Origin of the sequence: Citrobacter sp. wls716, from assembly GCF_005280975.1 — a bacterium.
In the GTDB taxonomy this organism is placed as follows: domain Bacteria; phylum Pseudomonadota; class Gammaproteobacteria; order Enterobacterales; family Enterobacteriaceae; genus Citrobacter; species Citrobacter youngae.
Map to the genome: position 1 here is coordinate 113,707 of NZ_SZWX01000024.1, position 57,671 is coordinate 171,377.

At 50.8% G+C, this 57,671-nt stretch carries 51 protein-coding genes, 1 other RNA gene and 1 pseudogene (2 of these 53 only partly in view); 24 read left to right on the forward strand and 29 right to left on the reverse strand.

The window, feature by feature from the left end:
• The 6 genes from FDX24_RS06905 to ppsR all read right to left on the reverse strand — a co-directional run.
• Positions 1–432, reverse strand: the 5' portion of a protein-coding gene (locus FDX24_RS06905; RefSeq protein ID WP_061067791.1) for a hemin ABC transporter substrate-binding protein. It extends 390 nt beyond the left edge of the window; 432 of the gene's 822 nt are visible here — the first part of the coding sequence; the start codon lies at positions 430–432; the stop codon falls past the left edge of the window.
• Positions 429–1,460 (reverse strand): hematinate-forming heme oxygenase ChuS, encoded by a 1,032-nt coding sequence (chuS, locus tag FDX24_RS06910; protein ID WP_137364043.1) that lies wholly within the window; start codon positions 1,458–1,460, stop codon positions 429–431. Before chuS ends, FDX24_RS06905 begins: the two co-directional genes overlap by 4 nt.
• Before the next feature lie 47 nt (positions 1,461–1,507).
• A complete protein-coding gene (locus FDX24_RS06915) occupies positions 1,508–3,493 on the reverse strand; it encodes a TonB-dependent hemoglobin/transferrin/lactoferrin family receptor (RefSeq protein WP_137364044.1) in 1,986 nt (661 codons plus the stop codon).
• 73 nt (positions 3,494–3,566) lie between these two features.
• Entirely contained in the window at positions 3,567–3,755 is a 189-nt protein-coding gene (gene hemP, locus FDX24_RS06920) for a hemin uptake protein HemP (RefSeq protein ID WP_137364045.1), read from the reverse strand.
• 209 nt (positions 3,756–3,964) lie between these two features.
• Positions 3,965–5,011 carry a 3-deoxy-7-phosphoheptulonate synthase AroH gene (gene aroH / locus FDX24_RS06925; RefSeq protein WP_048211861.1) on the reverse strand — a complete coding sequence of 349 codons (1,047 nt, stop codon included), beginning with the start codon at positions 5,009–5,011 and terminating at the stop codon, positions 3,965–3,967.
• A 126-nt stretch (positions 5,012–5,137) separates the two neighbouring features.
• Positions 5,138–5,971 (reverse strand): posphoenolpyruvate synthetase regulatory kinase/phosphorylase PpsR, encoded by an 834-nt coding sequence (gene ppsR / locus FDX24_RS06930; protein ID WP_003030553.1) that lies wholly within the window; start codon positions 5,969–5,971, stop codon positions 5,138–5,140.
• A gap of 329 nt (positions 5,972–6,300) precedes the next feature.
• Between ppsR and ppsA the strand changes: the two genes are divergently transcribed.
• On the forward strand, positions 6,301–8,679 hold the full coding sequence (ppsA, locus tag FDX24_RS06935; protein ID WP_137364046.1) for a phosphoenolpyruvate synthase: 2,379 nt from the start codon (positions 6,301–6,303) through the stop codon (positions 8,677–8,679).
• A 67-nt stretch (positions 8,680–8,746) separates the two neighbouring features.
• On the opposite strand, the gene fadK is transcribed toward ppsA, so the two are convergent.
• The 5 genes from fadK to FDX24_RS06960 all read right to left on the reverse strand — a co-directional run bounded on the left by fadK (position 8,747) and on the right by FDX24_RS06960 (position 13,824).
• Positions 8,747–10,384, reverse strand: a complete 1,638-nt coding sequence (gene fadK, locus FDX24_RS06940; protein ID WP_137364047.1) for a medium-chain fatty-acid--CoA ligase — start codon at positions 10,382–10,384, stop codon at positions 8,747–8,749.
• 81 nt (positions 10,385–10,465) lie between these two features.
• Entirely contained in the window at positions 10,466–10,759 is a 294-nt protein-coding gene (locus FDX24_RS06945; RefSeq protein WP_048211858.1) for a ferredoxin, read from the reverse strand.
• Positions 10,756–12,045, reverse strand: coding sequence for an FAD-dependent oxidoreductase (locus FDX24_RS06950; RefSeq protein ID WP_115602124.1), 1,290 nt, complete (start codon positions 12,043–12,045; stop codon positions 10,756–10,758). Before FDX24_RS06950 ends, FDX24_RS06945 begins: the two co-directional genes overlap by 4 nt.
• A 57-nt stretch (positions 12,046–12,102) precedes the next feature.
• Positions 12,103–13,038 carry an electron transfer flavoprotein subunit alpha gene (locus FDX24_RS06955; protein WP_137364048.1) on the reverse strand — a complete coding sequence of 312 codons (936 nt, stop codon included), beginning with the start codon at positions 13,036–13,038 and terminating at the stop codon, positions 12,103–12,105.
• 21 nt (positions 13,039–13,059) lie between these two features.
• Positions 13,060–13,824 (reverse strand): electron transfer flavoprotein, encoded by a 765-nt coding sequence (locus tag FDX24_RS06960; protein WP_048211855.1) that lies wholly within the window; start codon positions 13,822–13,824, stop codon positions 13,060–13,062.
• 509 nt (positions 13,825–14,333) lie between these two features.
• Here FDX24_RS06960 and FDX24_RS06965 point away from each other — a divergent pair.
• Complete coding sequence (locus tag FDX24_RS06965) at positions 14,334–15,224, forward strand: AraC family transcriptional regulator (RefSeq protein ID WP_048211854.1); 891 nt, start codon at positions 14,334–14,336, stop codon at positions 15,222–15,224.
• A 54-nt stretch (positions 15,225–15,278) separates the two neighbouring features.
• Here the strand turns inward: FDX24_RS06965 and FDX24_RS06970 are convergent, their stop codons facing one another.
• The 9 genes from FDX24_RS06970 to ydiK all read right to left on the reverse strand — a co-directional run bounded on the left by FDX24_RS06970 (position 15,279) and on the right by ydiK (position 24,679).
• Positions 15,279–16,430: an acyl-CoA dehydrogenase gene (locus tag FDX24_RS06970; RefSeq protein ID WP_040233722.1), complete on the reverse strand. Its 1,152-nt coding sequence runs from the start codon at positions 16,428–16,430 to the stop codon at positions 15,279–15,281.
• Positions 16,431–16,443: 13 nt separating this feature from the next.
• Positions 16,444–18,039 carry an acyl CoA:acetate/3-ketoacid CoA transferase gene (locus FDX24_RS06975; RefSeq protein WP_048211852.1) on the reverse strand — a complete coding sequence of 532 codons (1,596 nt, stop codon included), beginning with the start codon at positions 18,037–18,039 and terminating at the stop codon, positions 16,444–16,446.
• Positions 18,040–18,195: 156 nt separating this feature from the next.
• A complete protein-coding gene (gene aroD, locus FDX24_RS06980; RefSeq protein ID WP_048211851.1) occupies positions 18,196–18,954 on the reverse strand; it encodes a type I 3-dehydroquinate dehydratase in 759 nt (252 codons plus the stop codon).
• Positions 18,955–18,988: 34 nt separating this feature from the next.
• Positions 18,989–19,855, reverse strand: a complete 867-nt coding sequence (ydiB, locus tag FDX24_RS06985; RefSeq protein WP_048211850.1) for a quinate/shikimate dehydrogenase — start codon at positions 19,853–19,855, stop codon at positions 18,989–18,991.
• A 21-nt stretch (positions 19,856–19,876) separates the two neighbouring features.
• On the reverse strand, positions 19,877–21,112 hold the full coding sequence (locus FDX24_RS06990) for an MFS transporter (RefSeq protein WP_061067799.1): 1,236 nt from the start codon (positions 21,110–21,112) through the stop codon (positions 19,877–19,879).
• Between the two features lie 242 nt (positions 21,113–21,354).
• Positions 21,355–22,575 (reverse strand): MFS transporter, encoded by a 1,221-nt coding sequence (locus FDX24_RS06995; protein WP_048211848.1) that lies wholly within the window; start codon positions 22,573–22,575, stop codon positions 21,355–21,357.
• Positions 22,576–22,721: 146 nt separating this feature from the next.
• Positions 22,722–23,078 (reverse strand): YdiL family protein, encoded by a 357-nt coding sequence (locus tag FDX24_RS07000; protein ID WP_048211847.1) that lies wholly within the window; start codon positions 23,076–23,078, stop codon positions 22,722–22,724.
• 195 nt (positions 23,079–23,273) lie between these two features.
• Positions 23,274–23,381, reverse strand: an RNA gene (rprA, locus tag FDX24_RS07005) — antisense sRNA RprA.
• Positions 23,382–23,569: 188 nt separating this feature from the next.
• Complete coding sequence (ydiK, locus tag FDX24_RS07010; RefSeq protein WP_048211846.1) at positions 23,570–24,679, reverse strand: AI-2E family transporter YdiK; 1,110 nt, start codon at positions 24,677–24,679, stop codon at positions 23,570–23,572.
• A gap of 213 nt (positions 24,680–24,892) precedes the next feature.
• Here ydiK and FDX24_RS07015 point away from each other — a divergent pair, with 213 nt between their 5' ends.
• From FDX24_RS07015 to FDX24_RS07025, 3 genes are all read left to right on the forward strand, one after another.
• Positions 24,893–27,949, forward strand: a complete 3,057-nt coding sequence (locus FDX24_RS07015) for an FAD-binding and (Fe-S)-binding domain-containing protein (RefSeq protein ID WP_048211845.1) — start codon at positions 24,893–24,895, stop codon at positions 27,947–27,949.
• The gene (gene menI / locus FDX24_RS07020) at positions 27,946–28,356 is read left to right on the forward strand and encodes a 1,4-dihydroxy-2-naphthoyl-CoA hydrolase (protein ID WP_005120251.1); all 411 of its coding nucleotides are present in this window, start codon (positions 27,946–27,948) and stop codon (positions 28,354–28,356) included. Before FDX24_RS07015 ends, menI begins: the two co-directional genes overlap by 4 nt.
• Positions 28,357–28,433: 77 nt before the next feature.
• A complete protein-coding gene (locus FDX24_RS07025) occupies positions 28,434–28,622 on the forward strand; it encodes a YdiH family protein (protein ID WP_005120249.1) in 189 nt (62 codons plus the stop codon).
• Positions 28,623–28,692: 70 nt separating this feature from the next.
• Here FDX24_RS07025 and FDX24_RS07030 read toward each other — a convergent pair whose 3' ends face one another.
• Positions 28,693–29,544 carry a Vmh family MBL fold metallo-hydrolase gene (locus FDX24_RS07030; protein ID WP_101741696.1) on the reverse strand — a complete coding sequence of 284 codons (852 nt, stop codon included), beginning with the start codon at positions 29,542–29,544 and terminating at the stop codon, positions 28,693–28,695.
• A 122-nt stretch (positions 29,545–29,666) separates the two neighbouring features.
• Here FDX24_RS07030 and FDX24_RS07035 point away from each other — a divergent pair, with 122 nt between their 5' ends.
• The 8 genes from FDX24_RS07035 to FDX24_RS07070 all read left to right on the forward strand — a co-directional run bounded on the left by FDX24_RS07035 (position 29,667) and on the right by FDX24_RS07070 (position 37,681).
• A complete protein-coding gene (locus tag FDX24_RS07035) occupies positions 29,667–30,542 on the forward strand; it encodes a LysR family transcriptional regulator (RefSeq protein ID WP_137364049.1) in 876 nt (291 codons plus the stop codon).
• Positions 30,543–31,033: 491 nt separating this feature from the next.
• Positions 31,034–31,402, forward strand: coding sequence for a Fe-S cluster assembly scaffold SufA (gene sufA / locus FDX24_RS07040; RefSeq protein WP_115602118.1), 369 nt, complete (start codon positions 31,034–31,036; stop codon positions 31,400–31,402).
• Positions 31,403–31,410: 8 nt separating this feature from the next.
• Complete coding sequence (sufB, locus tag FDX24_RS07045) at positions 31,411–32,898, forward strand: Fe-S cluster assembly protein SufB (protein WP_061067803.1); 1,488 nt, start codon at positions 31,411–31,413, stop codon at positions 32,896–32,898.
• A 16-nt stretch (positions 32,899–32,914) separates the two neighbouring features.
• Entirely contained in the window at positions 32,915–33,661 is a 747-nt protein-coding gene (gene sufC, locus FDX24_RS07050; protein ID WP_061067804.1) for a Fe-S cluster assembly ATPase SufC, read from the forward strand.
• The gene (gene sufD, locus FDX24_RS07055; RefSeq protein WP_101741694.1) at positions 33,636–34,907 is read left to right on the forward strand and encodes a Fe-S cluster assembly protein SufD; all 1,272 of its coding nucleotides are present in this window, start codon (positions 33,636–33,638) and stop codon (positions 34,905–34,907) included. Before sufC ends, sufD begins: the two co-directional genes overlap by 26 nt.
• Positions 34,904–36,124: a cysteine desulfurase SufS gene (gene sufS, locus FDX24_RS07060; RefSeq protein WP_048211839.1), complete on the forward strand. Its 1,221-nt coding sequence runs from the start codon at positions 34,904–34,906 to the stop codon at positions 36,122–36,124. The genes sufD and sufS overlap by 4 nt, the downstream gene beginning before the upstream one ends.
• A gap of 12 nt (positions 36,125–36,136) precedes the next feature.
• Positions 36,137–36,553, forward strand: a complete 417-nt coding sequence (sufE, locus tag FDX24_RS07065; protein WP_137364050.1) for a cysteine desulfuration protein SufE — start codon at positions 36,137–36,139, stop codon at positions 36,551–36,553.
• A 123-nt stretch (positions 36,554–36,676) separates the two neighbouring features.
• Positions 36,677–37,681, forward strand: coding sequence for a L,D-transpeptidase family protein (locus FDX24_RS07070; protein ID WP_048211837.1), 1,005 nt, complete (start codon positions 36,677–36,679; stop codon positions 37,679–37,681).
• A gap of 68 nt (positions 37,682–37,749) precedes the next feature.
• On the opposite strand, the gene lpp is transcribed toward FDX24_RS07070, so the two are convergent.
• The 3 genes from lpp to FDX24_RS23665 form a co-directional block, all read right to left on the reverse strand.
• Positions 37,750–37,986 (reverse strand): murein lipoprotein Lpp, encoded by a 237-nt coding sequence (lpp, locus tag FDX24_RS07075; protein WP_003029373.1) that lies wholly within the window; start codon positions 37,984–37,986, stop codon positions 37,750–37,752.
• Positions 37,987–38,293: 307 nt separating this feature from the next.
• Positions 38,294–39,706: a pyruvate kinase PykF gene (pykF, locus tag FDX24_RS07080; protein WP_003029366.1), complete on the reverse strand. Its 1,413-nt coding sequence runs from the start codon at positions 39,704–39,706 to the stop codon at positions 38,294–38,296.
• A gap of 7 nt (positions 39,707–39,713) precedes the next feature.
• Entirely contained in the window at positions 39,714–39,908 is a 195-nt protein-coding gene (locus tag FDX24_RS23665; RefSeq protein WP_245163452.1) for a hypothetical protein, read from the reverse strand.
• A gap of 375 nt (positions 39,909–40,283) precedes the next feature.
• Between FDX24_RS23665 and FDX24_RS07085 the strand changes: the two genes are divergently transcribed.
• The 4 genes and pseudogenes from FDX24_RS07085 to FDX24_RS23670 all read left to right on the forward strand — a co-directional run.
• Positions 40,284–41,306 (forward strand): methionine ABC transporter ATP-binding protein, encoded by a 1,023-nt coding sequence (locus FDX24_RS07085; protein WP_048211836.1) that lies wholly within the window; start codon positions 40,284–40,286, stop codon positions 41,304–41,306.
• Positions 41,299–41,967, forward strand: a complete 669-nt coding sequence (locus FDX24_RS07090) for a methionine ABC transporter permease (RefSeq protein ID WP_048211835.1) — start codon at positions 41,299–41,301, stop codon at positions 41,965–41,967. The genes FDX24_RS07085 and FDX24_RS07090 overlap by 8 nt, the downstream gene beginning before the upstream one ends.
• 21 nt (positions 41,968–41,988) lie before the next feature.
• Positions 41,989–42,801, forward strand: coding sequence for a MetQ/NlpA family ABC transporter substrate-binding protein (locus tag FDX24_RS07095; RefSeq protein ID WP_048211834.1), 813 nt, complete (start codon positions 41,989–41,991; stop codon positions 42,799–42,801).
• 16 nt (positions 42,802–42,817) lie between these two features.
• A pseudogene (locus FDX24_RS23670) lies at positions 42,818–42,926 on the forward strand (hypothetical protein); the annotation flags it as partial.
• A gap of 517 nt (positions 42,927–43,443) precedes the next feature.
• Here FDX24_RS23670 and FDX24_RS07105 read toward each other — a convergent pair.
• The 5 genes from FDX24_RS07105 to ttrB all read right to left on the reverse strand — a co-directional run bounded on the left by FDX24_RS07105 (position 43,444) and on the right by ttrB (position 50,553).
• Positions 43,444–44,847 (reverse strand): PAAR domain-containing protein, encoded by a 1,404-nt coding sequence (locus FDX24_RS07105; protein ID WP_137364051.1) that lies wholly within the window; start codon positions 44,845–44,847, stop codon positions 43,444–43,446.
• 276 nt (positions 44,848–45,123) lie between these two features.
• A complete protein-coding gene (locus tag FDX24_RS07110; protein WP_137364052.1) occupies positions 45,124–45,423 on the reverse strand; it encodes a hypothetical protein in 300 nt (99 codons plus the stop codon).
• Positions 45,424–45,728: 305 nt separating this feature from the next.
• Entirely contained in the window at positions 45,729–48,800 is a 3,072-nt protein-coding gene (gene ttrA, locus FDX24_RS07115) for a tetrathionate reductase subunit TtrA (protein ID WP_137364053.1), read from the reverse strand.
• The gene (gene ttrC / locus FDX24_RS07120; RefSeq protein ID WP_137364054.1) at positions 48,793–49,818 is read right to left on the reverse strand and encodes a tetrathionate reductase subunit TtrC; all 1,026 of its coding nucleotides are present in this window, start codon (positions 49,816–49,818) and stop codon (positions 48,793–48,795) included. The genes ttrA and ttrC overlap by 8 nt, the downstream gene beginning before the upstream one ends.
• On the reverse strand, positions 49,819–50,553 hold the full coding sequence (ttrB, locus tag FDX24_RS07125; RefSeq protein ID WP_371414767.1) for a tetrathionate reductase subunit TtrB: 735 nt from the start codon (positions 50,551–50,553) through the stop codon (positions 49,819–49,821).
• 227 nt (positions 50,554–50,780) lie between these two features.
• On the opposite strand from ttrB, the gene ttrS reads away from it, so the two are divergent.
• The 7 genes from ttrS to FDX24_RS07160 form a co-directional block, all read left to right on the forward strand.
• Positions 50,781–52,514, forward strand: coding sequence for a tetrathionate respiration histidine kinase TtrS (gene ttrS, locus FDX24_RS07130; RefSeq protein WP_101741753.1), 1,734 nt, complete (start codon positions 50,781–50,783; stop codon positions 52,512–52,514).
• Positions 52,489–53,073, forward strand: coding sequence for a tetrathionate respiration response regulator TtrR (ttrR, locus tag FDX24_RS07135; RefSeq protein ID WP_061067811.1), 585 nt, complete (start codon positions 52,489–52,491; stop codon positions 53,071–53,073). The genes ttrS and ttrR overlap by 26 nt, the downstream gene beginning before the upstream one ends.
• A gap of 92 nt (positions 53,074–53,165) precedes the next feature.
• On the forward strand, positions 53,166–53,375 hold the full coding sequence (gene fumD / locus FDX24_RS07140) for a fumarate hydratase FumD (RefSeq protein ID WP_040233753.1): 210 nt from the start codon (positions 53,166–53,168) through the stop codon (positions 53,373–53,375).
• Positions 53,376–53,873: 498 nt separating this feature from the next.
• Positions 53,874–54,500, forward strand: coding sequence for a ferredoxin-like protein (locus tag FDX24_RS07145; protein ID WP_137364055.1), 627 nt, complete (start codon positions 53,874–53,876; stop codon positions 54,498–54,500).
• 120 nt (positions 54,501–54,620) lie between these two features.
• A complete protein-coding gene (locus tag FDX24_RS07150; protein WP_115643467.1) occupies positions 54,621–56,723 on the forward strand; it encodes an aldehyde ferredoxin oxidoreductase in 2,103 nt (700 codons plus the stop codon).
• 9 nt (positions 56,724–56,732) lie between these two features.
• Positions 56,733–57,401 (forward strand): YdhW family putative oxidoreductase system protein, encoded by a 669-nt coding sequence (locus FDX24_RS07155; RefSeq protein WP_137364056.1) that lies wholly within the window; start codon positions 56,733–56,735, stop codon positions 57,399–57,401.
• Positions 57,402–57,465: 64 nt separating this feature from the next.
• Positions 57,466–57,671 carry the 5' end (the start) of a 4Fe-4S dicluster domain-containing protein gene (locus FDX24_RS07160; protein WP_048211825.1) on the forward strand. It continues 463 nt past the right edge of the window, so only the first 206 of its 669 coding nucleotides appear in the window; it begins with the start codon at positions 57,466–57,468; its stop codon lies off the right edge, out of view.

A 57,671-nucleotide genomic window follows, 5' to 3' on the forward strand; every position in this document is an offset into this window, starting at 1 on the left:
CGCGAGTTCCTGGCGTAATGTGTTGCGCAGGGCTTCGCCTTTAGCCTCCTGGTGTGTCGCCTGCGCAATGACCTGCACTTTCTCATCAATCACGCTAAGCGTATTACTGGCAGGGACCGTGACAACCCTGACGTTGCTGTGTTCGACCTGCTTCAGGGCCAGAGAAGGCTGCGCTTGTGCGCTGGCTAGCACCAGAGTAGGGCGGGTAGCCAGGATACCTTCGGCGTTGAGCTGACGTAAATAGCCTACATCGGGTAATTGGGTCGCTTCCTGTGGCCACTGACTGGTGCTGTCACGTGCCACGAGGGATGATTGCGCATCCAGCGCATACACAATTTCGGTGACGTCGCCACCGAGAGCCACAACGCGTTCTTCGTCAGCAGCCAGCGCTGCGATGGGCAGCAGCGCAATCAGGACCAGCAGTTTTTTCATGCGGCCAGTCCTTTTGGCGTTAAGGCATCGATCTGCGCTCGCCATTGTGTTTGCTCTGGTTCCCCTTCCGTACGCTGTCCATAAAGCTGGGCAATTTGCGTGCCATCGGCAGCAAACAGTTCCAGACTGGTGACGTGGCCATCGGCGGTCGGTTTGCGCGTTACCCACGTTTCGGCTACACACTCTTCCAGCAGATGCAGGGTAAAGGTCGGGTTGAAAATATTCAGCCAGCCTTTCATCGGCACCAGTTTTTCTATTACGCCGGTAAAAATCTGTACGCAGCCGCGATTACCCACGAAAACCATAATTTCATTGCCATCCTGGCGCGCGGTATCAAGTAACTGCGCCAGTGCGCTATTAGAAACTTTACAGGCCAGATCGTCGCCCACCAGATTAAATGCCTGTTGACGGGTGAGATCGTGGCGTTTCAGCAGACCGAAGAACTGATGTACATCGGTCATCGCTCGCCACTCTTGATCAACAGTCTGCGCATCGACCGTGATGACGGCTGGCGCAGAAGTGTTGGCAGGTTGCAGTACCAGTGGCGGGTTTTCAGCGAAGATGAAACGGGTCAGCAACGCAGCCCATTCCTCAACGAGGGTATTCTGTGTGGCATAGACTTTCAGCAGCGCATCCCCCTGATGGTCAAAGAACTGAATGCTCTGACGCTCGCCGTGGGCGGTGGTCTCACTGATATGAAAAGCGCTTGCCCACTGATTAAGGAACAGGCGCAGGTCGAGGGCGCGCGGATTAAGAACCAGTCCGGCATGACCGTTCAGGTGTTGATTGGTAAAAGCGCCAACCTGTTCATGCACCGCATATTCGTTGCGGCAAATGCATTTGGTTTCACCTACGGCTTCCAGTGCGCTGAGGATTTCGCGGACTTCGCCACGTAAGCGCCAGGCATCATGGCCGACGCGCGCAAAGGTCAGTTCGGCTTCGCTAATATTCATCAACCCTGCAATGTCACGTGCGTATTTACCGGGATTTTCTTTCTTCAGTTCCAGCCAGCGTGTGTAATGATTCATTGTCTCTTCCTTCCAGATTGCTACCCCGGCGAACCGGGGAAAAGTGATTACCACTGATAACTCACGAAAATTTTGCCATTGCGACCATCCTGTGGGATGCCCTGCGGCGACCAGTACTCTTTGTCGAAGGCGTTGCCCAGCACCAGCGTGGTGGTCATGCCTTTCAGCGCTTGTTGCCCCTGATAGCTCACGTAGAAATCGTTTACCGCATAGCCAGGCTGTTTAGCGTAGCTGCTGCTGATATGCGTGGAGCGGTCCGCAAACGTGCCTATCCAGCCGACTGAGAAACCGCTGTGTGCCACGGGTATGTTCAGTTTGCTGGTGACGGTATCCGGGTTAATGCTGGAAATGTATTCGCCCGTGTCAGTATCTTTGCCGCGTGTGCGGTTATAGGCCATATCGAGACTGAACAGATCGGCGGAGTACTTCGCCATCACGTCCCAGCCCCAGATTTTGGCGTTGGGGACGTTATAGGACATGGTTGTCGCGGCAGCAAAGTCGACGCTGGTGGAGATGTAATCTTTCGCTTTGGTGTCGAAATAGCTGGCTTTAAATTCGAGCGCATCGCTCGCCATCAGCAGATCGTCAAAGCGCAGGCCAAATCCGTACTCCTGCGTTTCGTTGGTTTCCGGGCGCAGGTTAGGGTTTGGCACCCAGTAGTTAGTGTAGAAACGACCAATAGAGAAGTGTTTTGCATCGTTATACATCTCGCCCATAGTCGGGGCGCGGAAGGCCTGAGCCCAGGATCCGAACAGCATCAGCCAGTCGGCTGGCGTAACGGTCATTCCTGCGCGGGACGACCATTTGTCGGCATCGACATCCGCGTAACCATCGCTGCTACCGCGATATGAGTCATAGCGTGTACCACCCAGCAATGTTACGGGCAGATCTCGCAGGGTGATTTCATCCTGCAGCCAGCCGGAGCTAAAATCAATTTTTGCCTCAGGGAAACCGGTCGTCGTACCTCCGGGGCGTTGTTCCTGGCGATAGTACTCACCACCGTAAGTTAACAGGTGAGAAGCAAAGGAGTCGGTAAACAACCGGCTGCGGTTATCAATTTTTCCGCCTTTGGTCGTTTGTTTGCGAAACTCATTAGTCGCATCCGGATTCTGGGCATTAATGCGAGCCTCGGACCAGTAAAGGCGAGCATCAGCGTTCAGCCAGTCATTGTCCGCCGGAGCAAGCGAGTAGGTCAGTTGCGCATCACGCTGGATGGTTGAACGGTCGGTCATAGGGTTGCTGGTGGCATCCGACGCGCTGGTTTGTGGGTTCTTAGGTTCACGGGCGTCATTGTTGTAGTAGCGCAACGAGCCTGCCAGCGTCTGGGCGCTGTCAATTTTCCAACTGCCTTTCGCCAGCATATTGTTGATCGCTTCATCGTTTGGCGCTGTAGTGCCGTCGCTCTGGCGCAAATCCCCGCGATCGCGACTCGACCATGCAAGCAGTCCGTCCAGCGTATCGGTACGCCCAAATGCGCTGGCACCCATACCGAGGCTGTGATCGCCGGTTGCCGCAGTACCGAACACGCGGTAACCGCTGTTTTGTCCGGCTTCCAGCAGATCTTTGGCATCCGCAGTGTCATAGGCGATCACGCCGCCCAGCGCACCGCTGCCATACAGCAGAGCAGAAGGGCCGCGCACCACTTCGATGCGTTTGATAAGCGCCGGGTCGAGGAAGGTACTGTTCAGGTGTCCGGTGTCGGTGCCCTGACGAACGCCGTCAACCAGCACCAGAACGCCGCGGCGGTCATAGCCGCGCAGATTCACGTCCTGGCCGTTGGTGCGGCCCGTGCCATCGAGGGTCAGACCCGGAACCGTCCGCAACAGATCGGCTGCCGAACTGGCGGTCTGGTTTTCCGGGGCGGTGGCATCAATCACGCTGACCATCATCGGTGCTTCAAAGGCACTACGGGCATTGCCGGTGGCGGTGACGGTCATATCTTCGACCGCCGCATACGCGAAAGTGGGCAGGCTACTGACAATCGCCAGCGCCAATAGCGAGGGACGCAGGGATGCAGTGTGCAGGTATGGCATAGCAACTCTCCATTAGGAAATCGAAAGCGCTGGCTGCCTGGGTATCACCTGGGTGGCTGGCGAAAGGTGTTGTTTATTTGGTCAGAATGAGTTTTCCGGCTTGGGTCTGGCGCAGCAAGTAATGCTGACCATCATGTTCTATGATCACGCGTCCTTCTTTACCCAGCAGGTTTTTACTGTCAATTCGACGCTCATTTGGCGTGACAGAAGGCGGTGTTTTTTCTTTTGCAGGCGTTGCTGTAGTGTTATCCATACGTGACATAGTGTTTAAAAATAACAATCAATGTAACAATGATAATCATTATCAATAAACTGAGAATTTGCATCAAGTCTTTTTGTGAAATAATTGTGACGGGATCAAATTTGCCGGATTGTGCTGCATTAAAAAAGCCCGGTCGCATTACGCTGACCGGGCCTGGATGGGCACGAACCTTAGGTCGGGTCAGGCGAAACCACCGCCCGGGCATGATGTTAGAATCGACTGTCTACCGCCGCGGCGAGTTTTTCGACCAGCAGTTCCGTATCTTCCCAGTTCAGGCAGGGATCGGTGATTGACTGACCATAAACCAGTGGCTGGCCGCTGACGATTTTTTGCGTACCTTCGCGTAAGAAACTTTCCGCCATGATCCCGGCTATTGCCGTCGAACCATCGCGAATCTGCTGACAGACGTCATCGCACACTTCTAACTGACGGCGATGCTGCTTCTGGCAATTGCCATGGCTGAAATCCACCACCAGATGCTCCGGCAGAGAGAATTCATGCAGCGTATCGCAGGCAGCGGCAATATCTTCGGCAGAGTAGTTCGGCTTTTTACCACCGCGCATGATGATATGACCGTAGGGATTGCCGCTGGTCTGATAGATAGTCATCTGCCCGGTTTTATCCGGTGAGAGGAACATGTGGCTGGCGCGTGACGCGCGAATAGCATCGACGGCGATACGCGTGTTGCCATCTGTTCCGTTTTTGAACCCGACAGGGCAGGAGAGCGCGGAAGCCATTTCACGGTGAATTTGGCTCTCTGTGGTGCGTGCGCCAATTGCGCCCCAGCTGATCAGATCAGCAATAAACTGACCTGTCACCATATCGAGGAATTCAGTGGCCGTCGGTACACCCAGTTCGTTGACCTGTAACAGCAGTTTACGTGCCAGCTCAATACCATGATTTACACGATAGCTGCCATTCAAGTCCGGGTCGGAAATGAGGCCTTTCCAGCCCACGACGGTACGCGGTTTTTCAAAATAGGTACGCATCACGATTTCCAGACGCGCCTGGTGTTTAGTGCGCAGTGCCTGCAAACGCGTGGCGTATTCCATGGCGGCATCGAGATCGTGAATCGAGCATGGTCCAACGATGACCAGCAAGCGAGGATCTTCACCATTCAAGATTTTTTCTATCCGGCGTCGGGAATCCGTAACATGGCGGGCGACGGAGGACGAAACAGGATGCCGTTGCGCAAGCTCTGCTGGAGTGACCAGGTTGTCAATACGCGCAGTACGGAGTTCATCGGTTCTGTTCATTACTTATCTCAGAAATTTGTTGCTTCAACGGCAGGACTACCGGGAAGTGATGTACATCACAATATCACACTCATCCTGCCTGGTGGCGAGCATAATAACAAAAAATCGAACCAATGCACTAGCATTCTAGTACATGCGGCGATTCAGCCCCATAATGTCGAGGATCTTGGTGGCAATCTCTTCTACCGAGTAATTGGTACTGTTCAGCCATGGGATCTGGTTTTTTCGGTACAGCGCTTCTACCTCAGCAACTTCCATTCGGCACTGGCGCAGCGAAGCGTACCGGCTGTTCTCCCGGCGCTCTTCGCGGATCGCCGCCAGGCGCTCAGGGTCGATGGTCAGGCCGAATAATTTATGCTGCAACGGCTTCAGAGAGGCGGGCAGCACCAGATTATCCATATCATCGGCAATAAAGGGGTAGTTGGCCGCACGGATACCAAACTGCATAGCCAGATACAAACTGGTCGGAGTTTTGCCGCAACGAGAAACGCCAAGCAGGATCACCTGCGCCTGATCGAGGTTGCGCAACGAAATACCGTCGTCGTGCGCGAGGGTATAATCAATGGCGGCAATACGCGCATCGTACTTGTTGAGGTTGCCGGGATTCAGGCCGTGCGTGCGATGGGCGATCGGCGTGGGGTCGAGTTTCATCTCATGTTGCAGCGGCGCGACCAGTGCCTGGACGATGTCCTGGCAAAAACCTTCACTTTGTAAAATGATCGAGCGAATTTCCGGCAACACGATGGAGTAGAACACCAGAGGACGCACACCCGTTTGTTGATAAATGGCGTCAATCTGGTCTTTAACCGCCCGCGCACGACTCTCATTTTCAACAAACGGCAGCGTAATGCTGCTGATCGTGACCGGAAATTGCGACATTACCGCGTGACCCAATACCTCTGCGGTGATGGCTGTGCCATCAGAAATATAAAATACGTGACGATCAACAGCATTATCCATTTTGCTCATCCTGGGGGCAGACATAATTCTCTGAAAGCATAAATTAAAATTCGTCAGAAGCGAATATTGCTGCATCAGTTTTATAAAGTGAAACAGTATTTTTATATTTAATGAAAAGTACATTTCATTTTTCGGAACAAATGTTTATACCGACTGATTTTGTGGTGATCCCGTGCCGTTCGCGGGTTTGCGCAAATGCGGAAAGAATCTGAAAAAATAAAAAATAAAGTTGCTTGAACGATTCACCGTTTTTTTCGCTGAGGTAAATATGCCAAGATAATTACGCAAAATTGAGTTTCCTAACCTCGTTCATATATAAGGATTGTTCGATGTCCAACAATGGCTCGTCACCGCTGGTGCTTTGGTATAACCAACTCGGCATGAATGATGTAGACAGAGTTGGGGGCAAAAATGCCTCCCTGGGTGAAATGATTACTAACCTTTCAGGTATGGGCGTTTCCGTACCGAATGGTTTTGCAACGACCGCCGATGCGTTTAACCAGTTTCTGGACCAAAGCGGCGTAAACCAGCGCATTTATGAGCTGCTGGATAAAACGGATATTGACGATGTCACCGAGCTTGCAAAAGCGGGTGCACAGATCCGCCAGTGGATTATCGACATTCCTTTCCAGCCTGAACTGGAAAATGCCGTCCGCGATGCCTACGCGCAGCTGTCAGCGGACGATGCCAATGCTTCTTTTGCCGTGCGTTCCTCCGCTACAGCAGAAGATATGCCAGATGCGTCATTCGCGGGCCAGCAGGAAACGTTCCTCAACGTCCAGGGATTTGATGCCGTACTGGTTGCTATCAAACACGTGTTTGCCTCGCTGTTTAACGATCGCGCAATCTCCTATCGTGTTCATCAGGGCTATGATCACCGCGGCGTCGCGCTCTCTGCGGGCGTTCAGCGGATGGTGCGCTCAGATCTCGCGTCTTCCGGTGTCATGTTCTCCATCGATACCGAATCCGGTTTCGATCAGGTGGTGTTTATCACGTCTGCATGGGGCCTGGGCGAGATGGTGGTGCAGGGCGCTGTGAACCCGGATGAATTCTACGTGCATAAACCGACGCTGGCGGCTAATCGTCCGTCCATCGTGCGTCGTACTATGGGCTCTAAGAAAATCCGCATGATTTATGCGCCGACTCAGGAGCATGGCAAGCAGGTTACCATTGAAGACGTTCCGCAGGCGCAACGCGATGTTTTCTCACTGACCAACGAGGAAGTGCAGGAACTGGCGAAGCAGGCGGTGCAAATCGAGAAGCATTACGGTCGTCCGATGGACATCGAATGGGCGAAAGACGGTCATACCGGCAAGCTGTTCATTGTACAGGCTCGTCCGGAAACCGTACGTTCTCGCGGCCAGGTGATGGAGCGTTATACGCTGCATGCGCAGGGTAAAATTATTGCTGAAGGTCGTGCCATCGGTCACCGCATTGGCGCGGGTCCGGTAAAAGTCATCCAGGACATCAGCGAGATGAACCGTATCGAGCCAGGCGATGTGCTGGTTACCGACATGACCGACCCGGACTGGGAACCGATCATGAAAAAAGCGGCGGCAATCGTCACCAACCGCGGCGGTCGTACCTGTCACGCGGCGATTATTGCCCGTGAACTGGGAATTCCGGCGGTTGTTGGCTGTGGCGATGCGACCGAACGCATGAAAGACGGTGAGAAGGTTACTGTCTCCTGTGCGGAAGGCGACACTGGCTACGTGTATGCCGACATGCTGGACTTCAGCGTGAAGAGCTCCAGCGTGGAAACCATGCCGGATCTGCCGTTGAAGGTGATGATGAACGTCGGTAACCCGGACCGTGCTTTTGACTTCGCTTGTCTGCCAAACGAAGGTGTCGGCCTGGCGCGTCTCGAATTTATTATCAACCGTATGATTGGCGTGCACCCGCGCGCTCTGCTGGAGTTCGATGACCAGACGCCTGAGCTGCAAAACGAAATCCGCGCCTTGATGAAAGGTTTCGATTCCCCACGTGAATTCTACGTGGGTCGTTTGACGGAAGGGATCGCGACGCTGGGTGCGGCGTTTTATCCAAAACGCGTCATCGTGCGTATGTCTGACTTTAAGTCCAACGAATATGCCAACCTCGTCGGCGGTGAGCGTTATGAACCGCATGAAGAGAACCCAATGCTGGGCTTCCGTGGCGCGGGCCGTTACGTTGCTGATAGCTTCCGCAACTGTTTCGCGCTGGAATGTGATGCCGTAAAACGTGTCCGTAACGACATGGGCCTGACTAACGTTGAAGTGATGGTACCGTTTGTACGTACCGTTGCCCAGGCGAAAGCGGTGGTGGAAGAACTGGCACGTCAGGGGCTGAAGCGCGGTGAGAACGGGCTGAAGGTAATCATGATGTGTGAGATCCCATCTAACGCCTTGCTGGCTGAACAGTTCCTCGAATACTTCGATGGCTTCTCTATCGGGTCTAACGACATGACACAGCTGGCGCTGGGTCTGGACCGTGACTCTGGCGTGGTTTCTGAACTGTTTGATGAGCGTAACGATGCGGTGAAAGCACTGTTGTCGATGGCGATTCGTGCCGCTAAGAAACAGGGTAAATACGTGGGTATTTGTGGCCAGGGCCCATCTGACCACGAAGACTTCGCGGCCTGGTTGATGGAAGAAGGGATCGACAGCCTGTCGCTCAACCCGGACACCGTTGTGCAGACCTGGCTGAGTCTGGCTGAACTGAACAAGTAACATCATGCCTTATCCGGCCTATTCAACGTAGGCCGGATAAGATGCGCTAGCGTCGCCATCCGGCACTTTATCCTGCAACACTCTCCACGCTCAAACGCTGAATAATATCCTGACGCAGTTGGTATTTTTGTACTTTACCGGACGCTGTGCGCGGTAATTTCTCTACGATCACAATGTGCTCAGGGTATTTGTACTTTGCCACCCGCTTGCGACTAAAAAAGGCTACCACTGACTCCAGCGACAGCGAATGGTGCGGAGGTTTTAGCACCACATACGCACACGATCTTTCGCCTAAACGATCGTCCGGCATTGCCACAACGCAGGCATCATGGATACGCGGATGCTGCAACAGAATATCCTCGACCTCACGGCTACTGATATTTTCTCCACCGCGCACAATAATATCTTTCTTACGCCCGGTGATTTTGATGTATCCGGCATCGTCCATTCGGCATAAATCGCCGCTGTAATACCAGCCGTCTTGATCCAGCGCACGGGCGGTGAGTTCGGGTTCATCGAGATAGCCCATAAACACATTGGGCCCGCGGGAGGCCTCTTCTCCTTCCATACCCGCAGGCAACGTGTTACGTGCCTCATCGACGACTTTAATTTCCACGCCGGCTGCGGCATATCCGTCGGTGTTCATCATGCGGGAAAGCGAATCATCCAGATTGACCACCGCGTGCGGCGAGCTTTCTGTTGAGCCATAGACGCTTAAAAGTTTAATGCCGAGCTGCTGACAATCGCGGGCTATTTTTTTCGGAATAGTGGTGCCGCCGCATAAGAAAAAGCGTAATGACGAGAGATCGTAGGGATGTTTTTCCACGCTACACAGCATGTCATAGACGAACGGTGTGGCGCCGAGTACGCAGGTACAGCGCTGCTGTACCAGTAATTCGAGACAGGCTGCTGGAGTAAAAATATCCAGCAGTACGCTGCGTGCGCCAATTAAAAACGGTGCGGTCACGCCATGTAAAAAACCGGTAGCATGGCCAAGTGGCGCGGGCATTAAAAATACATCCAGCCAGGTAAGATTAAGACGGGCACAATAGGCGCGTTCACTGGCCAGGATGTTGTTGTGGGTCAGCATTACCCCTTTGGGCATCCCCTCTGTTCCGGAGGTAAACAGCACCGCAGCCAGCTCATCGGCATGCACACTAATTGGCTGGGTTAATGGTGGTGATAAAAGAAGCTGGCTGAGTGCCAGTGAGTCTGTCGCGGGTGCCAGCTTATCGACGGCAACAATCTGTTGCAGATGCGGCAGCTGGTTTTGCAAGGGCAGGATCAGATCTACCGGCCGGGTTTGTTTAAACAGCGTAGGTGCGAAAAAAATCTTTGCCTTGCATTTGTTCAGTACCCATACCAGCTCGGCTTCGCGCCAGGCAGGAAGTAGTGGTACGGAAACCGCTCCGGTTTTCAGACAGGCCAGATAGATAAGGGTAAATTCACACCAGCCGGGCAGTTGAAAGGCGACGCGGTCACCTGGCTGGATTCCGCAGGCTAACAACCAGGTCGCCAGACGGCTGGCCGCGCTGTCGAGCGCGGCGTAGGTGTATGAATCGCCGTGATTATCGACCACAGCGATTTTGTCCGGCATCGCCTGGGCTGTTTGGCTCCAGTAATCACCCAGCGATGCATCCCCCCAAAACCCTTGTTGTCGATAAGCTTCCCGACGTTCGGCATTAAACGTTAATGTGACACTCATGAGTTATTCCCTGGATAATTTCGGTACACGTCCTGCCGAATAACAGATGTGCTGTATCCGGCGTGCAACAGGCGATACGTGTTAGCCGTAACGGAAATCCACACCAAATGTCCCAACCGGGTATTCCCATTGTTCGAGGATAGTCGAGCCGCACAGAACCCGGCAGGTACCACATTCCAGGCAGCCTGCGGAATCAAAATGAATATTTCCACTTTCGTCCTGCTTATACAGTCCAGCAGGACAGGCTTTCAGCAGTTTGCGAAATTCTTTCATGTCAGGATGTTCGGTAAGGATGATGTGCGGATGCCCCTCATCGACATTGAATTTATTAACGCCCAGTTTGACGTCAACATTTACGGTGTTGTCCTGACTCATAGTGCGGTTGCTCCCTTGATGCCGTCTTTCAGTAGGTTCATCAGCCCAATCTGCTTCGCGTGGGATAAAATGGTCTTGCGAATTGGCTGGTTTGGGCTGCCATCAACGGTGAACATATCGCTCATGATATCGGCCACCATGCGCGGGTATTGGGTAAACAAACGGGGGTTTTCCATTAGCGCGGGGATCTTACGGAAATGCTGTAAATCACGCATCACACAACCCTGTGCAAGGGCGCGTTTGTAGTCCATCAGGCTGTTGGCGGAGAAATCCTGACGTTCTTTCGCTGCAATGGCGGTTTTGGCCGCAGCCTCTGCTGAAGCAATCGCCAAATCCATGCCACGCACGGTGTAACCCAGGTTCAGACAAAAACCGGCGGCGTCGCCGACTATCATCACACCGTCATCAACCAGCTTCGGTACCATCGCCAGGCCGCCTTCCGGCACCATGTGTGCGGAATACTCCAGCAATTCACCGCCGGCGATCAGTGGGCGAATAGTGGGGTGCTGTTTAAAATCTTCCAACATTTGCGGAATGCTTTTTGTCGCATGCCCGATATTGCCCAGACCACATACCAGTCCCAGAGAGACGGAGTCTTTGTTGGTATACAGGAAACCTCCGCCCATCAGGCCATTAGATGGCGAACCGGCAAACAACCAGGCGGCACCTTCATTTCCTGACAGATTAAAACGATCTGCAATGACTGCTGGCGGCAGGCCGATCAGTTCTTTTACGCCAACGGCATAATGATGTGCCGAAGAAGGTGGTACCATTCCCAGTGAACGTCCCAGCATGGAATTGACGCCATCAGCAAGGATAACGATATTGGCTTCCAGGATATCGTCACCCGCCTGCACGCCAGTGACTTTGTTGCCTTCCCGGATCAGGGAATCGACGCGAACGCCCGGAATAAACTGAGCCCCGGCCTGTTCGGCTTTTTCCATCAACCAGGGATCGAGCCTGTTGCGCAATACGGTATATGAGTCCTGCGCTGGGGTATTGTCTTTTTCACGGTGGAAATCGAGAGTGACAGCACTTTCTTCCGTCAGGAAAGAGATTTTTTCGCGGGTCACTTTCCGTTCGACAGGGGCTTCCTCTGCAAAGCCGGGCATAATGTGCTCCAGGCTATGCGTGTAGAGTCGTCCTCCGGTCATGTTTTTGCTGCCGGCACTGTTTCCGCGCTCAATAACCAGCACGTCCAGCCCGGCCTGGGCCATCACGTAACCTGCTACCGCACCCGCCACGCCAGCACCGACCACAATGGCATCAAATTTTTCATCTGACATGTTCTTTGCTCCTTTCCCGCTGCGAATGCAGCGGGATATGTGCGTTAAATGTGGCCGTTAGCGACTGAGCTGTTCGATAAGGGCCGGGACGACTTTGTAAATGTCACCAACCAGACCGTAATCGGCGTAGTTGAAGATCGGGGCTTTTTTATCTTTATTGATGGCGACTATGATCTTCGCGCCGTTACCGCCAACCATATGCTGAATTTGTCCTGAAATGCCCAGCGTCAGATAAAGGTCTGACTTCAGTAACACACCAGAAACGCCAATATAGCGCTCGCGCTCCATCCAGTTTTCACCTTCGGCAATAGGGCGTGAACAACCCACTTCGGCACCCAGAACGGCGGCAAGATTGCGTACCATCTGCAGGTCGCTCTCGGCCACCAGGCCACGACCGACGCCAACCACGCGTTTGGCTTTGCTGAGATCGACACTGCTGAGAGATTTGGCGCGACGTTCCTGGCAAACAATCTCATGAAGTGGCGTGATATAAGGTGCTGAGATGACAGGGCAAGTGTGCGCAGGATTGGTTTCTGCTGGTTCAAACATACCAGGGGCAAGCGTGATAATCGCCAGCGCGCTATTCAGTTTTTCTTTACCGAATGCCAGACCGCCATACATACGGTGTTCTGCAAACAGCGCACCTGCATCGAGAGTGACCGATGTGGCGTCGTTTACCATCGCCGCATTGAGTTGCATGCTTAACCGCGCGCCCAGTGATTTTGCGCGTTTAGACGCAGGCATCAGCAACAGGCCGGTGTGCGTTTGCAGTAAGGCTGAGACAGTCTCGGCGTAGTTTTCAACACGCTGCAGTTCACTGGCGTGTTCGAGCACGATGATGTCATCGGCACCCAGCGCTTTCACCTGATCGGCCTGTTCGTTGCCCTGCACAATAAGGTGTACCTGCTCGCCCCACTGGCGGGCGGCGGTCATTAATTCCGCATAGCGTTCTACGTTATCGCTAAACACCCATACGTTGGCTAACTTACTCATGATGATTGTTCTCCGTTGGGCTTAGTTCAGGGCTTTTTTCAGATGTTCGGCCAGTTCGGCAATGGCTTCTGCTGAGTCATTTTCCAGAATGATGTGCTTACGTTCTGTCTGCGGTGGAACGCTAAGGCTGACTAATTCCGCCAGCGGTGACGCTGGCGTCCAGCCAATATCGCTGGCCTGCCAGGGGGTGACGGGTTTTTTGCCGGCACCAAGAATAGCTTTCATTGCCGGAATCCGCGGTGTATTGATATCCGAGGTCACGCAAATTACTGCCGGGAGCGGCAGGTCAATGACTTCGACTTCATCTTCAAGGGTTCGCTCAACCAGAATGCGGTCGCCGTTACGTTGGATGTTGCTTACCGCGTTAACCACAGGAAGCTGCAGGAGCTCACCTACCAGTAAACCGACCTGTTGTGCGTAGACATCGCCGGACCCTTCCCCGAACAGCATCAGATCGAATTTAATGTTTTTAGCCGCACAAGCCAGCGCCTGGGCGGTATCGCGCGGCAGCGCATGCTCCAGCTGAGGGTCCTGCACCATAAACAGGCTATCCGGACCGCGGGATAGCACGTCTTTACGTACTTTAGAGTTTTGCAACAAGGAGCCGCCCACGGTTAAGGCGACAATCTCATCGCCTTCGGCGGTAAGTTGTGTGGCGGCTTCAATCGCATTCAGATCAAATTGACTGATTTTGGCATCGGCCCGATCAAAGTTAAGCGAGCGCTCTGGGGTAATAACAATGTCCTGTTCTTCAGGCACCAACTTAAAGCAGGTTATTATTTTCATGGCATCTCCAGTGAGTCACGTTCGGATGATGACGAAGTGCGTCATTATCGGCAGTAGGGAAAATTTGACTGAAAATAGTGTGCGGCAGAGTGGGGCCTGTTTTCGACGGGGCAATCTGTTTTCATTCCCAACAATCTTGCAGAAAAATGTGCAACGGCGATTCGGAGTTTCTAAGCGAGGAGTAAAAGTTGTGTACGCAAGGTTACACCGTAAAAACAGTAAACGAGGGTGTAATTGAGAAATGCATCCTATTTTTAAGCGATATCTGCCCGCATTTGTTTCTGATATGTAAATCGTTAATGTTGAATTAATAACATTTATTCTTTTCAATTAGTATAAAACGTAAATAACGCACGCTAACAGTGTTCCTGGACAAGAAGTGTCATCTTGCAGACGGCGCAAATAATTTTGTTTCGCTTAGATAGAATATCGTTGTATAACGTGGTTAATCGTTATCATTTAACACTATTAATTTTCCGCACATTTACCATCTAAAGGTGGAGGCTGTCATGTATCAACGATGTTTTGATAATGCCATGGAAACCCTTTTTGAGCAGGGGAAGACCCCCAGATTTTCGCGATTCGTCATCAGTGATGATCCTAACTGGGAGTCGGGCCACCATGTGCATGACAATGAAACCGAACTTATCTATGTCAAAAAAGGTGTCGCGCGCTTAATTATTGATTCTTCACTGTATGTCGCTCACGCCGGGGATATTGTGGTGATAGAACAAGGACGGTTACATGCTGTCGCCTCGGATAGCAACGCACCTGCCACGACCTACACCTGTGCACTGTACGGTTTTCGCTTCAATGGTTGGCAGGATAACCAGCTGTTGCAGTTACACTCGTGTCCGGTCATCAGCGTCGGCCAGGGAAAGGAGGTTATTAAGAGTATTTTTAATGAACTGAGTATTATGATACCGCAGTGTAAAAATAATCTGTCATCCTCTGCTTATGATGCCTTTGCCTACGCATTAACCGTCTTGTATTACGAAAACTTTAAAAATGCTTATCGTTCGGAGCAGGGGTATATTAAAAAAGACGTGTTAATTAAAGATGTTCTGGTGTATTTGAATAACAACTTTCGCGAAAAAATCACACTCGATCAGTTGTCGAAAAAATTTCGCGCCAGTGTGAGTTATATTTGTCACGAATTCACTAAAGAGTATCGTATTTCGCCGATTAATTATGTTATTCAACGACGAATGACGGAGGCAAAATTTTCGCTGACGAATACGGAAGCGTCGTTAGCGGAAATCTCGTGGCGGGTGGGGTATGAAAATGTTGATCACTTTGCCAAACTCTTCCAGCGACACGTAGGCTGTACTCCCAGCGATTATCGTAAGCAGTTTAAAAATAATCTGACTGAGCAGGAATGCCTGCAGCCGGAAATCTGATTTTCTGGCGTAAGTCCGGATAGCGTTTATCCGCTATCCGGATGATAGTACGGCTTACTTGTTTTGATAATCTTTCAGGATCTGACGTCCGGCGACGTAGATCATGATTTCATCGGTGCCACCGCCAATGCGTTCGCAGCGTACATCACGCCAGAACCGGGATACCCGGGCTTCATCGGTATAACCCAGACCACCCATTATCTGAATCGCGTCGTCGATAACTTCCATCGCTGTGCGCGCGCAGTACAGTTTTGCCAGCGCCGCGCTGGTACGCAGTGATTGTTCCTGATCGGCCTGCCAGGCGACTTTCAATACCATATTGCGCATGTTTTCGATTTTAACCGCCATCAGCGCCAGTTTTTCCTGGATCATCTGGTTGTGGCCAATCGGTTTACCAAAGGCGATACGCTGGTTGGCGTAACGTGCGGCATCCTCGAAAGCGCATTCGGCAAAGCCGGTGCTGCGTGCTGCGTTGATCAGTCTCTCCATTTCGAAGTTGTACATCACGTTGAGGAAGCCCATACCCTCTTCGCCGACCATATCACTTTCGTCAACTTCAACGTCATCAAGATAGACTTCGCAGGTACTTAACATGTGCCAGCCGATTTTGTGCAGCGGATTAACTTTGATGCCGGGTTTCTTCGAATCCACCCACCACAGGGTAAAGGCTTTCTTCGGGTCTTTCGGCTCGGGATCGCGAGCCAGAACCAGCATATACGGGTACTCTTTGGCACCGGTAATAAAGGTTTTTTGCCCGTTAAGGTACACCTTGCCGTTTTTGCGGGTGTAGCTGGTGGTGGCGCTGTTGTTATCTGAGCCAGCTCCCGGTTCGGTTAACGCCAGCGCATAGGCCGGATCGCCCGTTTCCATGGTGCTTTCAGCGGTTTTACGTAGCTGCTCCGCGGAGCCAAAACGGCGCATACTGTGGATACACTGGCCGTTAGTGATCAGAAAGGCAGGCGCACCACATTTTGAGACTTCCATCAGCGCCAGCATTTGCGTGACGTAATCTGCCGGAATGCCACCGAACTCTTCCGGCACGCCCAGCATCGAAATACCGTTATCCGCAAGCGCGCGCATAAATTCTTTAGGGTAGGTGGAGGTCTGATCGCAGGTGCGGAAATATTCTTCCGGGAAATTACTGGTGATCAGTTCCCGAATGCTGGCAAGCAGCAGCTCTTGTTCTTCAGTTAATGAAAAGTCCATCAGGGTACTCCTTTTAATTGGCGGCGTCGGGCAAAACAAAACCCATCGTGGCATCGATAAATAATCTTTCGTCCATCAGTTTCAGGTCTGGAGAAATAACGGGGGTGAATTCCATTTTGTCCAGAATGTCTTCTTGTAAAGAAACACCAGGGGCAATTTCTACTAAATGGAGGCCATCTTCTTTTAACGTAAATACGGCGCGTTCGGTGATGTAACGTACATCCAGTCCACGTTCGAGGGCAATTTTTCCACTGAAGGTGATTTCAGGTAATTCGTTAACGAATTTCTTCACCCGACCTTCCTGCACGATATTCAATTTGCCGTCGGCAACATCTGTTTTCAGACTTCCGGCTGTCAGGGTGCCGCAGAAAATAATTTTCTTCGAGGTGGCGCTGATATCAATAAAACCGCCAGTGCCCATGATCTTGCCATTGAATTTATGCACACCGACGTTGCCGTGCTGATCGACTTCGGCGAAGCTTAAATAGCACACATCCAGACCGCCACCGTGGTAGAAGTCAAACTGGGAGGTCATATCCAGAATAGCGCGGGTATTGACGTTGGCCCCAAAAGCGATGCCCTGCGAGGTAATACCACCGATTGGCCCGGTTTCAACCGTCAGTATGAAGTCATCGGCGCAGCCTTCTTCACGCGCGACGAGACCAATACCATCGGCAATTCCAACGCCAACGTTACCCACTGCACCTTTGCGCATTTCGAACAGCGCACGTCTGGCCACCAGTTTACGTTGGTTAAGCGGCAGGGCAGTTTGCAGGCTGTCATCAAGGATGAAATCGCCTGAAATAAAACGGTTAACCGGCGCTCCGCCATACAACTGAGTCTGTTCTGGATCGATAACGACGATATCCACCAGATAGCCAGGGATCCGCACGGCTTTAGGGTGCAGTGTGGCTTTCTTCACCATTTTTTGTACCTGCATCATGACGATGCCGCCGTTGTTATGCACGGCCTGCGCGATGACCAGCGCATCGAGATACATCACTTCATCTTCAAAGGTGGCGTAGCCTTCGCTATCACAGGTGGTGGCGCGAATAAAGGCGATATTCGGCGCAATGGCTTTGTAGTAGAGATACTCTTTGTTATCAATTTCTACCAGTTTGATCAGATCTTCGGTGGTCACTTCATTGAGTTTGCCACCTTGTTGGCGGGGATCGACAAACGTGCCAATGCCGATATCACTCAAAATACCTGGCTGATGGGCCGCAGAGGCACGCAGGGTTTGAGTTAATACGCCTTGTGGATAGTTGTAGGCGGCTATTTTATTTTGTTCCGCGAGGTCGGATATCCGTGGGGATTGTCCCCAGTGGCCGCACAACGCCCATTTAACTAAACCTTCCTGTGCCAGTGGACTAATACCCCGGTCTGCACGGTCGCCCAGTCCTGTCGGGCTAATTAGCGACAAATTACGTGGGGATTGGCTATTTTTATATTTCTCGGCTAGTGCATTAATTAATGTTGTGGCTTCAAGTATCCCACCGCCAGCGCCTAATACGCAGAGTGTGGCTTCATCCGGAATATAATCAATTGCGTCAGCTGCAGATAATACCGGTACCCGACCATTTAAGCGTGTTGGTCTTGAAAGTTTCATATAAACTCCAGGTTATATTCGTGCGAATGCCTATCGCTATATTCGATAATAGTATTTTGCGTTATTTGAAAATATTTAATCGTCTGCCAGATATTCGTGGTAAAACGAATATCTGGGGCAGGGCGTTATTTATTGCAATTTAAAAATATTGGGCTATTAAGCCTGGTGTAATATTGTCAGAACGGTACGTAGATCGGTTACGGAGATTTGTCCTGGGGCCGAGGCTTTTTTCACCGCACCAAACGTCGCCGCTGAGCCGAAAACTTCGCCGGACAGTCGTGAGATCACACCGGTTTTCGCCATTGACATGGTAATAATTGGGCGGTCGGCGTAGCGTTCCTGCATTTCCAGCGTTGCGCTAAGCAATGTTAGCACATCCGCTTTGCTTTGCGGCATCAACGCGATTTTGGGAATATCTGCACCAAGTTCCTGCATTTTACGCAGTCGCTGGACAATATCATCGGCTGCTGGTGTCTTGTGAAAATCATGATTCGACATAATAACGAAGACATTTTTTGCGTGCGCATGCTCGACGGTCGCTTTAACCAGTTCATCACCGGTGAAAAGCTCCAGGTCGATCATATCTACCAGACCGCTGTCCACTGCTGCGCGGTTTAATGCAATATAGTTTTCGACGGACAGAGCCTGTTCACCCCCTTCTTTGGCACTACGGAAGGTGAACAGCAACGGTTTATCCGCCATCACATCACGGATCGCACGTGCGGCTTCCAGTACTGCGTCAATGGAAGCGACATCTGCGAAATGGTCAACACGCCATTCCAGGATGTCGAAATCCGCTTCGCGATAGGCCAGTGCTTCGCTTTTTACCGTTGAGATGTCTTTACCCATCAGTGAGACAATGATCTTCGGCGCACCCTCGCCAATCACGAGGTTTCTTACGGTTACGGTTTTCATTGATTACCCTTTAACTATTCACAAATACTGCCCATCAGGCTGCAAAACCCATAACCTGTTTGACATACTCCAGCGGGAAATCTTTCCCGGTCCAGAGCTTGAACTGCTCAGCCCCTTGCCACAACAACATGCCGTAACCATCAATCGTTTTGCAACCGGCATGTTGTGCCTGTTGCAACAACCTGGTCATATGCGGGTTATACACGCATTCGGTCACCAGCAGTTCCGGGCGAAGCAGGGAAACGTCGGTCACAATAGATTCGTTATCCAGCGGTTTCATGCCGACTTTCGTGCCGTTGGTCAAAATATCCGCGCTGGCGAGTGCCTCGGCAAATGCCTGTCGATCGGCAAGGTCGATCACGGTGACAACGCAGTCGGTGTTTTCATTAACACGTTTAGCGAATGCCTGCGCCTTTTCAAAGAACTCATCTTTACGGTTAAAGATCTTAATTTCTTTGATGCCTTCAATGGCTGCCTGAGCGCCAATGGCTGTAGACGCGCCGCCCGCGCCCAACAGTACCATGGTTTTACCTTTAATATCGAAGCCGCTTTCTTTAATCGCGCGAATATGGCCGGTGCCGTCGGTGTTGTAACCACGCAGGTAGCCATCATCATTAACGATGGTGTTGATTGCGCCAACCAGTTTGGCGGCAGGTGTTAATTCATCAACATATTCACAGGCCAACTGTTTATTGGGCATAGATACCCCGGTGCCGCGCATTTTTAACGCTTTTAAACCAGCAATTGCATTAGCAAACGTTGAGTTATCGACTTCAAATGCCATGTAGGTAAAAGGCAGACCCGCTTTTTCTAATGCTTTATTTTGCATTTCAGGGGACAGACTGTGTCTGATAGGGTAGGCCATCAGACCAATCAGTTCATATTTTGCAGTTACGTCCATTTGATACTCCTTCTAAACAATTTATTGAAAATAACGTTCGCCCAACCGCACATCATTTTGGGGGATATCAAATACGCGGTAATAGCGAATAAAGACGATGATGGCGGTGATGAATGCCAGCAGAGCAAATGCAAGGTCCAGCAAAATGATGTATTGCAGGCCGATGTTAGAAAGGTATCCGGTGATCAGTGGGATAATAAAGTTGGCTACACCACCCATCATCATATAAACACTGGTGACTTTGGCTTTGCTCTTCGGGAAAAACTCTGACATCACCGAGACACCGAGCTGTAAAATACCGCCAGCAGCAGAAAAGCCAATCAGAAACGAACCTGCGTTACAAACCAGCGGAGAGGGATACAAATAAATGACCGCAGCGGTAATGCTTGCCAGACCAGCGTTAAAAACGTTAGCCCAAATGGGGCGAACCATTTTCTTCAGGAGGGCAGCAAAGATGAATACGCAGACCAGCGATCCCATGCTGTAGTAAGAGATGGTTTTTAGTGCGTCAGTTTCCGCCATGCCAGCAAATGCCATGGCATATTTCGGCATCCAGACCACGATGACATAAAAGGTTGAGAATGCGGCAACCCCAAACAGCACGGAAGCGACACCTTCCAGCCAGACCAGGGGTTTACTGTTCATCTGTGGCAGATCTTTGGCGAGACCCGCGTCCACCATCTGGCTGGGAAAGCGACTTTTTAACAGCATCAGGGTGATGACCACGAACAGTACACCCGGGATGATGACCGCATAGCCGTACCAGACATGGTTGAGCAGCATGGTGCTGACGACGATGGGGTAAATCATCTGGCCAAACGACACCATGGCTTTAACCAGAATAACCGCCGAGCCGGATGCTTTGGGGAAACATTCCATTAACGCCGGATAACCGCCGGTATCCAGCGCTGAATTCGCTACGCCAACGCATACAGCCAGAATAAAGGCAATCATCAGATTGGGGCTGGCGGGAATACCGAAGAAGAACAGCATATATAGAATAACGCCTAACAGAATGATAGCCCGACGACCGAACTTATCTGAGAGAACGCCAAAGAATAAAATACTGACCAGTCGACCAAGACCAATGCCGGAAATTAGATAGGCAATCCCTGCATTATCGGTTGAAAACTTTTCAGCCAGGGAGGTCATGTTTTGCGCCAGTGTGATGACGCTAATACCGTGTAAAAAATAACTTAAATAAATACAGGTTATCGCCAGAAGAAATGGCGTGTTAAAGGTCTTTTTCTGAGACATTTTTTCACAACTCCTTGCGGATTTTAAAATTATTCTGTGCTCGTCGGTGTAGTTTAAATTTCGGCGACCTTGTGATTAATATACCGGGCAGTAGTTATTGTACCTACATAGCATGGCGTTTAAGTTACCAGGTATATTGCATATCAAACTGTGAAACCTAATTCGTCAGACCGACGTTTTGCCGTTATTTTAAAAATACGTCCAATTATTTTGCAGAAGAGGGGAACAATATTGCACCCGCGTTATTGTGCGAGTGGTGCCATGTTTAACTGACGCTTTGCTGCAAGCCGGCTGCGATAACCAATAAACAGTGCCAACAGGAAACCGAACGCAGCGATACCCGCATCAAACCACATGATGTGCGCAATACTGGTTTCGGAGAGCCTGGCGGTAATCAGTGGGATCGTGAAGGTCGCGATACTGCCCGCGCTGTAGTAAATACCGGTAGCTTTACCTTTCGCCTGCGGGAAGCGAGCGGCCATTAGCGTTAGACCGATTTGCACGACGCCTCCGGCTGATGAGAACCCGATGACAAAGGCGAATGTAATCACGACCCAGGTCGTTGGATGCAGGCAAACTGCCAGCAGCGCGACAAAGGAGATAAAGGTGTACAGCATCAACAGAGACGTGGCACGACCCGCTTTTCTCGCCAGGGGAGCAGTAATGAATACGCACAGCAGAGAACCACAGGTGTAAATACTTAACAGCTTGATAGATAACGTATACGGCATACCGGCGACAAACTGACCATACTGTGCCAGCCACTGGCTAACCAGATAAAATGTGGCCATCGAGATATAGCCATACAGGGTGTAACTCCCCAGATCGAGAAGGGAACAACCATGCTTCGGCTGAATAGGTTCCTGTAAAGAGGATGATGGCATGATGGAATGCTTCGGCCCCGGATGTGCAGGGAAGCGGCAGCGAAACAAAAATATGCCGTTGACCGCCATAATTCCCGCCGCCAGCAAGAAAGACCAGCCAAACCAGAGTTCAGCCCACACCAGCAGGCTGATAACCATCGGCAACAGAAACTGGCCGCTGGACACAAAGGCTTTAATCAGGATATTGGCGGTGCCGGGTGAACGGGGGAAGGCTTCCATCAGGCTGGGGTAGGTTCCGGCATCAAGAAAACTGTTTGCCATTCCCGCTAAAAAACCAAAGGCGTAGGCAATCACAATGCTGTGAGTATTGATGATGCCAAAAAAGAAGATGAGGTAGCAGATCATGCCAAAAATGATAAACGGTCTGCGCCCATAGCGATCGGACAGCATGCCTGCAACTAATAAAACGCTTAACCGACCGATACCAAGGGAGGAGATGACAATCGAGACCCCCGCTGCATTGGTTTGCCACTGCTGTTCAAGTGAGGACATATTGAGGGACATCAGAATGACCCCCATACCGTGTACCAGGTAATTAAGGTACAGCCCTATCGCAGTAGAGAAATAGGTGTTTTTCATAATGTGTTACTCGGCGAAGAGGCTAAATGGATGTTGTATTTTGTGTCGCGTAGGGCGTGTTAGCCCAAATAGTATGCAGACTGCGCGTGAGCGAGGGCATAATGTCGGGTGCCCGTGTTGCAACGTAGTGCTGGCGTTATGACCGCCTAACACAAACGCTCGAGGTTGTGTGCATAGAGTTCCACTGCAGCAGATTGGTAGATTTTCCAGTCGAGAAAATTGTCGTGGTTATAAACTGCCTGAAAAGAAACCAGATCGGGGAAAAAACGCATTGTGTTATTACCAATACGATTATTTATTTTTTCGATGATCGCGTTAATTCTTAACTTTCTCTTGGCTTTCATTTCTGCACAAATGCACGCGATGTTTTCCGGGATTTCTTTTTCCCCACTTTCCCATTGTTGCCAGGCAACAATGTCGCCATCACGCGCGATATACGCGGCGCTTTCTTCCACCGTCATAGCAAAAATATGGCGGATAGCCTGCAATTCTAATGCGTTCATTATTTCATCACTTCATAAAAGACGGTGGAATAGTAATAGCATTGTTGTGGATATTTCGGCTTGAAGAGAGTCACAGTATCTTGTGCAATATTATTTGTTATTAATCTGTGAAGTTGGTGCATTTGGCGTGAGAGTGAAATAAAACAATTGGCTAGCTGATGTGATGTAGGCCGTGATGGGACGTGGAAATGCAGGATAAAAAAAAGCCCAACGTGGGAGTTGGGCAAAGACTACACACAGCAATTCGTTATTTCACTCAGGGGATTTCCATGCTTATAAATCAATGTGTTGATCTAAAGCCTTGGGGTAATAGTAGGCATGCTGGTTTTTCACGTCGATCAGATTCATCTCAATAGTTTAAAAACTGTAAAGAATTTGCGACATAAATGAGTACTCCCACAGGGCTGGGGCTGGGGTTGGTTCGGGGAGTTGCGATGTATTTATCAGCAATAGTAAACAATCAGGCGGCAATGTTGCCGCCTGATGTTGTATTACTTATTGCTTTCGATTTCAGCGATTTCTTCGAGAATTTTATCCGGGTCAGTGCCCGGTGCAGGGGCTTCATTGACCCATGCGGAGAACAGGCGCCATGAAACAGCCAGTACCACTGGGCCGATAAACAGACCAATCATACCGAATGCAATCAACCCGCCGATAACCCCGGAAAGAATAAGGATCAACGGCAAATCAGCCCCCATACGGATCAGCATGGGACGAATAACGTTATCCAGTGTTCCGACCACGCCACTCCACACCAACAGCACCGTGCCCCAGGTAGAATCACCTGTCCAGTAAAGCCAGATAATGGCCGGAATCAGCACCGGTAAAGGCCCCAGTTGCACCAGACAGGAGAGGATCATCAACACCGCCAGTAGCGTCGCGTAAGGTACCCCCGTTACCGCCAGACCAATACCGCCGAGGACGGCCTGTACCAGCGCGGTGACGACCACGCCTAATGCAACCGCACGAATGGCCTGTGCTGCCAACAGGATTGCCGCGTCACCGCGTTTTGATGCAAGACGGCAGGCGAAGTGGCGAATGCCTAGCGCCACCTGCTCACCGCGCCAGTACAGCAGGGCGCTGAATAGCAACATCAAGCCACAGTGCATCATAAAGCGGCCAATATGCGCGGCCTGACCAACAAACCAGGTGGTTGTGGTACCGATATAGGGACGAACCTTAGCCATGATAGCCGAACCGCCCATATCCAACAGGCTGTGCCATGCGCCATAGAGTTTGGCACCCACCAGAGGAATACTGTTTAACCACGCCAGATCCGGCAGCGTCATATCACCGGCGGTAACGGCATGAATCAGGGGACCACTGCCATCAACGATGCTGTTGACCAACAGAGCGATAGGAATAATAAATAACAGAACTAACAACAGGGTCATCACCAGCACGGCCAGCGAACGGCGTCCCCACAGCAATTTTTGTATACGTATCAGGATGGGCCAGGTCGCAATGACCACCGTACCTGCCCAGGCAAAACCGAGGATAAAGGGTTGCACAATCCAGAGACAGGCCACAATCATGATGGCTAAAAACAGCACCGATAGCAGCACTTGTGCAATATCCCTGGGCTGACGGAAATTTACCATAAATACTTTTCACCTTTGTCTTTGCGTCAGAACGTTGACGCGACGTGAACACGTTAATCACACTCTATAATGATGAGCAATTTCAGCGGTTTTGAACAGGCGGATTCTGCCTGTAAATCTGCTGAGCGTATTAGAAAAAAATGTGATACAACAAACAAAGCAACACGCAAACGATTAAATTCACAACACAGACCGCAGGAAAGGGTCACTATAATGATTCCACAAATTTCTCAGGCGCCAGGTGTCGTTCAACTGGTGCTCAATTTTTTGCAGGCGCTGGAGCAGCAAGGGTTCACGGGCGATACGGCAACGAGCTATGCCGATCGTCTGACAATGTCGACGGATAACAGTATCTATCAGCTTCTGCCTGATGCCGTGGTTTTCCCTCGTTCGACGGCTGATGTGGCGCTTATTGCCCGCCTGGCGTCAGAACCGCTCTTTTCGTCGTTGATTTTTACCCCTCGCGGCGGCGGCACAGGCACCAACGGGCAGGCGCTTAATCAGGGCATTATTGTTGATATGTCCCGTTACATGAGCCGCATCATTGAAATCAATGTGCAGGAAGGTTGGGTGCGGGTAGAGGCGGGGGTGATAAAAGATCAGCTTAACCAATATCTGAAACCCTACGGCTATTTCTTTGCGCCTGAATTGTCCACCAGTAACCGGGCGACGTTGGGGGGAATGATCAACACCGACGCTTCCGGGCAAGGTTCGCTGGTCTACGGTAAAACCTCCGATCACGTGCTGGGTATTCGCGCGGTATTGATGGGCGGGGATATTCTCGATACCCAGCCGATGCCGGTTGAATTTGCCGAAATGCTCGGTAAAAACAATACGGCGATTGGGCGCATCTATAAGACGGTTTATGAACGGTGTCGTGAGAACCGACAGTTGATCATTGACAAGTTTCCAAAGCTCAATCGCTTTTTAACCGGCTACGACCTGCGGCACGTCTTCAATGATGAGATGACCGAGTTTGATTTAACCCGCATCCTTACGGGGTCCGAAGGTACGCTGGCCTTTATCACCGAAGCCCGCCTTGATATCACGCCGCTGCCTAAAGTTCGGCGACTGGTCAACGTCAAATACGATTCGTTTGACTCTGCATTGCGTAATGCGCCAGTGATGGTGGAAGCGCGCGCGCTGTCGGTCGAAACCGTCGATTCAAAAGTGCTTAATCTGGCGCGTGAAGATATTGTCTGGCACTCCGTCAGCGAATTGATTACCGATGTCCCGGATAAAGAGATGCTCGGGCTGAATATCGTCGAGTTTGCTGGTGACGATGAAGCATTAATTGATTCTCAGGTCAGTGCGCTGTGTGAACGTCTGGACGGGCTAATTGCCCGGCAGGAAGCCGGCGTAATTGGCTGGCAGCTGTGTACCGAACTGGCTGGTGTCGAGCGCATCTACGCCATGCGGAAAAAGGCCGTTGGTCTGCTGGGTAATGCCAAAGGCTCTGCGAAGCCGATTCCGTTTGCCGAAGATACCTGCGTACCGCCGGAACACCTGGCCGACTATATTGCCGAGTTCCGTGCGCTACTCGATAGTCATGGCCTGAGCTATGGCATGTTTGGTCACGTGGATGCCGGGGTGCTGCACGTCAGACCCGCGCTGGATATGTGCGATCCGCAACAAGAAGTGCTGATGAAGCGCATCTCTGATGATGTGGTGGCGCTGACGGCCAAATACGGTGGTCTGCTATGGGGCGAACACGGGAAAGGTTTCCGTGCTGAGTACAGTCCGGCATTCTTTGGCGAGGAACTGTATCGCGAACTGCGCAAAGTGAAGTCGGCGTTTGATCCGCAAAACCGGCTCAATCCGGGGAAAATTTGCCCTCCGGAAGCCATCGATGCGCCAATGATGAAAGTGGATGCGGTTAAACGTGGGACTTACGATCGTCAAATCCCGCTGGCCGTTCGACAGGAGTGGCGTGGGGCAATGGAGTGTAACGGCAACGGGTTATGCTTTAACTTCGATGCCAAAAGCCCGATGTGTCCGTCGATGAAAATTAGCCTCAATCGCATTCACTCGCCAAAAGGGCGGGCAACGCTGGTACGGGAATGGTTGCGCCTGTTGGCCGATCGTGGGATCGACCCCGTGAAACTGGAAAAAGAGTTGCCAGAAAAACGTGCCAGTTTACGTACGCTAATCGCCCGAACCCGGAACAGCTGGCATGCACGTAAGGGCGAGTATGATTTCTCGCATGAAGTGAAAGAGGCGATGTCCGGGTGTTTGGCATGTAAAGCCTGTTCTACGCAGTGCCCGATAAAAATTGACGTTCCGGAATTCCGCTCGCGCTTCCTGCAGCTGTATCACACGCGCTATCTGCGCCCGCTTCGCGATCACATGGTCGCCACCGTTGAGAGTTATGCACCGCTGATGGCGCGCGCACCTAAAACGTTCAACTTTTTCATCAATCAACCGCTGGTACGTAATCTGGCTAAAAAACACATCGGCATGGTGGATTTGCCGCTGTTGTCTGCACCATCATTACAACGACAGCTGGTCGGGCATCGTTCGGCCAATATGACGCTGGAACAGCTTGAAGCTCTCAGCCAGGAGCAAAAAGCACGTACGGTGCTGGTGGTGCAGGACCCTTTCACCAGCTATTACGATGCACAGGTAGTGGCTGATTTCATCCGACTGGTAGAAAAATTGGGTTTGCAGCCGGTGTTGTTGCCATTCTCGCCTAACGGCAAAGCGCAGCATATAAAGGGCTTTTTAAACCGGTTTGCAAAAACGGCGAAAAAGACCGCTGAATTCCTCAACCGGGTGGCAAAGCTGAATATCCCAATGGTCGGTGTCGATCCGGCGCTGGTGCTATGTTATCGCGATGAATACACGCTGGCGCTCGGCGAGCAGCGCGGTGATTTCCATGTCTTACTGGTCAATGAGTGGTTATCGGCTGTACTGGCGTCACAACCGCCGGTCGCTATCGGTGGCGAACCGTGGTACTTCTTCGGACACTGTACCGAAGTGACCGCTCTGCCGGGAGCGCCTGCGCAGTGGGCCGCGATTTTTGCCCGGTTTGGGGCCAAACTGGAAAACGTCAGCGTGGGGTGCTGCGGGATGGCGGGTACCTATGGTCACGAAGTGAAGAATCATCAGAACTCACTGGGGATCTATGAGTTATCATGGCACCAGGCAATGCAACGATTGCCGCGTAACCGTTGTCTGGCTGCCGGATATTCATGTCGAAGCCAGGTTAAACGCGTAGAAGGCACAGGCGTTCGCCACCCATTACAGGCATTACTGGAGATTATAGGATGATCTGGAAACGTGAAGTCACACTCGAGGCGCTCAACGCCATGGGTGAAGGAAATATGGTCGGGCTGCTCGATATTCGTTTTGTGCATATCGGCGACAATACTCTGGAAGCCACAATGCCCGTGGACCATCGCACCAAACAACCCTTTGGTTTGCTGCACGGCGGGGCGTCTGTCGTGCTGGCTGAGAGCATTGGCTCGGTGGCTGGATATCTGTGTACGATGGGCACTCAAAAAGTGGTGGGCCTTGAGATTAACGCCAACCACGTTCGTTCTGCACGTGAAGGGCTCGTCAGAGGGGTGTGCAGCCCTGTGCATACCGGTTCACGTCATCAGGTGTGGCAAATCGAGATCTTTGATGAGCAGGGTCGGTTATGCTGCACCTCGCGACTGACGACCGCTATTTTGTGATGCATGTTGAGTTTGGTCATTATCTGCGCAGGTAATGGTGTTATACTGTGCAGGTTCTGAACACAAGCGAGGATGATATGTCTACCCAATTAGACCCGGCCCAACTGGCAATAGAATTTTTACGTCGTGATAAAACCGATCTTTCACCAGCTCAGTACCTGAAAAGATTGAAACAATTAGAGCTGGAGTTTGCCGATTTATTAACGCTCTCTTCGACTGAACTGAAAGAAGAGATCTATTTTGCCTGGCGCCTGGGCGTTCATTGATTCCGGTATGCCTGTCGTAATAAAAACCCCGACACATGTGTTCGGGGTTATTTTTTGCCTTAAACCTTGTTTACCACTTCATCTCACCGGTATTCACTTTCGCACTCAGCTCCAGAGAGCTTTCGTCTGCAAGGCCCGGCCACGCTGCGGTCATTGTTTTTATCACGTAGGCTGAACCTTTTTTCGCGCCCAGCGCCTGCTCAAACGACTGCAAATAATCCTGGGTGAAGTGAATCGCTTTATCACCCGTCGGGCGTTCACCAATATAATGACCGGGAATCACCTGAGTGGGATGTAATTGCTGCATTTCACTCAGCACGTTTCGCCATGCCGTGCGCTCTGCCGATGACTGCGTGTCCGCTGTCCAGACGTGAATACCTGAAGCGATACCGGTTCCGCCAATGATGGCGCGGTTCGCCGGGATCCAGACATACGCCGCATAGTCATTAGGATGGCGTAATTCCAGCGTTTCGCCATCAACCGTAAAGCGTGTTTGCGTGGTGGCCTGCGGTACAGTGAGCGATGTTGGCGCGCCATCTTTCATCTGTGGGCCCCAGAACTGTAATTTGGCTTCTTTGGTGGCACGAATATGATCCACCACGTGCGGCGTAGCCAACACCTTGACACCGGGGAAGGCTTTGACAAGTGGCTCAAGGCCAAAGTAGAAATCCGGATCGCCAGACGTGATCACAATGGCTTTCAGCGTCTTACCGCTGGTGCGAATCAGTTGCACCAGTTTTTCACTGTCTTTGGTGCTGAATTGGGCATCAAACAAAATCGCTTCTTTCGGGCCGGACACCAGCGTAGAAGAGACCGGGAAAATAGCCTTTTCCTGCGGATTGTAGACATCCAACTGTAGTGGAGCGGCAAATGCCGAAGAGGCAAACAGGGGTAACAGCATAGCCAGTGTATTGATTTTCATAACGGGGAACCTTGTGCAGGACATTGTCTTTTGATCGTTCCCGTATTTTAAGGAAATTCGGATCTGTTAGAATTCCCATATCAGGACATGCTGAGTTTCATAAAACGATCGGATGGGATGCAATGGACAGAGTCATGGCGGCAACAGTTTTTAACCATATCTGTGATTTAGGCAGTTTGAGTGCCGCCGCGCGCGCGCTGGGGCTTTCCCGGCCGATGGTCAGTCGCTATCTGGATGAGATGGAAAAGTGGACCGGGGCGCGGCTTATCCATCGTTCGTCACGGCGCTTGACAATCACGCCTGCCGGTGAAGAGGCATTGGTGAAAACCCGCACCCTGGCACAGCTTTCGCGAGATATCGGTGCCGCCGGGCTCGCGCAAACTCCATCGGGCACGCTACGTGTGGCGTGTGCACATTTTACCGCCATACATATTCTGGCGCCGGTGCTGCCCGCGTTTCTTGCTCGCTATCCTGACCTCCGCATTGAAGTTGAGATCAACAATCAACCGGTAAGCCTGGTTGGAGAGCGTATCGATGTGGCGATCCGCATCACGGAAAACCCCGAACCCGGAACGATTGCCCGGCGCTTAGGGGATTGTGAATCGGTGTTATGTGCCTCCGTGGATTATCTTAACCAGCATGGCATCCCAAAAAACGTCGACGATCTTGCGCAGCATAATTGCCTTTATTACAGCGGATTCGCCGGAAAGTCATGGCATTTTCTGGCTGCGCAAGGGCAAGCCGTCACTGTGGCCATTAAAGGTAATTTAAGCGCCGGTATCTCGTCACTGCTATGTGAATCCGCCCTGGCGGGGATGGGGATTGCGTTGGTACCTGAGCAGGAGGCGAGAGAAGGGCTGGCGCAGGGGAGATTAATACGACTTCTACCCCAACTACAGCCTAAACGCCTGCCGATTTATGGTTTATATCTTTCCCGCGATCACCAGCCTGCGGGGTTGCGACTGTTGCTGGACGCACTGAATGAGACACAGTGCTAACTATGTGATTGAGTGTGTTTATAAAATAGTCAAAGCGCAATTTGTGTTAAAAAAAATTTATCAGTGTATGAGATTCTTCTGATCGCCCCTTCAAGAGCTAAGCCATTGTGAGTGCCGGAGATAAGCGCCGGATGGGGCCGGAACCCTTAAGCCTGCCAGCAAGCAGACTTAAGGGTTTTTTATGGCCCACATGCGCTTTGGGCCGTATTGCTCCCCCGTAGTCATCCCCACCTATCCCTTAAATAGACATTATCTATACATCTTTTAGCATTTGACCTGCCGGAACGATTACACATTCATAATCTATTATTAATCAATGTATTGAATAAAAAAATCCATCCCTGTTAACCCTCGCCGCAGGGTCTATGCTTAATAAAAGTCGTCAAAAAGGGCGGTTAACCCGAATGCCCCTGCTGTTGAGGGGTTGAAGTGATAATCATTATCACTAACATGGTGTTATAGCTTAAAAGCTAGTGACTCGAGGTAACCCTATGGAATTGCATTCAGGAACATTTAATCCCAACGATTTTGCGTGGCGCGGGCTGACGTTAACGCCAGCGGCAGCGGCGCATATCCGTGAACTGGTGGCAAGGCAACCCGATATGTTGGGTGTGCGGTTAGGCGTGAAACAAACCGGGTGCGCGGGATTCGGCTATGTGCTGGACACCGTCAAGCAACCTGAGAAAGACGATCTTCTGTTTGAAACGGATGGCGCCAGACTTTATGTCCCGTTACAGGCGATGCCGTTTATCGATGGAACTGAAGTCGATTTCGTGCGTGAAGGATTAAATCAGTTATTTAAATTTCATAACCCGAAAGCCCAGAACGAATGTGGCTGTGGCGAAAGCTTTGGGGTATAGGCGGTACTATGTCTCGTAATACTGAAGCAACTGACGATGTCAACACCTGGGCTGGCGGGCACCTCAATTACAAAGAGGGGTTCTTTACCCAACTCAAAACCGATGAGCTGGCCAAAGGGATCAACGAAGAGGTCGTGCGCGCGATTTCGGCAAAACGAAATGAACCCGACTGGATGCTGGAATTCCGTCTGAATGCGTTTAACGCGTGGCTGACCATGGAAGAACCACACTGGCTAAAAGCGCACTATGACAAACTGAACTACCAGGATTACAGCTATTACTCTGCACCTTCTTGCGGTAATTGTGATGAAACCTGCGCCTCTGAGCCGGGCGCGGTGCAACAAACGGGCGCGAATGCATTTTTAAGCAAAGAGGTTGAAGACGCGTTCGAGCAGCTTGGCGTGCCGGTCCGTGAAGGCAAAGAGGTGGCGGTGGATGCCATTTTCGATTCGGTGTCAGTCGCAACGACCTACCGCGATAAGCTGGCGGAACAGGGTATTATTTTCTGCTCGTTCGGCGAAGCCATCCACGATCATCCTGAACTGGTAAAAAAATACCTCGGTACCGTCGTCCCGGGGAATGACAATTTCTTTGCCGCGCTGAATGCGGCGGTAGCATCAGACGGCACGTTTATTTATGTGCCGAAAGGCGTGCGTTGCCCAATGGAACTGTCGACCTATTTCCGTATCAATGCAGAAAAAACCGGACAGTTTGAACGCACGATTCTGGTGGCGGATGAGGGGAGTTACGTCAGCTATATCGAAGGTTGTTCGGCACCGGTGCGTGACAGTTACCAACTGCATGCGGCGGTGGTTGAGGTGATCATCCATAAAGATGCTGAGGTGAAGTATTCAACGGTACAAAACTGGTTCCCCGGCGATGGCAATACTGGCGGCATCCTGAATTTCGTGACCAAACGTGCGCTGTGTGAAGGCGAAAACAGCAAAATGTCATGGACGCAGTCAGAGACCGGTTCAGCCATTACCTGGAAGTACCCGAGCTGCATTTTGCGCGGTGATAATTCGATCGGCGAATTCTACTCCGTTGCGCTGACCAGCGGTCATCAGCAGGCCGATACCGGCACCAAAATGATCCACATTGGCAAGAACACGAAATCGACCATTATCTCGAAAGGGATTTCTGCCGGACATAGCCAGAACAGCTACCGCGGCTTAGTGAAAATTATGCCTACCGCCACTAACGCCCGCAACTATACCCAATGTGATTCGATGCTGATCGGGGCGGACTGTGGGGCGCATACCTTCCCGTATGTGGAGTGCCGTAACAACAGCGCTCAGCTTGAACATGAAGCGACGACCTCGCGCATTGGCGAAGATCAGCTGTTTTACTGCCTGCAACGTGGCATCAGCGAAGAAGATGCTATCTCGATGATCGTCAATGGTTTCTGTAAAGACGTGTTCTCTGAGCTGCCGCTGGAATTTGCTGTGGAAGCGCAAAAACTTCTCGCCATAAGTCTTGAACACAGCGTCGGCTAAAATTTAAGGAAAGCACATGTTAAGCATTAAAGATTTACAGGTCAGTGTGGAAGATAAGGCGATACTGCGTGGGCTGAGTCTTGAGATTCGCCCCGGAGAAGTCCACGCCATTATGGGGCCGAACGGTTCCGGGAAAAGCACGTTGTCTGCGACACTCGCCGGACGAGAAGATTATGCAGTCACTGGCGGGACGGTAGAATTCAACGGTAAGGATTTACTGGAACTGTCACCGGAAGACCGTGCCGGTGAAGGCATCTTTATGGCATTTCAGTATCCGGTAGAAATCCCCGGCGTCAGTAATCAGTTTTTCCTGCAAACGGCACTGAATGCTGTGCGCAGCTACCGTGGCGAAGAGTCGCTGGACAGGTTTGACTTCCAGGATCTGATGGAAGAAAAAATTGCGTTGCTGAAGATGCCGGAAGATTTGCTCACCCGTTCGGTCAACGTGGGCTTCTCCGGCGGAGAGAAAAAGCGTAATGACATTTTGCAAATGGCGGTACTGGAGCCTCAGTTGTGCATTCTGGATGAGTCGGACTCCGGGCTGGATATCGATGCGCTGAAAATCGTCGCAGACGGCGTGAACTCGCTACGCGACGGGCAACGCTCATTTATTATCGTCACCCACTACCAGCGAATCCTCGACTATATCAAACCCGATTACGTCCACGTTCTCTACCAGGGGCGCATTGTGAAGTCCGGTGATTTTACGTTGGTTAAACAGCTGGAGGAGCAAGGGTATGGCTGGCTTAGTGAACAGCAGTAATGTGCTCCAGCAGTGGCATCATCTGTTTGAAGCGCAGGGTGAGCGTCGCTCACAGCATGCGCAACAACACCTGCAACAGATGTTGCGGCTGGGGTTGCCGACGCGTAAACATGAGGACTGGAAATACACGCCGCTGGAAGGGTTAACCAACAGCCAGTTTGTCAGTGATGTTGCTGAGATAACGTCAGCCCAGTGTGAAGCGTTGGCACCGGCTATTGATGCCATACGACTGGTATTTGTCGACGGGCAATTCTCTCCAACGCTGAGCGACAGCACAGAAGGTAGCGGTTTTGACATTACCGTTGATGATGCGCGTCAGGCGCTCCCTGCGGCTATCCAGCCAGAGGTGTTCCTGCATCTGACCGAAAGCCTCTCACGCAGCGTCACGCACATTCAGGTCAAACGATATCAACGTCCAGCGAAACCGCTGCTGTTGATGCACATCACCCAGGGGCTGGCAGGTGATGAGGTGAATACCGCGCACTATCGTCACCATCTTGAACTGGCCGAAGGTGCAGAGGCTACCGTCATTGAGCACTATGTTAGCCTGAATGCGCATCGACATTTTACCGGTGCACGCTTAACGATGAACGTGGCGGCAAATGCCCATTTTCACCATATCAAACTGGCGTTTGAGAATCCGGTTAGCCACCATTTCGCGCATAACGATATCCAGTTAGGGGCAGATGCGACGGCGGTGAGCTACAGCTTCTTACTCGGTGGTGCGGTATTACGCCATAACACCAGTACCCAGCTTAATGGGGAGAACAGCACACTGCGCCTTAACAGCCTGGCGATGCCGGTGAAAAATGAAGTCTGCGATACCCGAACCTGGCTTGAACACAATAAGGGGTATTGCAACAGCCGCCAGTTACATAAAACGATTGTCAGCGATAAAGGCCGGGCGGTGTTTAATGGCCTGATTAACGTGGCGCAGCATGCCATTAAAACCGATGGTCAGATGACCAACAATAATTTGCTGCTCGGTAAACTGGCGGAAGTGGATACCAGGCCGCAACTGGAAATCTACGCTGATGACGTGAAATGCAGCCACGGGGCGACGGTAGGGCGGATCGACGATGAACAGATGTTCTATCTGCGTTCGCGTGGGATTGGCCAGCAGGATGCCCAACAGATGATTCTCTACGCGTTTGCCGCTGAACTGACGGAAGCTCTGAGCGATGAAACGCTGAAACAACAGGTACTGGCGCGGATAGCCCAACGTCTGCCGGGAGGCGTAGCATGACATTTCCCATTGAAAAAGTACGGGCCGATTTTCCGGTCCTGACGCGTGAGGTCAACGGCTTACCGCTGGCTTACCTCGACAGTGCTGCCAGTGCGCAAAAGCCCAACCAGGTGATTGATGCCGAGGCAGAGTTTTATCGGCATGGCTATGCGGCTGTCCATCGGGGGATTCATACGCTCAGCGCTCAGGCAACGGAAAAAATGGAGAATGTCCGTAAGCTGGCGTCATTGTTTATTAACGCGCGTTCAGCCGAAGAGCTGGTGTTTGTCCGCGGTACGACGGAGGGCATCAACCTGGTGGCGAACAGCTGGGGCAATAGCAATGTTCGGGCGGGTGATAACATCATCATCAGTGAAATGGAACACCACGCCAATATTGTCCCCTGGCAGATGCTGTGCGCCCGTGTAGGTGCGGAACTGCGTGTTATCCCACTGAATGCCGACGGGACGTTGCAACTGGAAACGCTATCGACGCTGTTTGATGACCGTACGCAACTGTTGGCCATTACCCACGTATCTAATGTGCTGGGCACTGAAAATCCGCTGCCGGAGATGATCGCGCTGGCGCATCAGTACGGCGCAAAAGTGCTGGTAGACGGCGCGCAGGCGGTCATGCACCACCCGGTGGACGTGCAGGCGCTGGATTGCGACTTTTATGTCTTCTCCGGACATAAGCTGTATGGACCCACCGGCATTGGCGTGTTGTATGCCAGAGAGTCGCTGCTGCAGGAAATGCCACCGTGGGAAGGCGGTGGCTCGATGATAGCAACCGTCAGTCTGAGCCAGGGAACGACGTGGGCTAAAGCCCCCTGGCGGTTTGAAGCCGGAACGCCGAACACCGGAGGGATTATCGGTCTGGGAGCGGCCATTGAATATGTTAGCGCGTTGGGTCTTAGTGAAATCAGCGAATATGAACAGTTCATGATGCGCTATGCGCTGGAGCAACTGGCGGAGGTACCTGATCTGACGCTCTACGGCCCGGAAAACCGTCTGGGCGTGATTGCGTTTAACCTCGGCAAACATCACGCGTATGACGTCGGTAGCTTTCTTGATAACTATGGAATTGCAGTGCGGACTGGGCATCACTGCGCTATGCCATTGATGGCTTATTATCACGTTCCCGCGATGTGCCGGGCTTCCATTGCCATGTATAACACCCATGAAGAAGTGGATCGCCTGGTAACGGGCCTCAAGCGTATTCATCACTTGCTGGGATAACAGGGAGGCATTATGGCTGCGCTACCGGATAAAGAAAAACTGTTGCGTAATTTTCTGCGTTGCGCTAATTGGGAAGAGAAATACCTGTACATCATTGAACTGGGTCAGCGCCTGCCGGAATTAACTGCCGACGATCGCTGCCCGGAAAATAGCATTCAGGGATGTCAAAGTCAGGTATGGATTGTTATGCGGCAGAATGCTGAAGGTATTATTGAATTACAGGGCGACAGTGATGCGGCAATTGTGAAAGGACTTATTGCCGTGGTATTCATTTTGTATGATCGCATGACGGCCCAGGATATTGTGAATTTTGATGTGCGCCCGTGGTTTGAAAAAATGGCGCTCGCACAGCATCTCACACCGTCTCGTTCACAAGGGCTGGAGGCGATGATTCGGGCTATTCGCGCCAAAGCCGCAACTCTTAGCTAAACTGATAAAACACGTCAACTTTCAGACCGACTTGAAAGCGTTCGTGTAAGGCAACGCAATGACTCGTAGGCCGGATCGGACGTTTGCCGTCATCCGGCAATAACGCCAGGGGGGTGAGTGAGTATGAAACGCGCGTCTGTTATTACGTTAATGCTGATCGGCGCTTACAGCGCTATACAGGCCGCCTGGGCGGTCGATTACCCTTTGCCACAGGCTAACAGCCGTCTTGTCGGGCAAAATCAAACCTACACCGTGCAGGAAGGCGATAAAAACCTACAGGCGATTGCCCGTAAGTTTGATACCGCCGCAATGCTGATCCTTGAAGCCAATAATACTATTGCCCCCGTCCCTAAACCCGGAACGCTGATCACTATTCCCTCGCAATTATTGCTGCCAGATGCGCCACGCGAAGGCATTATTGTGAATCTGGCGGAACTGCGTCTGTATTACTTCCCGCCGGGAGAGAATAGTGTTCAGGTATTCCCGATTGGTATCGGTTTGCAGGGGCTGGAAACGCCGGTAATGGAAACGCGGGTTGGTCAGAAAATCCCCAATCCGACCTGGACCCCTACTCCGGGCATCCGTAAACGCTCTCTGGAGCGCGGCATAACATTACCGCCGGTAGTGCCTGCGGGGCCAAATAATCCGTTAGGGCGCTTTGCACTGCGTCTGGCGCATGGAAACGGTGAATACCTGATCCATGGCACCAGCGCGCCGGACAGCGTGGGCTTGCGTGTGAGTTCCGGCTGTATTCGCATGAATGCACCGGACATCAAAGCGTTGTTCGAGCAGGTGCGACCAGGTACGCCTGTCAGAGTGATCAACGAGCCGATAAAGTACGCCGTCGAGCCAAATGGTATGCGCTATGTCGAAGTGCATCGACCGCTGTCACCGGAAGAGGAACAAAACGTCCAGACCATGCCGTATGTGCTACCAGCCGGCTTTACCCAGTTTAAAGACAATAAAGCGGTGGATAACAGTCTGGTGGAAAGGGCGTTGTATCGTCGTGCAGGTTATCCGGTCACCGTCACTGTCGGGCAAGCATCGGTCGCGAGCAATGGGCCAGAAGTGAAGTCTGCGCAAAATGGTGTGCCGGGAGAAGATGCTGAGGTGCGCGCTACGCAATAACAGGGAAGGGGAATTCAGAGCAAAAAAAATGGCGCACAATGTGCGCCATTTTTATTACACAGATACTATTACTTGCGGTATTTAGTAGCTGCGTTGTCCAGACGCTGGTTAGCGCGAGCTGCGTCATCTTTAGCAGCCTGAACGTCGGAACGCATTGCGTTCACGTCGTTGCTCAGCTGGTCAACTTTAGCGTTCAGAGTCTGAACGTCAGAAGACAGCTGATCGATTTTAGCGTTGCTGGAGCAACCTGCCAGCAGAGTAGAACCCAGGATTACCGCGCCCAGTACCAGTTTAGTACGATTCATTATTAATACCCTCTAGATTGAGTTAATCTCCATGTAGCGTTACAAGTATTACACAAAGTTTTTTATGTTGAGAATATTTTTTTGATGGGAATGCACTTATTTTTGATCGTTCGCTCAAAGAAGCATCGAATTGTGCAAAAACAGCTAAAAACTCGTGAGAAAACAGAAAGCTTCCATCGGATTCATCTTAGATAATCTCGGATTGGATAGTGAAATCCGATTTGATTTTTTATTAATCGTGGCTATCAAGAAAATAAAAAAGCGCCGCAAGGGCGCTTTTTAAGCAAATTAATTCGCGATGGAATTATTACAGCACGTGAACAGATGCCGTATTGGTGGTGCCGCTCGGAACCAGCGCACCGGAAACCATCACCACAACGTCACCTTTCTGTGCCAGACCGCTTTCCAGAGCAACTTCTTTACCCAGGCGATAGAAATCATCGGTAGAGCTGATTTCTTTAACCACCTGTGCAACAACGCCTTTGCTCAGCACCAGCTGACGCGCGGTAGTTTCGTTGGTGGTCAGCGCCAGGATGGTGGCATCAGGGAAGTATTTACGTACTGCGCGAGCAGATTTACCGCCCTGGGTTGCGACGACGATCAGCGGAGCATCCAGTTTTTCTGCAGTTTCAACCGCGCCACGGCAAACGGCTTCGGTGATGCGCAGTTTGCGGCTGTCGTTGTTGAAGTCCAGACGGCTGGTCATCACGCGGTCAGTACGCTCACAGATGGTCGCCATGATGGTAACGGCTTCCAGCGGGTATTTACCTTTTGCAGACTCACCAGACAGCATGACTGCGTCGGTACCGTCGAGGATGGCGTTAGCAACGTCACCAGCTTCAGCACGGGTCGGACGCGGGTTTTTGATCATGGAGTCCAGCATCTGGGTCGCAGTGATAACGACTTTACGTGCGCGGATACATTTTTCGATGATCATTTTCTGCGCGAAGATAACTTCTTCAACCGGGATCTCAACGCCCATATCGCCACGAGCAACCATGATGCCGTCAGACGCTTCGAGGATTTCGTCGAAGTTGTTCAGGCCTTCCTGGTTTTCGATTTTGGAGATGATCTGGATGTTTTCGCCGCCGTGCGCTTTCAGGTGCTCGCGGATTTCAACGACGTCAGAACGTTTACGGATAAAGGAGGCTGCAACGAAGTCAACGCCTTGTTCGCAACCGAAGATCAGGTCTTGTTTGTCTTTTTCAGCCAGTGCTGGCAGGGCAATGGAAACGCCCGGCAGGTTAACGCCTTTGTTTTCGCCCAGGTCGCCGTTGTTCAGCACTTTACAGATAACTTTGTTACCTTCGATAGCGGTAACTTCCATGCCAATCAAACCATCGTCGACCAGAACGGTGTTACCGACGGACAGGTCTTTAGTGAAGCCTTCATAGGTAACAGCAACGATTTCATTGTTGCCCACAACAGATTTGTCGGTAGTGAAAGTGAAGGTCTGGCCCGCTTTCAGAGAAACGTCGTTGCCGCCTTCCAGCTTAATGGTACGGATTTCCGGACCTTTGGTGTCGAGCAGAATAGCGGCTTTTTTACCGGTTTTGCTCATGACGTTGCGCAAATTCTTGATGCGCTGACCGTGTTCTGCGTAATCACCGTGGGAGAAGTTCAGACGCATGACGTTCATGCCCGCGTCCAGCATTTTGGTTAACATCTCTTCGGATTCGGTTTTCGGACCGATGGTGCAAACAATTTTCGTCTTTTTCATGACAGTCTTAGTCTTTAAGTTGAGAAGGATATGGAAATCTGGCTTCCATCGCGCACGGATGGAAAGCTAAACCTGAGTTACGAAAGTTGTGATGCCTCGCTCTAAGAATAGGTGACATCGATAAAGCGTGCAGAGGAATGTGTGCTTGCGTTTCAGCCCAACGGGATGGTGAGTTTTGTAGTCGTTGAGTTTTACAGGTCAATGTGCTGAAACCATTCAAGAGACAATTGGCGCGCATTATACGCTGAAAATTATCAAAAAGGAAAATGGAAACAGCGTTTCAAAAGAGTTCTGTGCAGTTTCACAAGAAATATTCACTAATTTGTTCATAGGTATGGATAAAGAGGTTGTCCACCGTCGAGGTTTGTTGCGCAACAACCTGCATTTGTCCTCTCAGATGAGGGTTATCCTGTCATCCCGGCTCGAATGTCTTCATATTTCTAAAAGTTATATCAAATTCTTTTTAATTCATTTTAAAAGTCAATCTCGCTGATTACACTCATTTGGACATCCATACTGCTAAACAGCCAAAAGCACTAGCAGGATAACAATAAGCAGCAGCGGATACCCAAACGACATGATTGTCCTGAAAAATATTTCGAAAGTGTTTACGCCAGGCAGGCTTTCTATTACCGCTGTCGATGATGTCAACCTGACGGTTGAGCAGGGGCAGATTTACGGGATCATTGGTTACAGCGGGGCGGGAAAAAGCACCTTAATACGTTTGCTCAATGGTCTGGAAAAACCGTCCTCCGGTAGCGTGACGATTAACGGCCAGGATATTTCCGCCGCCCGCGGGGAATCGTTGCGTCAGGCACGGTTGAAAATCAGCATGGTGTTTCAGCACTTTAATTTACTGTGGTCACGCACCGTCAGTGAAAATATCGCTTTCTCTATGCAAATTGCCGGTGCGCCGAAAGCGATGATTAAGGCGCGAGTGGCCGAGCTGATTACCCTTGTCGGTCTGAGCGGTCGCGAAAATGCGTATCCATCGCAGCTCAGTGGCGGCCAAAAGCAGCGCGTAGGGATCGCCCGCGCGCTGGCGAATAATCCTGATGTACTGCTCTGTGACGAGGCTACGTCAGCCCTGGATCCGCAAACTACCGATCAGATTCTGGAGTTACTGCTCGATATTAACCGTCGCTTCAAATTAACCATCGTGCTGATCACCCATGAAATGCACGTGGTACGCAAGATCTGCGATCGCGTCGCGGTAATGGAAAACGGCAGGGTGGTTGAAGAGGGCGATGTACTTACTGTCTTTACCCATCCACAGCAACCGATCACCCGACAGTTCGTTCGTCAGGTGAGTCAATATGCCGAGGAAGACGAATTCAACCCGCAGCTGGCCAGCGAACTTGGCGGCGTGGTGATCAGGCTTACGTTTACCGGGCAACGTACGCATCGGCCAGTGGTTGGCGAATTGACCTTACGCTATGGCCTGCCGTTTAACATTTTGCACGGCAAGATGACGCAAACCGCGCACGGTGTGTTTGGTCAGCTCTGGGTGCACGTTGTGGCCTCTGAGGAACAATTGAACAATATTTTGGCCGACCTGCGCCAGAGCGACATTGAAGGCGAGGTGATTCAACATGCCTGAAGATCTGTTTCCCCATCTGAAGTGGGACCAACTGCTGGCAGCAACCCAGGAAACGCTCTATATGACGGCACTTTCTGGTGCGGCAACGTTTGTCCTTGGGATTGCACTCGGGCTGGCGCTGTTCCTGACCGCTCGCGGTGGACTATTCCAGAACCGCGCCTTGTATAGCGCGATCTCGCTGGTGGTCAATATTTTCCGCTCGATCCCGTTCATCATTCTGATCGTATTGCTAATACCGTTTACCAAAACGATCGTTGGCACCATTCTCGGCGCCAATGCCGCGTTGCCCGCGTTGATTGTGGGGGCTGCACCTTTTTACGCACGCCTGGTCGAAATCGCCCTGCGTGAAGTCGATAAAGGCGTTATTGAAGCGACGCGCTCGATGGGCGCACGTCTGACGACGCTTGTTTTTCGGGTTTTACTGCCGGAATCCTCACCCGCTCTGGTGTCCGGGATCACCGTGACGCTGATTGCACTGGTTAGCTACAGCGCGATGGCGGGGGTGATTGGTGCCGGTGGTTTAGGGAACCTGGCTTATCTGGAAGGATTCCAGCGCAACCACAGCGACGTCACGCTGGTGGCGACGGTAACGATTCTGCTCATCGTCTTCATCATTCAGCTTTGCGGCGATGTGATCACTTCTCTGTTAGATAAACGCTAATAAAATACGGAAACCATCATCATGAAAAAATCACTGACATTACTCGCAGCTGCAACCTTAAGCGCCCTGAGCTTTGCCTCGTGGGCAGATACGCTGACCGTTGGCGCGTCCAACGTGCCGCATGCAGAGATCCTCGAGCAGGCTAAGCCTATACTGGCGAAGCAAGGGATAGACCTGGAGATTAAACCATTCCAGGACTACATTCTGCCGAACACCGCGCTGGCGGGTCGTGAGATTGACGCTAACTACTTCCAGCATATCCCGTACCTGAATAGCGTGATTAAAGATCATGCTGGCGACAAATCCTATGATTTCGTCAGCGCAGGGGCGATTCATATTGAGCCGATTGGTATCTATTCGAAAAAGGTGAAGTCACTGAAGGATCTGCCGGAAGGTGGCAAGGTGATCATGCGTGATGCGGTATCTGAAGAAGGTCGTATTCTGTCGATTTTTGAAAAAGAGGGTGTGATCAAGCTGAAGCCGGGTGTGGATAAAGTGACGGCGCGCATTAGCGACATCGTAGAGAACCCGAAAAAGTTGAAGTTCTTACCTAACGTGGAAGCGGCGCTGTTACCGCAGATGTATAACAATGAAGAAGGGGATGCGGTGGTGATTAACGCCAACTACGCAATCGACGCCGGACTGGATCCAGTGAAAGATCCGATTGCCGTAGAAAGCGGTGAAAACAACCCGTATGCCAATATCATTACCGTGCATCGCGGTGACGAGAAGAAAAAGGATATCGTGGCGCTGGTTGATGTGCTGCACTCCAAAGAGATCCAGGACTGGATCCGTACCAAATATAAAGGCGCGGTGATCCCGGTTAATAACTGATCCGCTTTTTGCTGAGTGGCGTATGAACGGTAACACATTGATGATGTCAACGATTGGTGTGTTGACCAGTTCATACCAGATGGACCGGAACGCTGATGTCTATCGATCCGGTTAACCATATGGCTGGATAGTTGATCAGATATATGGGGCATTGAAATAAAAACTATAAAGGGACTCTGATGGAGTCCCTTTATTTATTCAAGTATGCCATTATCACCAATGAAATAAATGAAATTGCTACGAATATATTAAAATAATGAGTTATCACATAAATTCTTGTTAATTTTTTCGGTAATGATTTTATAAACTTTACATCGCAAGGGTTGGAACTATCTAAGGCCTTTTTATTGAGTATCAAGGGGCTTGTGATAAAATTCGTTTTTATATTATAACCAGTTAAAAAAAATGGTGATGATTTATAAAATAGTATGGTGTTAAATGGCAATTCGCCAAATTCTTTCTTATATAAACCACATATTACATAAAAATTCTTATTGCCAATAAACATTAATATATACATGATTATGACACTGAAAACAACTATTCCAGTTAAAATTAATATGATTAATCCATTGTTAGTCATATACTTCCTTATTATTTAACCATGGCAGAGGAAGCTAATTAATTGCTTCTGATTGGGTATTAATTAGTAGTGTTATATATTGATTCACCTATAAATGTCCCTCCTTCTTCGCCAGCCTTACCAACTCCAAATGATGTTATTGCTGGTACAACAATTTGGCAAGCTAAAGCTCCCACGCCTCCCTCTGTAGCACTTATAGCAGCCAGTACAATTGAACAGACGGCTGTCGATGTTCGTTTAATGGCAAAGTTAAATGCTACCGGAGCAGCTAACCCGCCAGTAAATTTACCAATTTCAGTGTAAGCCGTTTTTTCACAATCTCTACCAATTGTACAGGCATCATAAATAGAATTAGCACCATTCAATGCTGACAAGACAATACCAACTTTATTAAATGTTTTCATCAACTTTACCAGTTTTGCTGATTTTTCTATATAAGTTGCGTAACCTTCAATATCGTCAACCCCGGTCTGATTCCATTTATGAATAATAGACGATGACGACAATCTCAGTGATTTTTTTATATCATCATACTGAGCAAGACCAATATGCTCTCTAAATATTTTTAAAAATATCCCATCCAGCTTTTTGAATAATCGCCTACGTTCTACAAAAAATTGCTCGCCAATTAACATACCACGCGTTGCATATTGATTTTTATATGCATCCTGAATTTGCTTTAACGTACTTTCAATTTCACCAAAATATTTTTCTGACATATCACTAAGAATACCACCATAGTCAGAACCATATGAAGTAAACATGTCTATTGCATGTCTGTTTTGATACAAAAACCTTGCTTCATCTAATGTTAATGGTTCCAGCGCATTATCAATTTTATCTCTGGCTTTCTCGATATGTTTGATTTGATCTGCATCCTGTTTTTCTGGATCTGCAATAATTAAAATTGAACCCGGTTTTTTCTTCATGTCTGGATTTAATTTTTTATATAGTTCGCGCGTTCCCTCTGGCGGATTAATAAAAATATAAGGTTCATATGATGATGGTGTGGCCCCGTAAGGTAATACGCAAAATCCAGCATCTACAGGTTCGCGTGACGGTTCATCTTCATCTTCTTCTACTGGACAGGATGGCCCCGGTCTCATAGTTAGCGGGGGTGGTGCGTTCTGTGGCGCTACAGACGCTACTCTGGTTACTGGTTGAGGAGCGGAGACAATTTTGCTTTCGTAATCGTATGACGCATAAATATACGAGTTAATAAATCGACATCTACACAAGCATGTTCCAACACTATGCGCAGTTCCGGCAGCACTTCTGCCATGAATAAAGTAACCAGGTTGTCCCCCCACTATTTGGTAAAGTTGTTTATCTGAGCCGCATATATAGTGATCACCTTCACAAGCGGTTGGTTGCCCATTAATAATATGATTTGCACAACCAGTAACAATAGTTCCTCCACACGTTGTTTTATCGCCAACGATTAAAAAATATGCGCGTCCCATTTGCGTACTCCTTATTTTATTAAATTTAAATTCTCTGGGTTACAAAAAATCCATGAGTTTTCCCAGGTTGCCATATAAACACAATCATCTATTCTACTGGACTCCTTTAGTTTTATTCTATTGTATGCAATTAAACTTTGTTCTTTCAAATAATCAATATCATAACTACACAGTGATTTAGTATGATTTATGAAATCAGGAAATCTTTTTCTCCATATTTTACAAAACTCATCTGTTATCTTTTGAGGAATTTGTAATATTGGATGTTCGCTATCCTCAGTTATATTTGGCTGGGATTGTTACTTGAGCTAAATGATAATTTGAACTAATAATTTCATGCTCTTTATTAGCCCACAATCCGGCATGTAATAACAAATAATAATCGTCGGTTTTTTTAATCTGCTGATTATTCATCATCATTTCTTTAATATTGAAATCATCTAATGGATATACATCCCATTTTTCATTAAACCTCTGTGCTAAATATGTTGAATAAAATGCCGCGTCCATTTTTGAATAAAATATAGAAATGCCTTCAATATTCTTATCGTATTTTCGCCATAACGGCTCTAACATCTTTTCATTCTTATGTGTAGTCTTATTATGTATTCCAGTGATCCGACCTAAAACCCATAATTCATGCTCGCTTATGTACTGACAAACTTCTCTATTGCTTTGATAGAAATACATTTCAGAAACTTACTCATCGGTTAAAAGAACAATGAAAAACTAATTTTTATATCAATTATGTGATTCCTGTAGCATAAAACATAAAAAAGCCTGAATCTTTTTTTGAATAATTCAGGCTTTCAATAATTAATTTAATTAAATTTTATTTATGAATGCGTTATAATTTTTTTCCGATGCTTTTATTAACATGATTAACGATTTATACGCTCAATTCTCGCTGGCAACCCCTGACGCACAGCGGCTCCTGAAACCCAATCCAGCCAGGTGTTGGCAACCTTTCGTGTCGGATCCGCAAAGCCCAGATCGTTGATATTGATTCCCGACTTTATCTTTTTATCAAATGGCATCGGCTCACCGTCGAGCGTATGCTGCGCAGCGCCCATCTCTTTATGTCCATAGCCATGCTCAATTGCGATTACCCCAGGCATCACGCCCTGCAGTAAGCTGATTTGCGCTTCAACCTGCCCGCCCGGCGTGGTGATGCGAACGGTATCGCCGTGAGATAAACCATAGCGCTTGCCGTCCTGCGGGTTAAGCGCCACCAGATTAACCGGCTTCAGATGATGCAGGCGCGGGATCACGGCCGACGCGCTGGACATGGTATTCGATTTAAAGGAAATCAGTTTCAACGGCCACTCTTGTTCCGGGAACAACTCCTCAACCGCACGTCCATCAGAGAGGCGCGAAGGATACCACGCCGGACAGCCGCTGTAGCGCTCGCCGGTAATCGCATGACGGTGCGCAGCGACATCCGCATTCCATATTTGCAGCGGTTTTTCCCACGCATTGCCGACGCGGTTATCGACCCGACCACTGTTATCTGGCGCAAAACGGCCACCGCGCGAATAGATAAACGCCACGCGACTCACCTCATCGGTTTTTAACGTTTGGGTCATCACCGGCAAGATTCGTTGCACCCCGGTCAGCGCGATATCCTCTTCCTGTGCCTCCGCCACAGGCGTTTTGCCCATAAAAGCAATGTTGGCGGCCAGCCGCAGATAATAATCTTCGGCGCGGTTGAGCGGATACTGATTGCCCTGCGGGTCGGCAATGGCATTGTCACCAAAGCCGGGGAGACCAATGCGTTTTGCCACCGCGATGCAGAAAGCCTCCATTGAGACTGGTTGACCGTCAGCGGTCTGGCGGGTAGCGGGCCTGACCACGGGCCAGCGGGCGGTGGTGGCTTTACTGGCGACACCGGCCCATGGGGCGCTGAATCCCCAGCTTTCAAAGTTATGCGTGTCCGGTACGATGTAATCCGCCAGCGCGGTTGTTTCGTTCATGAACGCATCAATCGCGATAAACAGCGGCAAACGTGCAGGATCTTTTAGCTTTTCTTCTGCCACACCGCGTATGCCCGCAATCCCATAAAACGGGTTGGTCATGTTGGAGATCCAGGCCTTTAGCGGATACGGATAACCTTCCAGTGCTGAAACCAGCAATTCGGTAAGCTGGCCTGCGACAAACGGATACCAGGGCGCTTTGGCCGGGAAGGGCGATTGCCCGGCGGCGACTTTGTTGCGGTACTCTTCGGAAGACTCATAGGCTGTCTTGCTGCGGGCGATGCTCAGACCTTTAGGTTTCACCTTCCCGGCAAAACTGTCCATATTGTAGCGCGGGCCGTCAGTTGCGCCGTTGAACTTACCGCCGCCGACGAACACGCCGCCTTCGAGGCTCAGGTTCCCGATCAACGCATTGAGCATCATTACCGACCAGGCATTATAAAAACCGTTACCCGCCATCATCCCACCGTGCGTGATCACTGCTGCTTTTCGTCCGTGACGGGTGAAAGCATCGGCCAACGCGCCAATGTCTGCCTCAGAAACACCACACTGCTGGCTGTATTGCGCCATTGACAGTTTCTCAGCGGATTCTTTCAGACACTGGAAGCCACTTTTTACCGTGACCGTTTGCCCCCCGGCCAGCGTGACTTCACGGGAGATGAACAGTTGGGCACGTTGGCAACTGCTGGCGGCGACGATCTCTCCGGCTTCGTTAATGACTGTTGGTTCGTTGGCGGCGTCTGCGCGTAAATGCGCCAGCGTTAAATGCTGACCGGCGAGCGTTGGAATTTCATCGGTAATGACCAGATGGGTGGCGTTGGTCCAGCTTTTTTCCCCGGCCTGCTTCATGGCCTGTACGTCTGGAATAGCCAGGTAATCAGCGTTATAGCGCTGCTTTTCAATTATCCAGCGGATCATCCCCATCGCCAGAGCGGAGTCCGTCCCTGGGCGTACGGGCTGCCAGTGCCCACGATCGTCGGCAAGCACTGTCGTTAGCGGTAGGGCTGGTGCAACCACAACATAGCGGAAGTCATCACGTAAACGGGCACTGGCGAGTTGCCGTGCCTGGCGTTTAAACGGGTTGCCGGATTGTGCTGGAGACGTCCCCATAAACAACGCAAATTCGACATTATCCCAGTCGGGTTTTACGTGGGTATTTTTATCCAGATCGCCCATCAACGCGCCAGATCCGGCACGATAGGCCAGACCACAGTATGCGCCATGGGCACCGAAGTTTTTGCTGCCGAAACTGTTCAGGGCAAAGCGACGCAAAAATGTATCACGTCCTTCATCACTGGTATTGGTGACCAGTAGCTGATTGGATTTTGGGCCGAAACCGGGGTGTCGGGCATCAATCGGCGTATCGGGATCGTGGATCGCCCGCAGACCGTCAACGTGGCCTTCGCCAAACAGATCGCCGCCTTCCACCACTTCTTTGATCAGTTGCTCAAAGCTGATGCGCTGCCATTTGCCTTCCCCACGTTTACCCACGCGTTTCATTGGCTCCAGAATACGCAGTGGGCTGTACAGGCCTTCAAGTAACGTTGCACCGCGAGCGCAAGCGGTGGAGCGGGCATCAAGGCCGGTTTCGCCCGCCAGTTGTTCCATCGCGGCGGCAAAGGGAACAGAGGAGTCAATGTGGTGTTCGTGAGATAGCGGATGGTACGGGTTGCCCGCAATACGCAACACTTTGCCTTGTTCATTATCAACACGGACACGCACGCCACATTGCGTCCAGCAGCCGAAACACTGCGTCATGGAGATCACCTGTTGCGGGTTCTGTTGCCAGCGCGTTTGGGCATGTGCTTCGGGGATGAGTGCATTACCAAAGATACGGTCACGGGTTATTTTTCCTGATGTTCCGTCAAGCAAACCATCAATCGCACGCTTTGCCACGTCCCGATAACTCAGGCCGAAGGTCACCATGCCCCCGACGGCTAGACCAACTTTAAGCCACTGACGACGAGTTAAATTAGCCATGTTGCATTCTCCTTGCGATCGCGTTCAGGGCTTCACGAACCATAATGATCAGTGCGACCCACAGGCCAAAAGTGCCAAGAATAGCCAGCCAGCCATCTGTGCCACCGGGCAGGGTATAGGGATTAAACTGGGCGTTAAATTTCGGTACGGTCTGTACCTGAATGAGTAATGTCCAGCGCATTAGCCAGCACAATGCCATTGCACTTATTGCCAGCGAAATACGTAATGGCAGTGATAACGGATGGCGTAACACCAGGGCGCAAACGCCCAGTGAGGTAACCCAAAGTGCAATCCAGCCGATGGCGTAATGTCGCGCGGAAGCCGCCACATCCAGCCACTGGCGAATTGCTGACCCCGATAGCGTGTTGCCACTAGCCCATATCACCACCACGATAGCCAGCGCGCACAGCGTGGCTATCTGTCCCCATGCCAGTTTGCGCGGTAATGTTGTCCCTGCGTTTTTCACCGTGGCGATAAGCAGGGCAAGGAACGTTTGCAGGGCACTGAGGAACATCGCTACCGGGAAGGCGTAGCTGAACCAGATCGGACGCGCCTCGACAATCGAGACCTCGCGACCTGTATAGACCAACAGTCCAATCGCCGATAGCGCACTTCCCACGGCCAACCATTTAGTGACGCTGTAACTTTTTGCGGTTAATCGCTTAACCTGTTGTGCGATAAACCACAGCCCTAAAAACCCGGTGAATAGCGGTAAAAACAGCGCGCCCCACGGCATCCACGACCATGGCGTCGGAAAGGCGTAGAAATGCCAGACGCGTGCCGTCTGGTGTAAATCAGCGGTCAGCGCCAGCGGCGCGGTAATCGCGCAGGTCAGGGCGATTAACAGCGTCAGGTTTTCCAGTTCCGGCGTCTCTTGTTTACGCCAGTGGATCACGCAGGCAAACAGTGCGGCGCAGGCGGCAATGCCGATAAAAAAGAAATATTGCACAGCCCAGGGTAACCAGCTTATGTCCTGTGGATGCGTCAGAACCTCTTCGATAATCAAGGTAGGGTTCATTTAAACCTCCTGCCAGAGCGCGGGCTGGGCACGCCCCATTAATGGTGTCACAAAGGCCTCATCCAGGCCCAGATAGAACACGTGCGGCGAGGTGCCACTTTCCGGTTTCAGGACCTTGATGGCGTCATGATGTTGTTGCAGCATTTGAGAAATCCGGCTGTGTGGATCCTTGATATCACCGATGATGCGCGCGCCGCCAACACACGACTCTACGCAGGCCGGGAGCAGGCCTGCTTCCAGTCGATGAACGCAAAAAGTGCATTTATCGGCGGTTTGCGTTTCATGGTTGATAAACCGTGCATCGTATGGGCAGGCCTGCACACAGTAGGCGCAGCCAACACAGCGTGTGTTGTCGACAACCACAATGCCATCTTCGCGCTGGAAGGTGGCCTGCACCGGACACACCGGCACGCAAGGGGGGTTATCACAATGGTTGCACAGGCGCGGCAGCAGGACGTTGGTGACGCTTTGCTGGCCTTCAAGTTGCACCTGATACTGATTAACGTTGGTACGAAACTCACCTTGCGGCGTCTGGTTTTCAATCGCGCAACTCACGGTGCAGGCCTGGCAGCCGATACATCGACGCAGATCGACCAGCATGCCGTAGCGATGCTGGGGCGATCCTTCATGCCGTTCAGGCGAAAAGGGAAACTGGGCCTGTGCCAGGGGAACCAGTGATGTGCCAGCGGTCAGGACGCCCAGTTGCTGGAGAAACTGCCGTTTACTGCTGTCCATATTTTCTCCCGTCACGATGCAACAACGAAACATTGGTCACGCCGTTGATTTGCGTGTGATGAATAAAGAATCTCAATGATTTACAGTGTAAAAATCGTGGCGGGGGCAGCTCTATTGTGGTTAACCACATACCCGGCTTGTTGTTGATCTAAAACAACATAATTGACAGGGATAATTCAGTGGGATGTAACGTCGTTCGATGTCTGACGCTATTGGCCTCCGTGTGGATGCTCGGCAGCGTGGCGTGGGCAGGTTCGTGGAATGTGGGTGTTTTGGCGATGCGTGGCGAGGTCTCTACACGTGCCCACTGGCAACCGCTGGAAACCCTGTTAAATCAGCAAATTCCGGGTGAACAGTTTCATATTCAACCGCTGGATCTGCAGCAGATGCAGGAGGCGGTTAACCGTGGAACCGTCCAGTTTGTGGTCACCAATCCGGCGCAATTCGTGCAGTTAAACAGCCATGCAGCGCTTCGCTGGCTGGCATCATTACGCTCCACTCGTGGCGGAAAGGCAACCAGCAACGTGATTGGCAGTGCGGTCCTCGTCAGGCGCGACAGTGGGATTGTGAATGCACATGATCTGATTGGTAAAACGGTAGGTGCCATTGATGCTCAGGCATTTGGCGGTTATTTGCTGGGATACAAAGCGCTCAGCGATGCGGGATTGCGCCCTGAACGTGATTTACATCTGACGTTTACCGGCTTTCCTGCCGATGCCTTGCTGTATTTATTACGTGAAAAAGCGGTTCAGGCGGTGATTGTGCCCGTGTGTCTGCTGGAAAAAATGGATGAAGAAGGGCTAATCCGCAAAGCGGACTTTAGGGCCGTGATTAGCTATCCAACGTCAATTCCTTGCGTAACCAGCACGCCGCTCTATCCTGACTGGTCGTTTGCTGCCTTGCCCGCGGTCAGTGATGAACTGGCCGATCGTGTCACGCGGGTACTGTTTAACGCGCCACAAAACGCTGTCTTTCGTTGGGGCGCGCCGGCCTCAACCCGCGAAGTAGAAGCTTTGCTGCGCGATGTCCGCCAGCACCCACAGCAGCGCCAATTGTGGCTGGATGTCAAAAGCTGGTTTATTCAACATCGTCTGGCCATGGGGGCGGCGGGTATTGTCCTGTTGTTGCTGACGCTCAATTACATCTGGGTCATGCTGCTGGTCCGCCGACGTGGAAGACTGCTTGAGCGTAATAATGTGCTGTTGCGTAAACAGGAACAGGCGCTGGAAACCGCGCGTCAAATGAGCGTGCTGGGCGAGATGACGTCCGGATTCGCTCATGAACTTAACCAGCCGCTTTCGGCTATCCGCCACTATGCACAGGGCTGTCTGATTCGTCTGCGCGGCCAGGATCAGCAGCATCCGTTGTTACCCGCCCTTGAACAGATTGACGTGCAGGCGCAGCGGGGCGCCGATACGCTACGCAATTTACGTCAGTGGGTCAGTCAGGCGCAGGGAAATCCGGTGATGACTGACGACTGGGAGCCCATTAACATTCATGATGCGATCCATCATGTCTGGCAGTTATTACGCATGGCACAGCAATTCCCGACGGTAGCGTTACAAACGCAGGTCGATAATTCGCTCACGGTTACACTGCCGACCGTTTTGCTGGAGCAGGTTCTGGCTAATCTGGTACTAAACGCGGCCCAGGCGGGGGCAAAAACGGTGTGGTTCTCAGCGTGCAGTGAGGAGCATGGTGTGCGTATCCTGGTGCAGGATAACGCCGGAGGGATCGACGATGCGCAGTTATATCAGGCATTCCAGCCCTTTATGACCACCCGCAAGGAAGGGATGGGACTCGGGCTGGCCATTTGTCAGCGACTGGTTCGCTATGCAAATGGCGACATTAGCATCAAAAATCACCCAGCGTCTGACGGTCTGGCGGGCGTAGCGGTGACATTACATTTTAAGCAAACACAGGAAGGAGGGCGTCGTGGCAATAATTCATCTGTTGGATGACGATGTAGCGGTTACTCAGGCCTGTGCATTTTTACTGGAAAGTATGGGGTATGAGGTACGCTGCTGGGAGCAGGGTGAAACATTTTTGGCTCAGGCCGATCTGCATCAGGTCGGCGTATTACTGCTGGATATGCGCATGCCGGTACTGGATGGACATGCCGTGCATGAAGCAATGCGTCAGCGCGAGAGCACCCTGGCGGTGGTATTTCTTACCGGGCATGGTGATGTGCCCATGGCGGTTGAACAAATGAAGCGCGGAGCCGTCGATTTCTTACAGAAGCCGGTTTCAGCCGCGCCGCTACAGGCTGCGCTGGAAAATGCTGTGCAGGCCTCGGTAGCGGCTTTTTCGCGACAGGAAATCGTTGCTTGCTATCAGCAACTTACCCCGAAGGAGCGAGAACTGGCGAATCTGGTTGCAAAGGGGTTGATAAATCGGGAAATCGCCGATGCCATGAATATTGCCGTTCGCACGGTTGAAGTGCATCGGGCGCGGGTGATGGAAAAAATGCGGGCCGGAAGCCTCGCCGAGCTGGTAAATCGACTTCAGCGGATCCAGTAAAATTTTGACATTTATTTGATTTTCATTGGATTTTGTCTAATTTGTCAGAGTGATATATGCTGTGGGTTTGAGTTAATGACGAGCGGGTGAATATGGGAAATCAGACCAAAGACGACGAGCTGTACCGCGAGATGTGCAGAGTAGTCGGTAAAGTAGTGCTGGAAATGCGCGATCTGGGGCAAGAGCCTAAGCATATCGTCATTGCTGGCGTACTGAGAACAACCCTCGCCAATCAGCGTGTGAAGCGCAGTGAGTTAGAAAAACAGGCCATGGAGACAGTGATTAAAGCGTTGGCCGGTTAATCCATAAAAGAGGGCGGTAGAATTATTCTGCCGTCCTCTTATTTTATTCTTCGTTATCTTCCAATAAATATAATTTAGTTCGGTCACTAAAATTACGCATTGCGCTATATATTTGATTATATATCGAGTGGTATATAACACAATATTTGTGATTGCACTCCCAAATATTTTCATGCATATGAAATGTTATTTCAATCTCGCTTAATGATAATAAATATCACTCCACATTAATTATTTTCCTTCCGATTTTTAATTGATAACGATCAAGGTTACAGGGGGGGAATAACCACATTATTTATCTGCCTAACCCTAAAGGATTATACCCGAGTTTAGGGTATGGATTGATTCAGTTTAACCACCGTCATCTGTGCGATCAGGTTAGGGCAAAAATTCATGTGTTGTTGGCAACATTTATGGCCGATTTGACCTGATCTGCATTCATTAAAATTAGCCTGGATCTGTTGCTACTACAGCGTTTGCGAAGAGGATGCGAAATAAATGAACCAGGTTGATCGTCCATTTTTAGATTGTGGTTTAACGCGGCTTGAGTTTCTGCGTATATCAGGGAAGGGTCTGGCAGGATTAACGATTGCCCCCGCTCTGCTATCCCTTTTTGGTTGCAAGCAGGAAGATATCGATAGCGGCACCGTCGGACTTATCAATACGCCGAAAGGGGTGCTGGTGACTCAACGAGCCCGCTGTACTGGCTGCCACCGCTGTGAAATTTCCTGTACTAATTATAACGATGGCGCTGTTGGCACCTTCTTTTCCCGCATCAAAATTCATCGTAACTACTTCTTTGGCGATGATGGTGTTGGGTCCGGTGGCGGGTTGTACGGCGATTTAAACTACACCGCAGACACCTGCCGTCAGTGTAACGATCCCCAGTGCATGAAAGTCTGCCCGATTGGCGCAATTACCTGGAAACAGGAAGACGGTTGCATTGCCGTAGATCATAAACGCTGTATTGGCTGCAGTGCCTGTACCACGGCCTGCCCATGGATGATGGCGACCGTTAATACCGTAACGAAGAAATCCTCAAAATGTGTTTTATGCGGGGAATGCGCTAATGCTTGTCCGACAGGGGCATTAAAAATTATTGAGTGGAAAGATATTACTGTTTGATGGATAGCAGGGCTGCCTGATACGCGTCATTTAATGCCGGAAAATTGCAGTTTTTGAATAAAAGAACTGCCTGAAAGGTGGCGAGTATATCTATCGGACCTTCTTGCAAAGGAAAACATGATGGCTAATGGTTGGACAGGTAATATTTTACGGGTCAATCTCACCACGGGTAATATCACCGTTGAAGATTCCAGTAAATTTAAGAAATTTGTCGGTGGGATGGGCTTTGGCTATAAAATTATGTACGACGAAGTCCAGCCAGGCACCAAACCTTTTGATGAAGGAAATAAGCTGGTTTTCGCGACCGGGCCGCTAACCGGTTCGGGCGCGCCCTGCAGTTCTCGCGTTAATATCACCTCATTATCGACATTTACCAAAGGCAATTTAGTGGTCGATGCCCATATGGGCGGTTTCTTTGCCGCACAAATGAAATTCGCGGGTTACGACGCCATTATTATCGAAGGGAAATCACCTTCTCCGGTTTGGATCAACATCAAAGACGATAAGGTCAGCATCGAAAAAGCGGACTTCATATGGGGTAAGGGTACGCGCGCAACCACTGAAGAAATTTGCCGTATCACCAGCCCGGAAACGTGCGTTGCAGCCATTGGTCAGGCGGGTGAAAACCTTGTTCCGCTTTCCTGTATGATTAATAGCCGTAACCACAGCGGCGGAGCCGGCACTGGCGCAGTCATGGGGTCGAAAAACCTGAAGGCCATTGCGGTAGAAGGGACCCAGGGGGTCAATATTGCCGATCGCAAAGAGATGAAGCGGCTTAATGACTACATGATGACCGAGCTAATCGGCGCCAACAACAACCATGTTGTGCCGAGCACGCCGCAGGCCTGGGCTGAATACTCTTCACCTAATTCGCGCTGGACGGCTCGCAAAGGGTTGTTCTGGGGCGCTGCGGAAGGAGGGCCAATCGAAACGGGGGAAATTCCACCGGGAAACCAGAATACGGTCGGTTTTCGTACCCATAAATCCGTGTTTGATCTCGGCCCGGCCGCTGAGAAGTATACCGTCAAAATGAGTGGCTGCCATTCATGTCCAATTCGCTGTATGTCGCAACTCAATGTTCCCCGTGTGAAAGATTTTGGTGTGCCGAGTACCGGCGGGAATACCTGCGTGGCGAACTTTGTACATACCACTATTTTCCCGAATGGGCCGAAAGATTTCGACGATAAAGACGATGGGCGCGTCGTAGGAAACCTGGTTGGCCTGAACCTGTTTGACGATTATGGCATCTGGTGTAACTACGGGCAGTTGCACCGTGACTTTACTTACTGCTACTCCAAAGGCGTCTTTAAGCGAGTGTTACCTGCGGCAGAGTATGCAGAGATCCGTTGGGATCAACTGGAAGCAGGCGATCCGAACTTTATCAAAGATTTCTACTATCGACTGGCGCATCGCGTGGGTGAACTCAGCCACCTGGCAGATGGTTCCTACGCGATTGCAGAACGCTGGAATCTGGGCGAAGAGTACTGGGGTTACGCGAAGAACAAACTATGGTCGCCGTTTGGTTTCCCTGTTCACCATGCGAACGAAGCCTCGGCACAGGTGGGGGCGATCACCAACTGTATGTTCAACCGCGACTGTATGACGCATACCCATATCAACTTTATCGGCTCCGGTTTACCGCTGGCGCTACAGCGTGAAGTAGCGGGCGAACTGTTTGGCTCACAGGATGCCTACGATGAAACCAAAAACTATACCCCGATTAATGCCGCCAAAATCAAATACGCCAAATGGACGCTGCTGAAAGTCTGTCTGCACAATGCGGTTACGCTGTGTAACTGGGTCTGGCCAATGACGGTTTCGCCACTGAAGAGTCGAAACTATCGTGGAGACCTCGATCTGGAAGCGAAATTCTTCCAGGCCGTAACGGGGGATGAAACAACTCAGGCGAGTCTGGATTTGGCCGCGGAGCGCATTTTTACCCTGCACCGTGCTTATACAGTCAAGTTGATGCAAACCATGGATATGCGTAATGAGCACGACCTGATCTGCTCCTGGGTGTTTGATAAAGATCCGAAGATCCCAGTCTTTACTGAAGGGACCGACAAGATGGACCGGGAAGATATGCGTCAGTCGCTAACGATGTTCTATCAGGAAATGGGCTGGGACCCGGCGTTGGGTTGCCCAACTCGCGACACCCTTCACCGCCTCGGCCTTGAGGATGTGGCAGCCGACCTGGCTGCACACAATCTGTTGCCGGTGTAAGGAACGCAGATGACGTACGTGAGTAACGACCTGGCCGCTGCAGAGGATGTGCATGGTGATGACGTGGATAGCCAAAAGAGACAGTGGCTGCACGCGTTACACCAGCCTGTCGCACACCAGAGTTCGTCATTAATTCAGGAACCCACCAGTCCGGAGTCGATAGTGGCGGATTTTATCCGCCAGCATTCTGCTTCAGGTCAACTGGTGGCACGCAGCGTGTTTCTGTTGCCACCTTATTCGGTTCCTGAAAGTGACCTGGCTACGCTGCTGGACGCGATGTGTCAGCATGCATCCGACGCAGATATTCTCTGTATCCAGGGGTCAGAGGATACCTACTTCTACTCGACGCAAACCATGACGGCAAACTACGCCGAGATGTGTGTGCAGGTGGTGGAAAATGATATCTGCCGTGCCATTGCAGAAGCGGTACGTTTTGACTGCCAAACGTATCCTCGCCCCTATAAGGTCGCCATGCTGGCGCAGCCGCCATACCACTTTGCACCTGAGCAGGTTACGACGGCGCTCACGGCAATGGAAACGCATCCTGATTATGCAGACATACGTGCTGTGGAATCGTCGAATGCGGAACCTTATCTGTTTAGCGAGCGCTTTATGAGTTACGGCAAAGCGTATGGCCTGTGCGAATGGCTTGAGGTTGAGCAGTATCAGAACCCCTGAATTTTTCAGGTTGATGTCATGGAACGTGTGGACGATCACTGTCACAGCATTAGAGGATAACCCGATGTCCTTCACCCGACGAAAATTTGTCATTGGCATGGGGACGGTGATTTTTTTCACCGGCCCAGGCCAAAACCTGTTAGCGAGTACGAAGAGTACTAAAAACGTTCGTTATGTCATGATCCACGACGAATCATTGTGCAACGGATGTAATATTTGCGCCCGAGCGTGCAGGAAAACGAATCATGTTCCTGTTCAGGGGAGTCGTTT

Coding starts and splice junctions, on each gene's coding strand:
- ttrA (WP_137364053.1), bottom strand. CDS start 48,800: ATGGCTAATTTAACTCGTCGTCAGTGGCTTAAAGTTGGTCTAGCCGTC.
- fadK (WP_137364047.1), bottom strand. CDS start 10,384: ATGAGTGTCACATTAACGTTTAATGCCGAACGTCGGGAAGCTTATCGA.
- lpp (WP_003029373.1), bottom strand. CDS start 37,986: ATGAATCGTACTAAACTGGTACTGGGCGCGGTAATCCTGGGTTCTACT.
- FDX24_RS07030 (WP_101741696.1), bottom strand. CDS start 29,544: ATGAAAATCAATACACTGGCTATGCTGTTACCCCTGTTTGCCTCTTCG.
- sufS (WP_048211839.1), top strand. CDS start 34,904: ATGACATTTCCCATTGAAAAAGTACGGGCCGATTTTCCGGTCCTGACG.
- ydiK (WP_048211846.1), bottom strand. CDS start 24,679: ATGGTAAATTTCCGTCAGCCCAGGGATATTGCACAAGTGCTGCTATCG.
- FDX24_RS07110 (WP_137364052.1), bottom strand. CDS start 45,423: ATGTTAGAGCCGTTATGGCGAAAATACGATAAGAATATTGAAGGCATT.
- FDX24_RS07155 (WP_137364056.1), top strand. CDS start 56,733: ATGACGTACGTGAGTAACGACCTGGCCGCTGCAGAGGATGTGCATGGT.
- ydiB (WP_048211850.1), bottom strand. CDS start 19,855: ATGGACGTAACTGCAAAATATGAACTGATTGGTCTGATGGCCTACCCT.
- aroH (WP_048211861.1), bottom strand. CDS start 5,011: ATGAACAGAACCGATGAACTCCGTACTGCGCGTATTGACAACCTGGTC.
- FDX24_RS06975 (WP_048211852.1), bottom strand. CDS start 18,039: ATGAAACTTTCAAGACCAACACGCTTAAATGGTCGGGTACCGGTATTA.
- fumD (WP_040233753.1), top strand. CDS start 53,166: ATGGGAAATCAGACCAAAGACGACGAGCTGTACCGCGAGATGTGCAGA.
- ttrS (WP_101741753.1), top strand. CDS start 50,781: ATGCTCGGCAGCGTGGCGTGGGCAGGTTCGTGGAATGTGGGTGTTTTG.
- FDX24_RS07145 (WP_137364055.1), top strand. CDS start 53,874: ATGAACCAGGTTGATCGTCCATTTTTAGATTGTGGTTTAACGCGGCTT.
- FDX24_RS07015 (WP_048211845.1), top strand. CDS start 24,893: ATGATTCCACAAATTTCTCAGGCGCCAGGTGTCGTTCAACTGGTGCTC.
- FDX24_RS06915 (WP_137364044.1), bottom strand. CDS start 3,493: ATGCCATACCTGCACACTGCATCCCTGCGTCCCTCGCTATTGGCGCTG.
- pykF (WP_003029366.1), bottom strand. CDS start 39,706: ATGAAAAAGACGAAAATTGTTTGCACCATCGGTCCGAAAACCGAATCC.
- FDX24_RS07070 (WP_048211837.1), top strand. CDS start 36,677: ATGAAACGCGCGTCTGTTATTACGTTAATGCTGATCGGCGCTTACAGC.
- FDX24_RS06990 (WP_061067799.1), bottom strand. CDS start 21,112: ATGTCTCAGAAAAAGACCTTTAACACGCCATTTCTTCTGGCGATAACC.
- ttrC (WP_137364054.1), bottom strand. CDS start 49,818: ATGAACCCTACCTTGATTATCGAAGAGGTTCTGACGCATCCACAGGAC.
- FDX24_RS07085 (WP_048211836.1), top strand. CDS start 40,284: ATGATTGTCCTGAAAAATATTTCGAAAGTGTTTACGCCAGGCAGGCTT.
- ttrB (WP_371414767.1), bottom strand. CDS start 50,553: ATGGACAGCAGTAAACGGCAGTTTCTCCAGCAACTGGGCGTCCTGACC.
- FDX24_RS07035 (WP_137364049.1), top strand. CDS start 29,667: ATGGACAGAGTCATGGCGGCAACAGTTTTTAACCATATCTGTGATTTA.
- FDX24_RS07025 (WP_005120249.1), top strand. CDS start 28,434: ATGTCTACCCAATTAGACCCGGCCCAACTGGCAATAGAATTTTTACGT.
- menI (WP_005120251.1), top strand. CDS start 27,946: ATGATCTGGAAACGTGAAGTCACACTCGAGGCGCTCAACGCCATGGGT.
- sufB (WP_061067803.1), top strand. CDS start 31,411: ATGTCTCGTAATACTGAAGCAACTGACGATGTCAACACCTGGGCTGGC.
- FDX24_RS06945 (WP_048211858.1), bottom strand. CDS start 10,759: ATGAGTCAGGACAACACCGTAAATGTTGACGTCAAACTGGGCGTTAAT.
- hemP (WP_137364045.1), bottom strand. CDS start 3,755: ATGTCACGTATGGATAACACTACAGCAACGCCTGCAAAAGAAAAAACA.
- FDX24_RS07000 (WP_048211847.1), bottom strand. CDS start 23,078: ATGAACGCATTAGAATTGCAGGCTATCCGCCATATTTTTGCTATGACG.
- sufC (WP_061067804.1), top strand. CDS start 32,915: ATGTTAAGCATTAAAGATTTACAGGTCAGTGTGGAAGATAAGGCGATA.
- FDX24_RS07095 (WP_048211834.1), top strand. CDS start 41,989: ATGAAAAAATCACTGACATTACTCGCAGCTGCAACCTTAAGCGCCCTG.
- chuS (WP_137364043.1), bottom strand. CDS start 1,460: ATGAATCATTACACACGCTGGCTGGAACTGAAGAAAGAAAATCCCGGT.
- FDX24_RS07150 (WP_115643467.1), top strand. CDS start 54,621: ATGGCTAATGGTTGGACAGGTAATATTTTACGGGTCAATCTCACCACG.
- FDX24_RS07105 (WP_137364051.1), bottom strand. CDS start 44,847: ATGGGACGCGCATATTTTTTAATCGTTGGCGATAAAACAACGTGTGGA.
- aroD (WP_048211851.1), bottom strand. CDS start 18,954: ATGAAAACCGTAACCGTAAGAAACCTCGTGATTGGCGAGGGTGCGCCG.
- FDX24_RS06995 (WP_048211848.1), bottom strand. CDS start 22,575: ATGAAAAACACCTATTTCTCTACTGCGATAGGGCTGTACCTTAATTAC.
- FDX24_RS06960 (WP_048211855.1), bottom strand. CDS start 13,824: ATGAAAATAATAACCTGCTTTAAGTTGGTGCCTGAAGAACAGGACATT.
- FDX24_RS06965 (WP_048211854.1), top strand. CDS start 14,334: ATGTATCAACGATGTTTTGATAATGCCATGGAAACCCTTTTTGAGCAG.
- FDX24_RS07090 (WP_048211835.1), top strand. CDS start 41,299: ATGCCTGAAGATCTGTTTCCCCATCTGAAGTGGGACCAACTGCTGGCA.
- sufE (WP_137364050.1), top strand. CDS start 36,137: ATGGCTGCGCTACCGGATAAAGAAAAACTGTTGCGTAATTTTCTGCGT.
- FDX24_RS06955 (WP_137364048.1), bottom strand. CDS start 13,038: ATGAGTAAGTTAGCCAACGTATGGGTGTTTAGCGATAACGTAGAACGC.
- FDX24_RS06970 (WP_040233722.1), bottom strand. CDS start 16,430: ATGGACTTTTCATTAACTGAAGAACAAGAGCTGCTGCTTGCCAGCATT.
- ppsA (WP_137364046.1), top strand. CDS start 6,301: ATGTCCAACAATGGCTCGTCACCGCTGGTGCTTTGGTATAACCAACTC.
- FDX24_RS06950 (WP_115602124.1), bottom strand. CDS start 12,045: ATGTCAGATGAAAAATTTGATGCCATTGTGGTCGGTGCTGGCGTGGCG.
- ppsR (WP_003030553.1), bottom strand. CDS start 5,971: ATGGATAATGCTGTTGATCGTCACGTATTTTATATTTCTGATGGCACA.
- sufD (WP_101741694.1), top strand. CDS start 33,636: ATGGCTGGCTTAGTGAACAGCAGTAATGTGCTCCAGCAGTGGCATCAT.
- sufA (WP_115602118.1), top strand. CDS start 31,034: ATGGAATTGCATTCAGGAACATTTAATCCCAACGATTTTGCGTGGCGC.